Annotated in this window: 49 protein-coding genes and 2 pseudogenes (1 of these 51 only partly in view); 30 read left to right on the top strand and 21 right to left on the bottom strand. The window is 68.8% G+C overall.

The window, feature by feature from the left end:
• Positions 1–2: 2 nt before the first annotated feature.
• The 14 genes from AC07OZ_RS14185 to AC07OZ_RS14120 form a co-directional block, all read right to left on the bottom strand.
• On the bottom strand, positions 3–1,856 hold the full coding sequence (locus AC07OZ_RS14185) for a glycoside hydrolase family 2 protein (RefSeq protein ID WP_495467737.1): 1,854 nt from the start codon (positions 1,854–1,856) through the stop codon (positions 3–5).
• A gap of 87 nt (positions 1,857–1,943) precedes the next feature.
• Entirely contained in the window at positions 1,944–2,930 is a 987-nt protein-coding gene (gene yjfF / locus AC07OZ_RS14180; RefSeq protein ID WP_495467736.1) for a galactofuranose ABC transporter, permease protein YjfF, read from the bottom strand.
• A gap of 8 nt (positions 2,931–2,938) precedes the next feature.
• Entirely contained in the window at positions 2,939–3,955 is a 1,017-nt protein-coding gene (locus AC07OZ_RS14175; RefSeq protein WP_495467735.1) for an ABC transporter permease, read from the bottom strand.
• Positions 3,952–5,604, bottom strand: a complete 1,653-nt coding sequence (locus AC07OZ_RS14170; RefSeq protein ID WP_495467734.1) for a sugar ABC transporter ATP-binding protein — start codon at positions 5,602–5,604, stop codon at positions 3,952–3,954. The genes AC07OZ_RS14175 and AC07OZ_RS14170 overlap by 4 nt, the downstream gene beginning before the upstream one ends.
• A complete protein-coding gene (locus AC07OZ_RS14165; protein ID WP_495467733.1) occupies positions 5,604–6,596 on the bottom strand; it encodes an ABC transporter substrate-binding protein in 993 nt (330 codons plus the stop codon). The genes AC07OZ_RS14170 and AC07OZ_RS14165 overlap by 1 nt, the downstream gene beginning before the upstream one ends.
• Before the next feature lie 159 nt (positions 6,597–6,755).
• A complete protein-coding gene (locus tag AC07OZ_RS14160; protein WP_495467732.1) occupies positions 6,756–9,521 on the bottom strand; it encodes a TonB-dependent receptor in 2,766 nt (921 codons plus the stop codon).
• Positions 9,522–9,764: 243 nt separating this feature from the next.
• Complete coding sequence (locus AC07OZ_RS14155; protein WP_495467731.1) at positions 9,765–11,246, bottom strand: extracellular solute-binding protein; 1,482 nt, start codon at positions 11,244–11,246, stop codon at positions 9,765–9,767.
• Positions 11,243–12,082, bottom strand: a complete 840-nt coding sequence (locus tag AC07OZ_RS14150; protein WP_495467730.1) for a carbohydrate ABC transporter permease — start codon at positions 12,080–12,082, stop codon at positions 11,243–11,245. The genes AC07OZ_RS14155 and AC07OZ_RS14150 overlap by 4 nt, the downstream gene beginning before the upstream one ends.
• On the bottom strand, positions 12,079–13,047 hold the full coding sequence (locus tag AC07OZ_RS14145; RefSeq protein WP_495467729.1) for a carbohydrate ABC transporter permease: 969 nt from the start codon (positions 13,045–13,047) through the stop codon (positions 12,079–12,081). The genes AC07OZ_RS14150 and AC07OZ_RS14145 overlap by 4 nt, the downstream gene beginning before the upstream one ends.
• Positions 13,044–14,186 (bottom strand): ABC transporter ATP-binding protein, encoded by a 1,143-nt coding sequence (locus tag AC07OZ_RS14140; protein WP_495467728.1) that lies wholly within the window; start codon positions 14,184–14,186, stop codon positions 13,044–13,046. Before AC07OZ_RS14140 ends, AC07OZ_RS14145 begins: the two co-directional genes overlap by 4 nt.
• Before the next feature lie 140 nt (positions 14,187–14,326).
• Positions 14,327–15,412: a glycoside hydrolase 5 family protein gene (locus AC07OZ_RS14135; protein ID WP_495467727.1), complete on the bottom strand. Its 1,086-nt coding sequence runs from the start codon at positions 15,410–15,412 to the stop codon at positions 14,327–14,329.
• Between the two features lie 13 nt (positions 15,413–15,425).
• Positions 15,426–16,478 (bottom strand): aldose epimerase family protein, encoded by a 1,053-nt coding sequence (locus tag AC07OZ_RS14130; RefSeq protein WP_495467726.1) that lies wholly within the window; start codon positions 16,476–16,478, stop codon positions 15,426–15,428.
• Positions 16,475–17,722, bottom strand: coding sequence for a galactokinase (gene galK / locus AC07OZ_RS14125; RefSeq protein ID WP_495467725.1), 1,248 nt, complete (start codon positions 17,720–17,722; stop codon positions 16,475–16,477). The genes AC07OZ_RS14130 and galK overlap by 4 nt, the downstream gene beginning before the upstream one ends.
• Entirely contained in the window at positions 17,719–18,861 is a 1,143-nt protein-coding gene (locus AC07OZ_RS14120; RefSeq protein WP_495467724.1) for a UDP-glucose--hexose-1-phosphate uridylyltransferase, read from the bottom strand. The genes galK and AC07OZ_RS14120 overlap by 4 nt, the downstream gene beginning before the upstream one ends.
• 164 nt (positions 18,862–19,025) lie before the next feature.
• Here AC07OZ_RS14120 and AC07OZ_RS14115 point away from each other — a divergent pair, with 164 nt between their 5' ends.
• The 3 genes from AC07OZ_RS14115 to AC07OZ_RS14105 all read left to right on the top strand — a co-directional run bounded on the left by AC07OZ_RS14115 (position 19,026) and on the right by AC07OZ_RS14105 (position 22,706).
• A complete protein-coding gene (locus AC07OZ_RS14115; protein WP_495467723.1) occupies positions 19,026–20,033 on the top strand; it encodes an ArsR/SmtB family transcription factor in 1,008 nt (335 codons plus the stop codon).
• A 182-nt stretch (positions 20,034–20,215) separates the two neighbouring features.
• On the top strand, positions 20,216–21,373 hold the full coding sequence (locus AC07OZ_RS14110) for a glycoside hydrolase family 43 protein (protein WP_495467722.1): 1,158 nt from the start codon (positions 20,216–20,218) through the stop codon (positions 21,371–21,373).
• A gap of 13 nt (positions 21,374–21,386) precedes the next feature.
• The gene (locus tag AC07OZ_RS14105) at positions 21,387–22,706 is read left to right on the top strand and encodes a sialidase family protein (protein ID WP_495467721.1); all 1,320 of its coding nucleotides are present in this window, start codon (positions 21,387–21,389) and stop codon (positions 22,704–22,706) included.
• 14 nt (positions 22,707–22,720) lie between these two features.
• Here AC07OZ_RS14105 and AC07OZ_RS14100 read toward each other — a convergent pair whose 3' ends face one another.
• On the bottom strand, positions 22,721–24,991 hold the full coding sequence (locus AC07OZ_RS14100; protein WP_495467720.1) for an aminotransferase class V-fold PLP-dependent enzyme: 2,271 nt from the start codon (positions 24,989–24,991) through the stop codon (positions 22,721–22,723).
• A 103-nt stretch (positions 24,992–25,094) separates the two neighbouring features.
• Between AC07OZ_RS14100 and AC07OZ_RS14095 the strand changes: the two genes are divergently transcribed.
• Positions 25,095–25,556, top strand: a complete 462-nt coding sequence (locus AC07OZ_RS14095) for an Lrp/AsnC family transcriptional regulator (RefSeq protein ID WP_495467984.1) — start codon at positions 25,095–25,097, stop codon at positions 25,554–25,556.
• A gap of 12 nt (positions 25,557–25,568) precedes the next feature.
• Here the strand turns inward: AC07OZ_RS14095 and AC07OZ_RS14090 are convergent, their stop codons facing one another.
• Together AC07OZ_RS14090 and AC07OZ_RS14085 are read right to left on the bottom strand one after the other, a co-directional pair.
• Entirely contained in the window at positions 25,569–26,210 is a 642-nt protein-coding gene (locus AC07OZ_RS14090; protein WP_495467719.1) for an NrsF family protein, read from the bottom strand.
• Entirely contained in the window at positions 26,207–26,752 is a 546-nt protein-coding gene (locus tag AC07OZ_RS14085) for a sigma-70 family RNA polymerase sigma factor (RefSeq protein ID WP_495467718.1), read from the bottom strand. Before AC07OZ_RS14085 ends, AC07OZ_RS14090 begins: the two co-directional genes overlap by 4 nt.
• A 182-nt stretch (positions 26,753–26,934) precedes the next feature.
• Here AC07OZ_RS14085 and AC07OZ_RS14080 point away from each other — a divergent pair, with 182 nt between their 5' ends.
• The 8 genes from AC07OZ_RS14080 to AC07OZ_RS14045 all read left to right on the top strand — a co-directional run bounded on the left by AC07OZ_RS14080 (position 26,935) and on the right by AC07OZ_RS14045 (position 36,342).
• Positions 26,935–27,210 carry a BufA1 family periplasmic bufferin-type metallophore gene (locus AC07OZ_RS14080; protein WP_495467717.1) on the top strand — a complete coding sequence of 92 codons (276 nt, stop codon included), beginning with the start codon at positions 26,935–26,937 and terminating at the stop codon, positions 27,208–27,210.
• Positions 27,211–27,235: 25 nt separating this feature from the next.
• Entirely contained in the window at positions 27,236–28,084 is an 849-nt protein-coding gene (gene bufB, locus AC07OZ_RS14075; RefSeq protein ID WP_495467716.1) for an MNIO family bufferin maturase, read from the top strand.
• Positions 28,081–28,866: an HvfC/BufC N-terminal domain-containing protein gene (locus AC07OZ_RS14070; protein ID WP_495467715.1), complete on the top strand. Its 786-nt coding sequence runs from the start codon at positions 28,081–28,083 to the stop codon at positions 28,864–28,866. The genes bufB and AC07OZ_RS14070 overlap by 4 nt, the downstream gene beginning before the upstream one ends.
• Positions 28,863–29,348 carry a DoxX family protein gene (locus AC07OZ_RS14065; RefSeq protein WP_495467714.1) on the top strand — a complete coding sequence of 162 codons (486 nt, stop codon included), beginning with the start codon at positions 28,863–28,865 and terminating at the stop codon, positions 29,346–29,348. The genes AC07OZ_RS14070 and AC07OZ_RS14065 overlap by 4 nt, the downstream gene beginning before the upstream one ends.
• 166 nt (positions 29,349–29,514) lie before the next feature.
• Positions 29,515–29,805 (top strand): co-chaperone GroES, encoded by a 291-nt coding sequence (gene groES / locus AC07OZ_RS14060; protein ID WP_297524612.1) that lies wholly within the window; start codon positions 29,515–29,517, stop codon positions 29,803–29,805.
• 51 nt (positions 29,806–29,856) lie between these two features.
• Positions 29,857–31,494, top strand: coding sequence for a chaperonin GroEL (gene groL / locus AC07OZ_RS14055; RefSeq protein WP_495467713.1), 1,638 nt, complete (start codon positions 29,857–29,859; stop codon positions 31,492–31,494).
• Positions 31,495–31,756: 262 nt separating this feature from the next.
• Positions 31,757–33,874: a DUF1631 family protein gene (locus AC07OZ_RS14050; RefSeq protein WP_495467712.1), complete on the top strand. Its 2,118-nt coding sequence runs from the start codon at positions 31,757–31,759 to the stop codon at positions 33,872–33,874.
• A 98-nt stretch (positions 33,875–33,972) separates the two neighbouring features.
• Entirely contained in the window at positions 33,973–36,342 is a 2,370-nt protein-coding gene (locus AC07OZ_RS14045; protein ID WP_495467711.1) for a patatin-like phospholipase family protein, read from the top strand.
• Positions 36,343–36,378: 36 nt separating this feature from the next.
• Here AC07OZ_RS14045 and yihA read toward each other — a convergent pair whose 3' ends face one another.
• Positions 36,379–37,185, bottom strand: a complete 807-nt coding sequence (gene yihA / locus AC07OZ_RS14040) for a ribosome biogenesis GTP-binding protein YihA/YsxC (RefSeq protein WP_495467983.1) — start codon at positions 37,183–37,185, stop codon at positions 36,379–36,381.
• Positions 37,186–37,657: 472 nt separating this feature from the next.
• Here yihA and AC07OZ_RS14035 point away from each other — a divergent pair, with 472 nt between their 5' ends.
• The 7 genes from AC07OZ_RS14035 (at position 37,658) to AC07OZ_RS14005 (ending at position 45,256) form a co-directional block, all read left to right on the top strand.
• Positions 37,658–38,248: a c-type cytochrome gene (locus AC07OZ_RS14035; RefSeq protein ID WP_495467710.1), complete on the top strand. Its 591-nt coding sequence runs from the start codon at positions 37,658–37,660 to the stop codon at positions 38,246–38,248.
• A gap of 126 nt (positions 38,249–38,374) precedes the next feature.
• Positions 38,375–40,513, top strand: a complete 2,139-nt coding sequence (locus AC07OZ_RS14030; protein ID WP_495467709.1) for a cytochrome c biogenesis protein ResB — start codon at positions 38,375–38,377, stop codon at positions 40,511–40,513.
• A gap of 1 nt (position 40,514) precedes the next feature.
• On the top strand, positions 40,515–41,936 hold the full coding sequence (ccsB, locus tag AC07OZ_RS14025) for a c-type cytochrome biogenesis protein CcsB (protein ID WP_495467708.1): 1,422 nt from the start codon (positions 40,515–40,517) through the stop codon (positions 41,934–41,936).
• Between the two features lie 172 nt (positions 41,937–42,108).
• Positions 42,109–43,101, top strand: coding sequence for a protein-methionine-sulfoxide reductase catalytic subunit MsrP (msrP, locus tag AC07OZ_RS14020; RefSeq protein WP_495467707.1), 993 nt, complete (start codon positions 42,109–42,111; stop codon positions 43,099–43,101).
• An 18-nt stretch (positions 43,102–43,119) separates the two neighbouring features.
• Positions 43,120–43,800 carry a protein-methionine-sulfoxide reductase heme-binding subunit MsrQ gene (gene msrQ / locus AC07OZ_RS14015; RefSeq protein ID WP_495467706.1) on the top strand — a complete coding sequence of 227 codons (681 nt, stop codon included), beginning with the start codon at positions 43,120–43,122 and terminating at the stop codon, positions 43,798–43,800.
• A 48-nt stretch (positions 43,801–43,848) separates the two neighbouring features.
• Positions 43,849–44,370 (top strand): GNAT family N-acetyltransferase, encoded by a 522-nt coding sequence (locus AC07OZ_RS14010; protein WP_495467705.1) that lies wholly within the window; start codon positions 43,849–43,851, stop codon positions 44,368–44,370.
• 55 nt (positions 44,371–44,425) lie between these two features.
• Complete coding sequence (locus tag AC07OZ_RS14005) at positions 44,426–45,256, top strand: APH(3') family aminoglycoside O-phosphotransferase (RefSeq protein ID WP_495467704.1); 831 nt, start codon at positions 44,426–44,428, stop codon at positions 45,254–45,256.
• 27 nt (positions 45,257–45,283) lie between these two features.
• Here AC07OZ_RS14005 and AC07OZ_RS14000 read toward each other — a convergent pair whose 3' ends face one another.
• On the bottom strand, positions 45,284–46,060 hold the full coding sequence (locus AC07OZ_RS14000) for an SDR family NAD(P)-dependent oxidoreductase (RefSeq protein WP_495467703.1): 777 nt from the start codon (positions 46,058–46,060) through the stop codon (positions 45,284–45,286).
• A 132-nt stretch (positions 46,061–46,192) separates the two neighbouring features.
• On the opposite strand from AC07OZ_RS14000, the gene AC07OZ_RS13995 reads away from it, so the two are divergent.
• The 7 genes and pseudogenes from AC07OZ_RS13995 (at position 46,193) to AC07OZ_RS13965 (ending at position 52,842) form a co-directional block, all read left to right on the top strand.
• Positions 46,193–47,146, top strand: a complete 954-nt coding sequence (locus AC07OZ_RS13995) for a LysR family transcriptional regulator (RefSeq protein WP_495467702.1) — start codon at positions 46,193–46,195, stop codon at positions 47,144–47,146.
• Positions 47,147–47,213: 67 nt separating this feature from the next.
• Positions 47,214–48,185 (top strand): annotated as a pseudogene (locus AC07OZ_RS13990) (FAD-dependent oxidoreductase); the annotation flags it as partial.
• Positions 48,186–48,269: 84 nt separating this feature from the next.
• Complete coding sequence (locus tag AC07OZ_RS13985) at positions 48,270–48,638, top strand: dihydroneopterin aldolase (RefSeq protein ID WP_377161568.1); 369 nt, start codon at positions 48,270–48,272, stop codon at positions 48,636–48,638.
• A 173-nt stretch (positions 48,639–48,811) separates the two neighbouring features.
• Positions 48,812–49,756, top strand: a pseudogene (ttcA, locus tag AC07OZ_RS13980) (tRNA 2-thiocytidine(32) synthetase TtcA); the annotation flags it as partial.
• A gap of 259 nt (positions 49,757–50,015) precedes the next feature.
• A complete protein-coding gene (locus tag AC07OZ_RS13975; RefSeq protein ID WP_495467701.1) occupies positions 50,016–50,657 on the top strand; it encodes a DUF4136 domain-containing protein in 642 nt (213 codons plus the stop codon).
• A 130-nt stretch (positions 50,658–50,787) separates the two neighbouring features.
• Positions 50,788–52,170: a bifunctional UDP-N-acetylglucosamine diphosphorylase/glucosamine-1-phosphate N-acetyltransferase GlmU gene (gene glmU, locus AC07OZ_RS13970; protein ID WP_495467700.1), complete on the top strand. Its 1,383-nt coding sequence runs from the start codon at positions 50,788–50,790 to the stop codon at positions 52,168–52,170.
• Positions 52,171–52,365: 195 nt separating this feature from the next.
• Positions 52,366–52,842 (top strand): hypothetical protein, encoded by a 477-nt coding sequence (locus tag AC07OZ_RS13965; protein ID WP_495467699.1) that lies wholly within the window; start codon positions 52,366–52,368, stop codon positions 52,840–52,842.
• 3 nt (positions 52,843–52,845) lie between these two features.
• Here the strand turns inward: AC07OZ_RS13965 and AC07OZ_RS13960 are convergent, their stop codons facing one another.
• Complete coding sequence (locus AC07OZ_RS13960) at positions 52,846–53,676, bottom strand: transposase (protein ID WP_495467698.1); 831 nt, start codon at positions 53,674–53,676, stop codon at positions 52,846–52,848.
• A gap of 194 nt (positions 53,677–53,870) precedes the next feature.
• Positions 53,871–54,353, bottom strand: coding sequence for a thioredoxin family protein (locus AC07OZ_RS13955; RefSeq protein ID WP_495467697.1), 483 nt, complete (start codon positions 54,351–54,353; stop codon positions 53,871–53,873).
• Positions 54,354–54,520: 167 nt separating this feature from the next.
• Here AC07OZ_RS13955 and AC07OZ_RS13950 point away from each other — a divergent pair, with 167 nt between their 5' ends.
• From AC07OZ_RS13950 to AC07OZ_RS13935, 4 genes are all read left to right on the top strand, one after another.
• Positions 54,521–55,435, top strand: a complete 915-nt coding sequence (locus AC07OZ_RS13950) for a DUF808 domain-containing protein (RefSeq protein WP_495467696.1) — start codon at positions 54,521–54,523, stop codon at positions 55,433–55,435.
• A gap of 5 nt (positions 55,436–55,440) precedes the next feature.
• Positions 55,441–55,683 carry a hypothetical protein gene (locus tag AC07OZ_RS13945; RefSeq protein ID WP_088405006.1) on the top strand — a complete coding sequence of 81 codons (243 nt, stop codon included), beginning with the start codon at positions 55,441–55,443 and terminating at the stop codon, positions 55,681–55,683.
• A 58-nt stretch (positions 55,684–55,741) separates the two neighbouring features.
• On the top strand, positions 55,742–56,353 hold the full coding sequence (locus tag AC07OZ_RS13940) for a UPF0149 family protein (RefSeq protein ID WP_495467695.1): 612 nt from the start codon (positions 55,742–55,744) through the stop codon (positions 56,351–56,353).
• Between the two features lie 81 nt (positions 56,354–56,434).
• On the top strand, positions 56,435–57,014 hold the start of the coding sequence (locus AC07OZ_RS13935) for a M48 family metalloprotease (RefSeq protein ID WP_495467694.1). The gene runs 920 nt beyond the window's last position; only the first 580 of its 1,500 coding nucleotides appear in the window; its start codon is at positions 56,435–56,437; its stop codon lies off the right edge, out of view.

Here is a 57,014-nt window from a genome sequence, read left to right as displayed (position 1 = left end):
TGTCATCGACCGTCGATCAACGCCTTGCTGGCCTGGCTCACGCGGTCGAAGTCCAGCTTCTTCACGCGGCGGTCGTAGGTGAAGAAGCCGTTCAGCTCTTCCTCGACGTCCGTCGTCTCGGTGTAGATCGCGGCGCTCAGGCCCTTGTCGGCGCGGAAGCCACGCAGCTTGTCGACCTGCGCGACGTAGGCGTCGTTGATCGCGGCCGCGCTGTCGAAGAGGTGGTAGCAGCACTTCGACTCGGGGCGGTACATGTGGCCGGGCACCTTCAGGCTGTTGCCGCCGTACTCGCCGAGCACGGCGATGCGCCACGGCTGATACGTCGGCGCGGCGGGGCCGGGGTAGTCGTGCAGGTCGATCAGGTCGCCGCCACCCTCGTCATGCGGCGCGAAGTTGATGCCGGAGTGGGCGTTGATCAGCCGCGTCGGGTCCATCGCGCGGAACTGCGCGGCCATGCGGCGGTGCTCGAAGTCGCCCCAGCTCTCGTTGAAGATCACCCAGGTGACGATGGACGTCTCCGAGCGCAGCTGGTCGACGATCTCGCGCCACTCGACCTCGGTCTTGGCGCGCACGGCCTTGTCGGTCTCCGCGTCCCAGGCCTGCGGCATGTCCTGCCACACCAGCAGGCCGAGCTTGTCCGCGTGGTAGAACCAGCGCGCCGGCTCCACCTTGATGTGCTTGCGGACCATGTTGAAGCCGAGCTGCTTCGTCGCCTCGAGGTCGAAGCGCAGCGCGGCGTCGGTCGGCGCGGTGTAGAGACCGTCTGGCCAGAAGCCCTGGTCCAGTGGGCCGAACTGGAACACGAACTTGCCGTTCAGCAGCGGACGCGGCACGCCGTCGACCATGCCCACCTCGATGCTGCGCATGCCAAAGTAGCTGTCGACCTGGTCGACCACCTTGCCGTCGCGACGCAGCGTGACCTTCAGGTCGTAGAGGAAGGGATCGTCGGGCGACCACAGGCGCGGCTGCGGTACGGGCAGCGAGAGCGCGCGGTCGGCGGCGCCGCGCACGCGGCCGACGACCTGACCGTCCTTGAGCGCGACGGCTTCGACCTGCAGGCCCTTCGCTTCTCCGGCGCGCACGGTCAGCGCGAGGCGCTGCTCGCCGACCACCGGCGTCATGTCGAGCTTCGCGATGTGTGCCTGATCCACCGGCTCCAGCCACACCGTCTGCCAGATGCCGGAACTCGGCGTGTAGAAGATCCCGCCCGGCTTCAGCGACTGCTTGCCGAGCGTGCCGTCGTTGGTGCTCGGGTCGAAGGCGGCGACCACCAGCTCGTTGCGGCCGGGCTTGAGCATCGGTGTGATGTCGAAGCCGAAGGACGTGTAGCCGCCCTCGTGCTGGCCGACGCGCGTGCCGTTGACGTAGACCGTCGCCAGGCGATCGACCGCGCCGAAGTTGATGCGCACGCGCCGGCCCTTCCAGGCGGCGGGCACCTCGAAGCTGCGGCGGTACCAGAGGTTCACCTCGCCGAGGCGTTCGACGCCGGACAGCATCGATTCCACCGGATACGGGACGCGGACGCGCTCGGTCTTCTCGGGGAAGCGCGGCGCCGAGGCTGGCGCCAGGCGCGCGTCGGGCGCGCCCCTCCCGCCCCAGTAGTCCCACTGCCCGTTGAGGTTGAGCCACTCGGCGCGGACCAGTTGCGGGCGCGGGTACTCGGGGAACGGGATCGGGGCCTTCAGGGCCTCGTCGGTCCAAGGCGTGGTGAGGCGCACGTGCGGCGCGGGCGCGACGACGGCCTGCGCGTCCTGCGCGGGCTGGGCCTTCGCCGTCGTGGCCGTCGTTGCCGCGGTTGCAAGGGCGGCGACCGCCGCGAGCATCGCGGCGATCCGGGCGGGAGACTTCGATGACATCGATCAGTTCCTCGTTGTTCCGATGAAGACGTTCAAGCGCCGCGCCGGCGGGGATCCACGGAGGTCCACGCGTGGCCCGGCCGGGAATCAAGGTCGTCGCGACGAGCGGCTGTGCCACAGCACCATCACGCGCTGCAGACCGCAGAACAGCCCCAACAGCGCGCCGATGACGATGCGGGTCCACCACGAGCTCAGGGTGCCGTCGAACAGGATCAGCGTCTGGATCAGGCCGAGCATCAACACGCCGGTCAGCGCGCCCAGCACATGGCCGATGCCGCCGCTGAGCAGCGCGCCGCCGATGACGACCGCGGCGATCGCGTCGAGCTCCAGCCCCTGCGCGTGCAGGCCGTAGCCCGACAGCGTGTAGACGCCGAAGAGAACACCGCCGAGCGCGGCGCAGCCGCCGCTGAGCGCGTAGACGCCGATGCGCGTGGCGGCGACAGGCAGGCCCATGAGGCGCGCGGAAACCTCCTGTCCGCCGAGCGCGAAGACGGCGCGGCCGAACGGCGTGGATCGCGACACGGCCACCGCCAGCGCGAGCACGGCGAGCGCGCAGACGGCGCCGGGCGTGATCTCGCCGAGCGGTCCGAGCGACCAGCGCGCCTGGGACCACGCCGTGAGCGTCGCGTCGGTGATCGGGATCGAATCGACGCTCAGCAGGTAGCAGAGGCCGCGCGCAAGGAAGAGTCCTGCGAGCGTCACGATGAACGGCGGGATGGCGAAGACGTGGATCACCGCGCCCATCAGCGCGCCGAACGCTGCACCGCCAAGCAGCAGCAGCGGGATCAGCACCAGCGGCGACAGATGCGCGCGCTCGACGCCGAGCGCCAGCAGCATGGTCGTCAACGCCACCACCGAACCCACTGACAGGTCGATGCCGCCGGACAGGATCACGAAGCTCATGCCGACGGCGACGACCAGCAGGAAGGCGTTGTCGATCAGCAGGTTCAGCAGGACCTGGCTCGACAGCAATCCCGGATAGGCGGAGGCGCCGGCCAGCGTGCCGACGACCAGCAGCAGCAACGAAGCCCAGCTCGGCAGGTCGCGGGCATGCACGAGCGAGCGGGCGTTCATGACACCGCTCATGACGTCGCTCCCGCGCGACGATGCCAGCGCTCGCGCCAGGAGCGCCACACCGGCGCCTGGCTGATGGACACCGCGAAGACGACGGCCGCCTTCACGACCAGCGTCACCTCGGGGGCAATGCCCAGCGCGTAGATGCTCGTGGTCAACGTCTGGATGATCAGCGCGCCCAGCAGGCTGCCGCGCAGGCTGAAGCGACCGCCGAGCAACGAGGTGCCGCCGAGCGCCACCGCCAGGATCGCGTCGAGTTCCAGCATCAGGCCCGCGTTGTTGGCGTCGGCGCTCTTGATGTTGGCGCTGATCATCAGTCCGGCCACGCCGGCGCAGAGGCCGCACGCGATGTAGACCGCCAGCATCAGTCCCGCGGCGTGCACGCCCGCGAGCCGCGCGGCCGCCGGGTTGGCGCCGCTGGCCTGGAGGAACAGGCCGAGCGCGGTCTTGTGTTTCAGCAGCCCGAACAGTGCCGCGACGCCCAGCGCGATCCACGGCGCGAACGGCAGGCCGAGCAGGAAGCCGCTGCCGACGAAGAAGTACGGCTCGTGATAGATCGTGATGATCTGGCCGTCGGTGATCAGCTGCGCGATGCCACGTCCGGCGACCATCAGGATCAGCGTCGCGATGATCGGCTGGATGCCGCCGGCGACGACGAGCAGACCGTTGAAGAGGCCGCACACCGCCGCGGTGCCCAGCGCGCCGAGGATCGCCGCCGTCATCGGCATCGTCGCGCCCTCTTGCGTCACCAGTGAGGCTGCCACCGCACCCGCGATGGCGACGACCGCGCCGACCGAGATGTCGATCCCGCGCACCGCGATCACCAGCGTCATGCCCATCGCGACGACCATCAGCGGCGCCGCGCGGTTCAGGATGTCGATCAGCGGACCGTAGGCATGGCCGTCCTGCCAGCGCAGGCTCAGGAACTGCGGATTCAGGACCGCGTTCAGCGCCCAGAGGGCAAGCAGGACGTACGCGGCGTGGCGGGCGCCGGCGTGGTGATTGGATTTCGAGGACGCACTCATGCGCGGCTCTCCGCGCCGGCCATCACGTGCAGCAGGCGCTCCTCGTCGAGCCCGCGCGCGTCGAGCTCCGCCACCTGGCGGCGCTCGCGCAGCACGGTGATGCGATCGCTTGCTCGCAGGACCTCGGGCAGCTCCGACGAGATGAAGATCAAGGCCATGCCTTGCCGGCACAGCGACAGAACCTGGTCCATCAGGTCCTGCTTCGCGGCGATGTCGATGCCGCGGGTGGGTTCGTCGAGGATCAGGATCCGCGGCTCCGTCGCGAGCCAGCGGGCGAGGATCGCCTTCTGCTGGTTGCCGCCGGAGAGCAGGCCGATCGGTGTTTCCGCGTCGGCGGTCTTGATGCCGAGCCGGGCGATGAAGCGCTGTGCGAGCTCGCGTTGCGCCGTGGCGGTCAGCGTCTTGAACACGCCGCGTCGCGCCTGCAACGCCAGCACGATGTTCTCGCGCACGCTGAGCTCGGCGACGATGCCGTCGACCTTGCGCTCTTCCGGGCAGAAGGCCATGCCGGCGCGGACGGCGTCGCGCGGGCTGCGCAGTCGGACGGCGGCGCCGTCGACGTGGATCTCGCCGGTATCGGCGCGATCGGCGCCGAAGAGCAGCCGCGCGGTTTCGGTCCGGCCGGCGCCGAGCAGACCCGCCAGACCCAGCACTTCTCCTGCGGCGAGGTGAAGGTCGATGTCCTCGACCGCGCCCCGGCGTCCGAGCCCATGGGCAGCGAGGATCGATGGCCGCTGGCCCTCACCCCCTCCCTCTCCCGCGGCGCGGGAGAGGGAGCCACCCCCGTGCGCCAGCGCCGGCACCGCGCCTCTTCCTGAGTGCGCAGGCGTCTCGGAGGACAAGGCGTCCGGTGGCTCCGCGAAGGAATGCGGAGCATGCGACGCGATTGACTGAGCGGGGCCACCGGACGCCTTGTCCTCGTGCTCGGTCCCGAGCATGAGATGGACCAGTTCCATGCGCGACAGTTCCGCCGCCGGCCGCTCCCCGACGAACTCTCCATTGCGGAACACCGTGAAGCGATCCGCCACCGCGTAGGCCTGGTCGAGGAAGTGGGTGACGAGCAGCACGGCGACGCCTTCGTCGCGCAACTGCCGGACCATCGCGAGCAGCCGTGCCGTCTCCGCCTCGTCCAGCGACGACGTGGGTTCATCGAGGATCAGCACCCGCGCCCGCTGATGCAGCGCGCGGGCGATGGCGATCATCTGCTGGACGGCGACCGGGAAGTCACCGAGCGGCCGCCGCACATCGGCCTGGACGCCGAGCCGCGCGAACGCCGCGCCGGCTTCCTCGCGCACCTTCGGCCAGTCGATCGCCACGCCGCCCCAGCGGCGCGGGAAGCGTCCTGCGAGCACGTTCTCCGCCACCGAGAGATTCGGGCAGAGCTGGACTTCCTGATGGACGACCGCGATGCCGGCGCGCTGCGCCTCCAGCGGCGATCGCGCCGCGAAGGGCACCCCATCGAGCGCGATCGTCCCCGCGTCGCGATCCTGCACGCCGGCGAGGATCTTGATCAGCGTCGACTTCCCGGCGCCGTTCTGTCCCATCAGCACCTGCACTTCCCCGGCGCGCAGCGTCAGCGCAGCGCTCACCAATGCGGGCACCCCGCGGAAGGCCTTCGCCACGCCGCGTGCCTCCAGCACGATGGTCATCAGTACTTCCGCTTGGGCAGTTCCTGCGCCGCGACTTCGGCGGGGAACACGCCCTCCTCGGTCACGATGCGGCGCGGCACGGCCTTGCCGGCCTTCAGGTCCTTCACCGTCTGCATCAGCTGCGGCCCGAGCAGCGGGCTGCACTCGACCGTCACGTTGAGCTTGCCCGCGACCATCGCCTGGAACGCGCCCTTCACGCCGTCGATCGAGATGATCAGGATGTCCTTGGCCGGCTTCAGCCCGGCTTCCTCGATCGCCTGGATCGCGCCGATCGCCATGTCATCGTTATGCGCGTAGAGCACGTCGATGTTGCGGCCTTCGGCCTTCAGGAAGGCCTCCATGACTTCCTTGCCCTTCGCCCGGCTGAAGTCGCCGGTCTGCGAGCGCACGATCTTCAGGCGCGGGTCGGCCTTGATGCCTTCCTCGAAACCCTTCTTGCGATCGAGCGCGGGCGCCGCACCCACCGTGCCCTGCAGCTCGACGATGCGGATCTCCTTGCCCGCCGGGCGGCTCTTGACCTTGTCGGTCAGCCACTTCGCAGCGCGACGGCCTTCCTCGACGAAGTCCGAGCCCATGAAGGTCGCCCACAGCGTGGTGTCGCTCTCCTGCACCGTGCGGTCGGTCAGGATCACCGGGATGCCGGCCGCCTTCGCCTCCCGCAGCACCGTGCCCCAGCCGGTCTCCACGACCGGCGAGAGCGCGATCACATCGACCTTCTGCGCGATGAAGGCGCGCAGCGCCTTGATCTGGTTCTCCTGCTTCTGCTGCGCATCGGCGAACTTGAGATCGATGCCGGACTCCTTCGCTGCGGACTTGATGGAGGCGGAATTGGCGGTGCGCCATTCCGACTCCGCACCGATCTGTGAGAAGCCGAGGACGATCTTCTTGTCGGCGGCAAAGGCAGCAGGCATCGCGCCGATGGCGGCGACCGCGCCCAGGGCCACGGAACCGAGAACGAAACGTCGGCGTGCTGCCGGACGAGCTTGACGCATGAAAACTCCTTTGTATGCGACGGCCGCTGGCCCTCACCCCTGCCCTCTCCCGCAAGCGGGAGAGGGAGCCACCAGGTCAGCTCGGTGCACTCTCACTCCCTCTCCCGCTTGCGGGAGAGGGTGGGGGTGAGGGCCAGCGGCGGTGGAAGGACTGAAGGATCAGTACTTCGCGTTGAAGCTCAGCCCGTAGAACTTGTCATCCGACCGGATGTCATGCGGGAAGCTCTCGTTCTGGAAGTAGCTGTAGTACTTCGACCCGGTCAGGTTGTTGGCGTTGAAGCTCACGCTCAGCTTCTCGCTGAACGCGTAGCCGATCGAAAAGTCCAGCCGGCCGTAGTCCTTGACGCGGTTGTAGGTCGGCGGCACGTTCGGGTCGCAGGCCGCGACGGCCATGCCGTTCTCCGCCGACGGCGCCAGCAGGCAGCCGAAGGAGCCTTCGTTGAACTTGCTGCGCCAGGTGTAGGTCAGACGGCTGGTGAAGCCGTACTTCTCGTACAGCAGACCGGCGTTGTAGCTGTGCTTGGACACGCCGAGCAACGGCTTGCCGAACAGCGGATCGGTCTTGGTGTTGACCTCGCTGTCCGCCAGCGTGTAGTTGCCGAAGACGCCCAGCCCGCTGAACGCGCCCGGCAGGAAGTCCATGAAGTACTGGCCGCTCAGCTCCAGCCCCTTCAGCGTCGCCTTGCCCAGGTTGCGCGGGCGGCTGATGTCGTACTCGACGCCGTCGATGACCTCGGGCGCGGTCGAGCGGACGACACGGTTCTTCAGCACGCGGTGGTAGACCGCCGCCTGCAGGTAGCTGCCCTTGCCGAAGTACTTCTCGATGGACAGGTCGTACGCGGTGCTGGTCTGGTCCTTCAGCTCCGAATTGCCGCCGCTGCCGCTCGGGCGGATGTTGGCGTTGGTCGGGATCGAATAGGTCAGCGACGGGTTCAGATCACCCAGCGCCGGACGCGACATCGTCTTGCCGGCCGTGGCGCGGACCAGCAGGTTGGGCACGACCTCCAGCTTGGCACTGAAGTTGGGCAGGAAGCGCGAGGCCGTCGACGATGCCGTCTGCGGCGTCACCACGCCGTTGACCCGGCCGGCGCCGCTGATGTCGCGCTCCAGGCGGACGAAGCGGCCGCCGATCACGCCGTCCAGCGGCAGGCCGGCGAGCTTGGTCTCGTAGTGCGGCTGCACGTAGACGGCATAGGTCTTCTCGTCGCTGTCGTAGTTGTTGAGCGGGTCGTAGCCCGGGTCACCCGCGGTGCCGCCGTACAGCGCGCGCAGCACGTCGGTGTTGTCGCGCAGGTAGTCCGGATTCGGCGTCATCCACGGCGAGCAGTTGTTGATCTGCGGGATGCAGTTGGGCGCCTGGATCAGGAAGTTGCTGGGCAGCTGCGACGCGCTGCTCACCAGCGTCACGCGGTTGCCGCCCGGCGCGTTCGGGCCGCCCGGCGCATTGGCGCGCCAGTGCGATTCGCGCTTGGTCACGCGGGCGCCGAAGTCGACGTTGGTGATGAAGCCGCCCAGCTCGTAGTTGCCGTTCAAGGCCACCGCATCCTGCTTGGACTTGGCGCGGTTGATGTCCTGGAACAGCGAGTTGGCGAAGCGGAAATCCGCGGCCTGGCCGAGCGGGTTGCCCGGCATGTTGGTCGTGCCGTAGCCGCCGTTGTTGACGACGATGTCGACCGCGCTAATCGGCTTGCCGATGTCGACGATGATGTTGCGGTTGCTGTTGGTCGACTCCATCCGCGACAGGTCGAGGTTCATCGACAACGGCCCCGCGTTGTACTTCCAGCCGCCGGCCAGCACGCGCTGGTCGGTCGAGGCCGTCTTGGCCTGCGTGCTGGTCGAGCCCGGCACGTTGTTGAAGGTCGCGGACACACCGTTGCACAGGCGCTGGACCGGCAGCGACGACGGTCCGAGGAAGCCCGCGCCGTCGACGTGCGCGTCGAAGCAGTCGTCGCTGGCCTTCGCGTTGGTGATGTTCTGCGCCGCGAAGATGTCCGAGAAGATGAAGAAGGTCGCGAACTTCGCGCGGTAGCCCGCGTAGAGGCCGTCGACGTAGAACTCGTTCTCCTGGTTCGGGCGCCACTGGAAGGACGCGTTGACCTGCGGGCGCTGGTAGTTGCCCGTGTCGGTCAGGCCGCCCACGCAGGTCGGCAGCACGATGCCGGCCGCTCCCGGCGGGCCGTTGGTACCCGAGCGCGGGTCGCAGTTGAACGAGATCGGCCGGTTGAACTTGTGGTCGGCGTAGGAGATGTCGATCAGGCCGCCCATCTCGCCCGCGCCGGTGTTGGTGCGGTAGGCGCCGAGCACGCCCAGCTTCGTGCTGAGCTTGTCGGCATAGTCGCCCTGGCTCGCGCGGCCGTTGACGACCAGCGTCAGGCCCTTGGCGAACTCCATCGGCTTGCGCAGCCGCAGGTCGATCGCGCCGGCGACGCCGCCTTCGATGAGGTTGGCGCCGGCCGACTTGTAGACGTTGGCGCGCGAGATCGCTTCCGCGGGCAGGTCCTGGAACGCGAAGCCGCGACCCACGCCGGTGAACATCTCGCGGCCGTCGACGGTCGTGATGATGTCGCCGATGCCGCGGATCAGCGGGTTGACGATCTCGTTGTTGAAGTTGACGACGGTCTGGACGCCCGGCACGCGCTGCAGCGCTTCCGCCACTGTGTTGTCGGGGAACTTGCCGATGTCGTCGGCGACGATGGACTCGACGACCTGGTCGGCGTCGCGCTTGGTCTGCACCGCCGCCGCGCGGCTGGCGCGCTGGCCGACGATGACCACCTGTTCCAGCTTCGTGCCCGCGGCGCCCGATGCCGCGGTCTCGGGAGGCTTGGGCGCGTCCTGCGCCAGGACCTGCTGGCCGGCCAGGCACAGCGTCAGGCAGGCCGCGGCCGAGATCGGCGAAAGCCGGAGGGAGTTGGGGATTCGATTCATTGTTGTCTCCTAGGACCTCGTGACCGGTGCGCGGGGAGGAACGCGCGCCTGGTCCGGGCCGGGTTTTAATACAAACAACTTTTCTTGCAGCATTCGACGAGATTCGGCGCCTGCCGGCACGTGCTTGTGCTGGTCATCGCCCCGGCTCGCGGGATCTCCGCGGGAACCAGGCATTCCGACACGGTCTTTCAGGACCTTAGCGTTCGGTTTTTGTGATTATTCACAAATTAATTCGTTATAAACCTAGCGCAAACCATGAGAGACGTCGGCCTGTGCCGTGGACGCCACGCCGGTCTCGCTGGAAGCCGCGCCCAGGAAGCGCGATTCGCGCTCCAGCAGGCGGTTGATGCGCTGTTGGCCCTTCGCCAAGGTCGTGTCCAGCGGCTCGCCGGAGACGACGATGGAAGCCACCGTGTCGCCCAGCAGGCCCATCACGCGGGACTGCCGCGCGACGGTCGTCGGCAGTCCGGTGCCATGCGCGGCGACCGGTCCGAGCGATGCACGCATCGGCAGCGACCTGAACGCGGCGCTGTCGACGGCCGACTGCCGCGCAGGCAGCTGTCCTGTGCGGGCCCAGGCCAGGCTCTCGTCGTTGAGAAAGCGCAGGAAGCGCAATGCGGCGGCGCGTTCCTGCGGCGTCTGCCGCGGGTTGCGCAGCATCACCCAGACGTGGCTGTCGGCCCAGGTCGCGGGCTGCGTGAAGAGCGTCGGTTCGGGCACGGCCTCGTACTGGCTGCTCAGCGGATTGCCGGGCTTGGCCGCGCGCGTGGCGAGATCGCCCAGCAGCCAGGTGCCGTTGGGCATCACGCCGCCCGCACCGGCCATGAAGGCCTGCAGCGCGGCGCTGTAGTCCATGTGGCGCGTCGACAGGCCTTCGGCGTAGACGGTGCGCATGAACTGCACGGCCTCGCGGACCTGCGGGGTCGTGAGATCGACGGCTTGGTCGCCGCGCGGGAACAGCGTGCCGCCCTGCTGCGCGACCAGCCCCAGCACCGAGCGCGCGAAGAAGCTCGGATCGTTCAGCGTCAGCCAGACGAAGTAGGGCTTGCCGGTCGCGCGCTTGAAGGCGCGCGCCTGGTCGAGCGCCTCCGCCGTCGAGGTCGGCAGCCGTGCATGGCCCTTCGCATCGATGAGTCCCGCCTGCTTCATCAGCCCGAGGTTGATGTGCCACAGCGCCGCGTGCGAGTCGTACGGCAGCGCGACGACGTGACCGCCGAAGGTCACGCCGTGGCGCGCATGCGGGGTGAAGTCGGCGATGTCCACGCCCTCGCGGGCGAAGCCGTTCTCGAGCGGCTGCAGCAGGTCGCGCTTGGCGAAATCGCCCAGCACCGAGCTGTGCATGATCGCGATGCTCGGCAGGTCGCCGCCGACGATGCGCGCGCCCAGTTGCTGGTAGTAGGCCGAGTGCTCCACGACCTGCGTGTCGACGCGGATGCGGCCGGCCTCGCGGGCGTTGAAGCGGTTGGTGAGCGCGGTGATGATCCCGCACTCGCTGCTGGCCTTGGACGGGTCGGTGACCTGGCCGTACTCGGCGTCGCAACTGCCGAAGAAGCGGGCGAGCGTGATGTGGACTTCACCGCCCTGCCCCGCTTGCCCTTGCGCGGAGGCAGCGATGGCGGCGACGCTCAGATATGCGGCAACGCTCAGATACGCGGCGACGGCGAGCCGGCGCAACGGCGCGCGCGCACGGAGGGTCGCGCCTGGCTCGATGCGGTGCTGCTTCATGCCGCCTTCCCTCCCGCCACCGCGGCGACGATGTGCCGCTGGAAGAAGGCGTAGAGCACCAGCACCGGCAGCGCCGCGAAGACCGCCTGTGCCATCAGGAAGCCCAGGCCCTCGGACTGCGCGAAGTTGGTCTGCGTGGCCGCCAGTCCCAGCGTCAGTGTGTACATCTCGGGGCGGGTCGCGGAGATCAGCGGCCACAGGTAGTCGTTCCAGGCGGCGAGGAAGCTGAAGATGCCCAGCGTCGCCTGCGCCGGCAGCGTCTGCGGCAGGATTACGCGCCAGAAGATCTTCCAGCGCGAGGCGTTGTCCATCAGCGCGGCCTCTTCGAGCTCGCGCGGGATCGCCTTGAAGAACTGCGTCATCAGGAACACGCCGAAGGGCGCGGCCAGACGCGGCAGGATCAGCCCGGCGTAGCTGTTGTGCAGGCCGAGCTCCGCGAAGATGCGATGCAGCGGGATCACGACCGCCGGCTCCGGCACCGCAAGGCCGGCCAGCGCCAGCGCGAAAGCGATGCGGCGGCCCGGGAACTCGCAGCGCGCGAAGCCGTAGCCCGCCAGCGAGGAGATGAACAGCACCAGCGCCGTCTGCACCAGCGCGACGATGCAGCTGTTGAGCACCCAGCGGAACACGGCCGGGTTGGCGAGGATGTCCGCGTAGTTGCGCAGCGTGAAAGGCGTGGTGAGGATCGCGTCGGTGCGCTCCATCAGCACGGCGTTGGACTTCAGCGACAGCGCGAAGACCCACGCGAGCGGGAGCATCCACAGCACGGCGAGCGCGATGGCCGAGCCGAGGAGCACGCGGTCCCACGGACCGTTCTGCCAGACGCGGGCGCTCATGCTTGCGCTCCTTCACGGCGCTCGGCCCAGCGTTGGAACGACACGCCCAGCACCATCAGCACGAAGAGGATCTGCGCCGCCGCGGCGGAGTAGCCCAGCGCCCATTGGTCGAAGAGCGCCTCGTAGATGAACATCACCAGAGTGCGGGTGCTGTTGTTCGGGCCGCCGTTGGTCAGCAGCTGCGCCTGCCCGAAGACCTGCAGCTGGCCGATGACCTGGATGATGGCGACCATGATCAGCGTACGGCGCAGCGCCGGCAGCGTGATGAAGCGGAAGCTGCGCCAGCGGCTGGCGTTGTCCAGGGCGGCGGCTTCGTAGAGGTCGGGCGGGATCTGCTGCAGCGCGGCGAGGATCAGCATCATCGGCAGGCCGATGCCCCACCACAGCGTGACCAGCGCGATGAAGGGCAGCGCGAGGGATTCGTTGCTCAGCGGCGCGAGGTCCGGCAGGCCGAAGGCCGCGAGACCCTGGCTCAGCAGGCCGCGGTCGGGCAGCAGCACGAGGCGCCAGATCAGCGTGACGACGGTGACCGACAACACGTTGGACGCGAAGAAGGTGCCGCGCAGCCACGCGCCGGTGCGGCCGGGGCGGTTGAGCACCAGCGCGAGCGCCAGGCCCAGGCCGACGAAGGCCGGCGTGCAGATCGCCGCGAAGAAGATGGTGTTGCGCGCGCAAAGCAGGAAGGTCTCGTCGCGCACCAGGTCGAGGAAGTTGGCCAGCCCGACGAACTGGCCCTTGCCGGTCAGCAGGTCGACCGCGTTGAAGGACAGCCAGAAGCCCTCCAGCACCGGTGCCGCGAGCAGGCCGAGGTAGCAGAGCGCGAACGGCGCGATGAAGGCCCAGCCGACCCAGGCCGGGCCGTCCATCGCGGAGCGGCCGAGCGCGCCGCGCGGCGGCTCCGCGCCCGAGACCACCTCAGCCGCCTCGTTCGCGGCGGCGCTGGCGGTGAGCGTCGCGGCGCTCATCGGACTTCCGCCGCGGTGGCGCCCGCCACCAGCGCTTCGATCGGCACGCCATCCAGTGGCGGTTCGGCGTGATACGCAAGGCCCGCGCCGTCGAAGAGATGCACCTGCTCCAGATCGGGACGCAGGCGCACCGTCTCGCCCATCGCAAGCGTGCTGTTCACCGGGACTTCCGCAACGACGACGGTGCCGTCGCCCAGTCCGACGTGCGCGAGGCTGCGCTCGCCCAGGCGCTCCAGCAGCTCGACGCAGCCGGCGATCGGACCGTCGGCGGCGAGGCGCAGGCCCTCGGGCCGCACGCCGATCTCGAGTCGGCCCGCCATCGACGTCGACGCAATCTGCGTGGTCACCGTCGCACCACCGGGCAGGCGCACGGCGATGCGCCCCTGTTGATCGGCCATCCGCTCGACCGGCAGGAAGTTCATCGACGGGCTGCCGACGAAGCCCGCGACGAAGCGCGTGCGCGGACGCTGATAGATGTCCATCGGCGCGCCGGCCTGCTCGATGCGGCCGCCGTTGAGCACGACGATGCGGTCGGCCAGCGTCATCGCCTCGACCTGGTCGTGGGTCACGAAGACCATCGTCGCGCCGAGCCGCTTGTGCAGCCGCGCGAGCTCGATGCGCGTGCGGTTGCGCAGCTTGGCGTCGAGGTTGGACAGCGGCTCGTCGAACAGGAAGGCCTTGGGCTCCTTGACCACGGCGCGGCCGATCGCGACGCGCTGGCGTTGACCGCCGGACAGCTGCGCGGGACGTCGCTGCAGCAGCGTGTCAAGCTCCAGCATGCGTGCGGCGTCCTCGACGCGGCGGCGAACCTCGGCATCCGCGACGCCGATGTTGCGCAGGCCGAAGGCCATGTTGTCGAACACGCTCATGTGCGGGTAGAGCGCGTACTGCTGGAACACCATCGCCAGGCCGCGACGGCCGGGCGGCAGCGCGGTGACATCTTGGTCGGCCAGCAGGATGCGGCCGCCGGAGACGCTCTCCAGCCCCGCCAGCATGCGCAGCAACGTCGACTTGCCGCAGCCCGAGGGGCCGAGCAGCACGATGAACTCGCCCGCACCGATGGTGAGCGAGAAGTCCGGGATGATTTCAACGGACCCGTAGCGCTTGGCCACGCCCGCGAATTCAATGCTTGCAGTCATACGTCTCCTGCCCAATTCGGGCGCCCCGCGTCGTTGCAAATCCTCGCCATAGCGCTGCCATGGCTCCGGTTTGCGCCTAGCGCTGCATCCCGAATTGCAGCGCTGGCTCTATTTTTATGGGGCTGGTTCTTTTGGATTCTTCAGCGCTTGAGAGCCCCATAGTGCCGCAACAACTCGGCCTCGCGGACCCGGTACGGCGTGCCGTCGGTGTGCAGCACGTCGTGGAACCAGACCAGCGGCGGATCGATCGTGTAGGGCTTCTTCCACGAGTCCCACGGCATCTTCGTCTGGCTCTTGCCGTCGACGAAGCCCCAGTTCAGCATGCCCACGTCCTCGCGCCACGCGATCGGCAGCGTGACGTCGAAGGTCGAGCCCAGGCTGCGCGCCATGTACTCGGTGCAGATCAGCGGGCGGCCGTAGGCCTGCAGCTGCCGGATGCGGGCCTCGAATTTCTCGGGCCAGTTGTAGTCGTGGAAGCTGACGACGTCGGAGCCGGCGAGCTGCGCCTGCTGCACCGCGTTCAGTTCCTTGGATTCGGGGCTCCAGTCGTCGCCCAGCCACACGCCGCTGGTCAGCGGCTGCGACGGCTGCTGCGCCCGCGCCCAGTCGAAGACCTGCGGGATCAGTTCCGCCACCAGCGCGATCTTGTCCTTGGCCTCGCGCGGCAGGTAGTAGCCCATGCCGCCGCCCTGGTTGTCGGGCTCGTTCCAGACGTCCCAGTAGGTGACGCGCGGGTCCTGGCCGTAGGTCTTGACGATGTCCTCGACATAGGCGCGCAGCGCGGGCCAGGTGGCGCGGTCGGCCAGCTGCGTCGCGGACGGGCTCTGCACCCAGCCGGAGTTGTGGACCCCGGGAATGGGCTCGCGCTGCGGGCCCAGCTTCGGATGCGGATCCCAGCAGGAGTCGAACAGCACGAACATCGTCTTGATGCCGTGGCGGTCGGCGATGTCCAGGTACTGGTCGATGCGCCCCTTGAAGCCTTCGGCGTCCTGCGCCCACAGCAGGTCGTGCAGGAACACGCGCATCGTGTTCATGCCCAGGCCGGCGGCCCAGCCGAGTTCAAGGTCGATGCGTCCGGGATCGAAGCTGTCGGCCTGCCACATGGCGAGCTGGTTGATCGCGGAGGCGGGCAGGAAGTTCGCGCCCAGGGCCCAGGGCTGCGCCTTGAACCAGGCGTGGGCCTGCTCGGGCGTCCAGCGGGCGGGAGCGGAGGTGGATTTGCTCATGAGGGTCTCGGGGTCAGGTCTTGTCGGCCAGCGCGGCCAGGGTGGCCGAAGAGGACGATGAGGTCGAAGGGCGGAAGCGGTAGGTCAGGCGATGGCGGTAGACCTCGCCCGGACGCAGCACCGCCCCGGGTTGCGGCCATTCGGGATGATGAGGACTGTCGGGCAGCGCTTCGGGCTCGATGGCGAGGCCGCCGTGCTTGATGTGCGGACGGCCTTGGCGGTCGGGCGTCTCGGGCAGGAACTCGCCAGCGTAGAACTGCAGGCCTGGCGCATCGCTATGCAACGAAAGCGCCAGCCGGCCGTCACCCGAGTGCAGCACCGCGGCGGCGCCCTCACCGTCCGGTTCGTCGATCAGCCAGCAATGGTCATGACTGGCCGGCTGCACGTCGAGGCGGCGCAAGGCTTCCAAGGCATCGCCGATGCGGCGCGGCTGGCGGAAGTCGAAGGGCGTGCCCTCGACGTCGCGCTGCTCGCCGGTCGGGATCAGGTCGACACGCACCGGCAGGTAGCGGCTGCCTGCGATCTGCAGTTGCTGATCGAGGATGTCGCGGCCCGAGCCGTCGAGGTTGAAGTAGGCATGGCTGCTGATGTTCACCAGCGTCGGCGCATCGGTGCGGGCTTCGAAGCTCACGCTGACGGTCAGCGGCGCTTCGACCCGGTAGGTCACGCGGACGTCGAGGCGACCCGGATAGCCCTGGTCCCCGTCCTCCGAGCGCAGCGCCAGTTCGAGCGTGTGTTCGTCCTGATGCGCCACGTCCCACACCTTGCGGTGGAAACCGCCGGTGCCGCCATGCAGCTGGTTCGGGCCCTCGTTGGCGTCGAGCGCGAAGCGCTGACCGTCGAGTTCGAACGAGGCGCCCGCGATTCGGTTGGCGTAGCGGCCAACGACGGCGCCGAGATACCCGGGTTGGCGCAAGTAGTCCTCAGGCGTCTCGTAGCCGAGCAGGACCTCGCGGTCCTCGCCGTTCACAGGCACCACGCAGGACATCCACGACGCACCCGCATCGGTGATGGCGATGCGCAATCCGTCCGGTGACTGCAATTCGAAGGTCTTGAGCGCGCTCATGCGAGCACTCCCGCGCCATCGGACGCCGCGCAGACGTGGACCTCCGCCGCGTGGCCGTCCGGCGAACGGTAGCCGCGTTCGACGGCCACGCGGATCTCGTCGACCATGGCCCGCGGAGCGAGTGCGATGACGCAGCCGCCGAAGCCGCCGCCGGTCATGCGCGCGCCGCCGTGATCGCCGATGACGTCCTGCATCAGCGCGGCCAGCGCGTCGATCGCGGGGACGGTGATCTCGAAGTCGTCGCGCATGGACCAGTGGGACTCGCGCATCAGCTGGGCGATCGCGGCGAAGTCGCCGCGCGACAGCGCGTCGGCCAGGCCGGCGCAACGGTGGCTGTCGGAAATGATGTGGCGCGCGCGGCGGCGCACCACCGGATCCAGTTGCCCGCCGAGGCGCGACCACAACGCGTCGTCGACGTCGCGCAGCGCCTTCACACCGAGGCCCTTGGCCGCGGCCTCGCATTGCTGGCGGCGCAGGTTGTACTCGCTGTCGACCAGGCCGCGCTGGATCTTCGAATCGACGACCAGCACCGCGATGTCCTCGGGCATGGGGATCGGACGGACCTCCAGGCTGCGGCAGTCCATCAGCAGCGCATGGCCCTTCACGCCGAGCGAGGACGACAGCTGGTCCAGCACGCCGCAGCGGCAGCCGGCGTAGACGTTCTCGGCACGCTGGCCGGCGAGCGCCATCGTCGTCGACGGCAGCGTCCAGCCGTTGAGCGCGGAGAACGCATGGCCGATCGCCATCTCCAGCGAGGCCGAGGAACTCAGCCCCGCGCCCTGCGGCACGTTGCCCGCGATGGACAGCGTCGCGCCGCCCACGGCGTGGCCCTGCTCGCGCAGCACGGCGACCATGCCCTGCACATAGCGCAACCATTGGGGACTGGCCGTGACGTCCGCCGCTTCGCCGATGCGGAAGCGGCCTCGTGCGCCAAGAGCGCCATCGCCGCCCGCGTTGCCCTCACCGGCCCTGGCGATGCCAGCGGTGAGGCCCGAACTGCCTGTCTCGGCAGGCAGGTCGCAGGCGATGACCTCGATGACATCGTCGTCGCGGTGCGCCGCGGCCACGACCGTGTCGCGGTCGATCGCGCAGGGCATCGCGAAACCCTCGTTGTAGTCGGTGTGCTCGCCGATCAGGTTGACGCGCGCCGGCGCGCGGCTCAGGCGCTCCGGCCTCCGGCCGAAGGCACGCTCGAACCCTTGCACCGCGCGCTCACGCGGTGTCGCTTGAACATCGTGGCTCATGCGCCCTCCGCCTGCGCGGCGCGTCGCGCCTGCCGGTAATGCACCGTGTCGCTGACCTCGCGCAGCCGCTGCGCGGCGGTCTCGGGCGTGAGGTCGCGCTGCGCCTCGCCGAGCATCTCGAAGCCGACCATGAACTTGCGCACCGTCGCCGATCGCAGCAGCGGCGGATAGAAATGCGCATGCAGCTGCCAGTGACGGTTGGCGTCGTCGTCCGGTTGCCCGGCGCCATGCGGCGCGCCGTGCCAGCCCATCGAATACGGGAACGAGCACTGGAACAGGTTGTCGTAGCGCGTCGTGAGGCGACGGACGGCAACGGCGAGATCGTCCGCCTGTTCCGTCGTCATCGCATCGAGGCGCAGCGTGGGCGCCTTCGGCAGCAGCAGCGTCTCGAACGGCCACGCGGCCCAGTACGGCACGACGGCGACCCAGTGTTCAGTCTCGACGATCACGCGTTCGCCTGAGGCGAGCTCGTCGCGGACATACCGCACCAGGAGCGGTTCACCGTGTCGATCGAGGTACTCGCGCTGATGCGTGTCGGCGAGCACGGCCTCGTCGGGCAACTGGTCCAGGCCCCAGAGCTGTCCGTGCGGATGCGGGTTGGAGCAGCCCATCGCCGCCCCCTTGTTCTCGAAGACCTGCACCCAGCGGTGGCGGGCGCCCATGTCGGCGGACTGCGCCATCCAGGCCCGCACGACCGCGCGCAGTTCAGGCAACCCGAGTTCCGGCAAGGTGCGGGCATGGTCCGGGGAGAAGCACAGCACGCGGCATTCGCCGGCGACGGGCATCGCCTGCAGCAAATCCGCGCCCGCTTCATCCGCGACGGCGAGACCTTCTTCATCGCCATGCGCAGGCTGCAATGCCGCGAAGTCGTTCGTGAACACGAAGGTGCCCGTGTAGTCCGGGTTGCGCTGGCCGTTCGCCCGGACGTTGCCGGCGCACAGGTAGCAGGTCGGGTCGTGACTCGGCAGCGGCGTGTCGTCGATCGGCTCCTGCGCGCCCTGCCAGGGCCGCTGCGTGCGGTGCGGGGAGACCAGCACGTGGCGGCCGGTCAGCGGATTGCGGCGGCGGTGGACGCGCCCGGGGGAATCAGCGGAGTTGGCGGTCTCGGCGCCTCGCCCGTCATGGTGTGCGGGGTTCATGGCGGCCATTATCGCGAATTGATTTGTTATTAATGATTGGTCTTTACCCTAGGGTCGCCCTTTGCGCCTGCCCAAGGCGTCAGAGAAGCGGAGGCGATCCCATAAACTCCCGAATCCGTTGGGTCCAAACGCTGACCCGCAACGAGCACACGAGGGGACGCGCAATGGTGGAGGTCTCGGGCAGCCGGGTCTTGATGGTCGAAGGCGACGCGGCACTGGCCGTCGCCAAGGCCCTGGCTTCGGACACGCGGCAGGCGATGCTGGGCCTGCTCACGCACCAGGTGCTGAACGTCTCGGAACTGGCGGGGGCGATGAACCTGCCGCATTCGACGGTGAGCTTCAACATCAACCAGCTGCAGGCCGTGGGCCTGGTGTCGGTCGAGGTGGAGCCCGGCACGCGCGGCCAGCAGAAGCTCTGCTCCAAGCGCTACGACGAGGTGCGCCTGCGCCTGCCCGGCGCGGCGATCGAGTCGCGGCCCAACGTCATCTCGATCAGCATGCCCATCGGCAGCTACCGCCACGTGGAGGCCAAGCCCACCTGCGGCCTGGTCAGCGAGAGCAAGATCATCGGCATGCTGGACGACTCGCGCTCGTTCTTCGAGCCGGAGCACGTCTACGCGCAGCTGCTGTGGTTCGGCGGCTCGGGCTATGTGGACTACGCCTTTCCGAACAACCTGCCCTACGGCGCGGTGCCCAGCCACCTCGAGCTCTCGATGGAGATCTGCTCCGAGGCGCCGCAGTTCAACGAGGACTTCCCGTCCGACATCACGCTCTGGATCAACGACCGGGAGATCGGCACCTGGACCAGCCCCGGCGACTACGGCGGCAAGCCCTCGCTGCTGATGCCGAGCTGGTGGCAGGTGGACCGCACCACGCACGGGCTGCTCAAGCAGTGGAGCGTGGGCGAGAAGGGCTCGATGATCGACGGCGTCGCCCTGGGCGCGGTGAAGATCGGCGACCTGGACCTGCCGCAGACCAACCACATCAAGGTGAGGCTGGGCATCAAGGAGGACGCCCGCAACCGCGGCGGCCTCAACCTGTTCGGCCGCAAGTTCGGCAACTACCCGCAGGACATCGTCATGCGGATCGCGTTCGACTTCCCGCGCGGGCACGGCCCCGACGCGGTCGCCGCGGACGCTTCCGCCTCGCCGAGACCGCGCGAGATGCGCTGAGCCGTCCAGGCGCCGAGCGCCTGCCGGCGCTCACGATCGCCGGCGAAGCTCAGGAAGCTCACGGAGCTCGTTAGTAACAAACATACTTGTTATTAACGATCGATCCGGTCTACCATCCGCGCCGATCCCACCCGGGGCGCGGCATGAGGCCGCGCCGATGCGGCGGGACAGGAGACTTCCCCATGCATCCAGACTCGGACGCGGACCTGCCGCGCCGCCGTTGGCTCGGTCTGGCCGCCGGCCTGGGACTCGCGGGCGCCGCGATGTCGACCGGCTGTGCCAGCGCCTCCACCGCCCGCCCCGCCGCCTCATCCTCCGCGTCGTCCGCCGTGAAAGCGGCCGCTGCTTCCGGGACCGCCATGTCGACCACCTTCACCAACCCCGTGCTGCCGGGCCGCGAGGCCGGCGATCCGTTCGTCGTCTTCCATGAGGGCTCGTACTACCTGACCGCCACCTTCGATCCAAACGGCGGCGTGTGGGTCTACCGCTCGGACCGCTTGAGCGACTGGCGCGAGGCCGAGCGCCAGAAGGTCTGGTCCGCCGACCCCAGCGGCCCGCGCAGCGCCATGATCTGGGCGCCGGAGCTCCACCACCTCAATGGCCGCTGGTACCTGTACTTCACCGCGTCCGATCAGGTCGACGCGAACCACCGGCACTACGTGCTCGAAGCCGATCACCCGATGGGCCCGTACCGCGACCTCGGGCGCGTGCACCTGGCGCATGAGCGTTATTCGATCGATGGCTCGGTGCTGCAACTCGCCGATGGCCGGCTGTTCTGGATGTACGCCGATTCGGGCCTGTGGATCGCGCCGATGGCCAGCCCGGCCAAGGCCATCGGTCCCGGCGTGCGCATCGTCCAAGGCGAGCACGACTGGGAACGCGGCTGGCACAAGGTCGACGGCCAGTGGCAGGTCCAGCCGAACGACTACTGGATCGAGGCGCCACAGCCGCTGCGGCACGGCGGGCGCGATTTCGTCGTGTATTCCGCGGGGCACACGGCCGCCGTGTACTACCTTGGACTGCTCGAGTTGACCGGCAAGGATCCGATGGGTCCGAAGAGCTGGACCAAACATCCGAAACCGGTCTTCGGTCCCTCTGACGGACCGACCGGCGTGGCGGGCGTCGACGGTGTGTTCGCACCGGGCCACAACAGCTTCACGAAGTCGCCGGACGGCACCGAGGACTGGCTGGTCTATCACGCCAAGGACAGCGACGGCAACGACGCCCATGGCCGCACGATGCGTATCCAGCGGTTCACCTGGACGGCGGACGGCAGGCCGGACTTCGGCCGTCCCATCCCGTCGGGAGTGCCGCAGCGCAAGCCTTCCGGCGAATCCTGAACGCGAGGACGACATGACGCATCGTTCGCCCCTCTCCGCCTGGACCACGGCCACGCCGAGGTCCGCCCTCCTCCGCGCGCTGGCAACCGGCGCATCCGCCCTGCTGATCGGCGTGCTGCTCGCCGCCTGCGCCAGTTGCGGCGGTGGCTCGTCGAGCGCCGGCACTGCGACGCCCGCCGCCCCGCCACCCACCACGGTGCCCCCGGTCAGCCGCACGGGCACGCTGCTCAACGGCGACGCGCCGGCGTTCTATCCCAGACTGATCCGGCTTCAGCATCAGACCGATGCCTCGCTGAACGGCGCGCTGCTCGCCAGCACGATCACCTTCGATGGCGATCGCGGGCAGGGCAAGCTGTTCCTCAGCAAGGACGATGGCGCGAGCTTTCAGCCCCAGGGCGCGGTGACCGACGCGGCTTGGCCGAAGGGCCTGTGCTGCGGCTCGGTCTTCGAGTTGCCGACGGCGGTCGGCATGCTGCCAGCGGGGACGTTGCTGTGGTCGGCGTCGGTCGGGCAGGACACGCCCGGCCAGCCGATGACACATCCGATCCACCGCAGCAACGATGGGGGCAAGACCTGGCACTTCCTGGTGAACTGCGGTGTCGGCAACAAGCCGCGCGGCGGCGAAGGCACGGGCATCTGGGAGCCGGAATTCCTTGTCGGACGCGATGGCGCGCTCGCCTGCCTGTATTCGGATGAGACCGACGGTACCGCCGCGGGCGCGTCGCAGACGCTCAAGCTGATGAGCACGACGGACGGCGCCACATGGACCGCCCCGCGCGTGATCGCGTCGGCGGTGAAGCCGTCCGACCGCCCCGGCATGGCGGTGACGAGCCGGCTCGGCGACGGCAGTTTCCTGTTGAGCTACGAGCACTGCAGCACCGCCGGGCTGGACTGCCGGGTGGCGCTGAAGCGTTCGGCGGACGGGCTGGATTGGGGCGACCCCGCCGTGCGCGGCGTGGAACCGAAGACGGCCGATGGCCGCTTCTTCCGGCATGCGCCGACGCACGTCTGGCTGCCGGGTCGGCAGCGGATCGCGCTGATCGGGCAGATCCTGTTCAACGCCGCCGGGCAGGTCGACACGGCCGGCAACGGCTCGACGATCTTCCTGAGCTCGACCGCCGACGGCAGCGGCACGTGGTCGACGATGGACGCCCCGGTGAAACCGGTGAATCCGCCGTCGCAGACGAACTGGTGTCAGAACTATTCGTCGCCGATGCTTCCGAGCGCGGACGGCTCGCGGCTGATCATGTTGGCGAGCGACTTCGAGACAGCCGCGAACGGACAGCAGGTCTGTCGCACGCGGTTCGGCAGCGGAGCGCTGCCGGCACCCTGAGCACGGCGCAGCCCTCAGATCGCGATGGCGTCGAGCACTGTGGCTGCCCGTGCAGTCGGCCACAGCGCGAGACCGCCCGCAAGGCTCCACGCCTGACCGTGCCCGAGCCGCCGCAGCGCCCGCGCCGCCTGCGCGCTGCGGTTGCCGCTGCGGCAGAAGAAGATCACCGGCGTCCCGTCCGGCAGCGCGCGCCAGCGCGGCAGCGCGTTGATCAGCGCCGACAGCGGCACCGCCTCGGGTGCGAGTTCCTCGGTGGGACTCATGCGCGCCTCGTAGGCCTCGCGGACATCGACCAGCACCGGCTTCGGTCCGAAGCCGTCGCCCAGCATCGACTGCAGGCCGACGACGTCGAGTTCGACGCGCTCCGTCGCCCGCGCGCAATCCACGCGCGCGCCGCAAGCCATGGTCTGGTACTCGGTGGGCGCGAGGTCGTGCTCCAGCACGCCCTTGCCGATCGCGAAGGCTTCGGCGCTCAGGCGGCCCTTCAGCACGCCGTCGAGCAGCGGCTGCGCGCCGCATTCCACGGCAAGCGTCGTCGCGAAGCGGTCGTCGTAGTCGTGGCCGGGCAGCAGCAGGCCGTGCAGGCCGACGTTGCGCTCCAACGTCTTCAGCGACGGACCGAAGGCGGCCGGCGCGCTCTGCTCGAAATCGCTGCGGCCCAGCGCGCCCGGCATCACCGTATCGCCGACGAAGGCCGTGATCAACTCGCCGCCCGCGTGCAGCAGGTAGGCGGTGGAGTCTTCCGTGTGGCCGGGAATCGCGAGCCGCGACAGGCGATGCGCGCCGAGCGCGATCACCTCGCTGCCCTTCGGCCAGCCCAGCGCGTCGACGCGATCGGCGAGTGCCTCTTCGGCGAGCAGGCTGGTCATCGCGTCCCGCAGCGGCTGCGCCGACGATGCATGGTCGCCATGGCTGTGCGTGTCCAGCACCGCGGCCAAGGTCAGCCCGCGACATCGCATCCACTGCGACAGCGTGCCGGTGAGTTCCGGCAGCGGATCGACCACCACGCAGCGGCGGCTAGGCACGTCGGCGACGATGTAGCAGCAGGCGCCGTCGACGGCGAAGCGCGTGAGCAGCTCCGGCGCCTGCGGGGTCTCGTTCGGCGCCGGCGTCTGGCAGGTCGCGCGCAGCGACTCGCCGCAGGCACGGAGGCGTCTGCAGGCTTCGTCGATGGTCGATTCGGCATCGGCCGCGCCGAAGGACAGCCGCACCGCGGAACCGGCCCGCCACGCCGGTAGGCCCATCGCCTGCAGCACGTAGCTCGGCGCCGCCTTCGCCGCGCCGCAGGCGGAACCGCCGCTGACGCGCAGCCCGGCGGCATCGAACAGGTCCAGGAGGAGCTTCGCGCTCAATCCCGGGACCGAGACGTTCAGCGTCGTCGGCAGGCTGATGTCGAAAGGCGCGTTGAACACGACACCGGGGAAGGCCTCGCGCAACGCGTCGGCCAGGCGCTGGCGACGATCCAGCAGTTGTCCGAGCGACGCGAACACGCCGCCGCCCTCGAGCGCCTCCAGCACCGCGCCCAGCGCAGCGATGCCGGCCATGTTCTCGGTGCCCGAGCGCTGCGCGCCTTCCTGCCCGCCGCCGGCCATCAGCGGCGTGAAGGGAGCGCCTTCGCGGACATAGAGCATGCCGACGCCCTTGGGCGCATAGAGTTTGTGGCCGGAGAACGGCGCGTAGTCGATGGCGCGTTCGCCGAGTTGCAACGGCAGCTTGCCGAGCGCCTGCACGCCGTCGACCAGCCAGAGCGCACCGGTGCCGCGCAGCGCGTCGGCGATGCCGTCGAGGTCGCTGATGACGCCGGTCTCGTTGTTGGCGGCCATCGTGCAGACCAGGCCGGCCGAGGCCGCATTCACGCGCAGCCAGGCCAAGTCATGGCGGCCGTCTAGGCCCACGGGGATCGCGACGACCTCGAGGTCCAGGCCCAGCAGCGTGTTCCAGTGCCGGAGCGCTTCCGGGACGGCCTTGTGTTCGGTGGCGCCGTAGAGCAGGCGAGACGGGATGGTCTGGCCGGTCTCGCGCCGCTGTCGCAGGGCGGTCAGTGCGGACAGCACGGCGGTCTGGATGCCCTCGGTCGCGCCGCTGGTGAAGACCAGCCGGCCGCCCGGAGCGCCGAGCACGCGCCGCGCGGTGGCACGGACCGCGTCGAGCCGGGCCCGGGCCTTGAGGCCGCTGCCGTGGATGCTGCTCGGGTTCCCGAACGCGTCCGCCATCACGGAGAGCGCGGCGTCGCGCGCCTGCGGCAGGACGGGGGTGGTGGCGTTGGCGTCGAGATAGATTTCCATGGTCGACGATTGTCAGAATTCACGCTTGGAATCCACGTGCAAAATCCATCTTTTCTAGGCCGATTTCGGCAATTGAATTCCAAGATTGGCTGATATGACGAAACTGGATTCCATCGACCGGAAGATTCTGGACATCCTGCAGCGGGATGCGTCGGTGCAGGTGAGTGAACTGGCGGCGGAGGTCGGGTTGTCGACGACGCCCTGCTGGCGGCGCGTGCAACGGCTCAAGGAGTCGGGCGTGATCACCCGCAACGTGATGCTGGTGGACCCGAAGAAGGTGAACGTCGGGGTGACGGTGTTCGTGTCGGTGCGGACGAACGTGCACTCGCAAGCGTGGTTCGACCAGTTCCGCGCGGCGATCGAGGCGATCCCGGAGGTGGTGGAGTTCTACCGGATGAGCGGCGACGTCGACTACCTGCTGCGCGTGGTCGTGCCGGACATCGCGGCCTACGACCAGGTCTACCGCCGGCTGATCGCGGGGACGCAGCTGTCGGACGTGAGTTCGAGCTTCGCGATGGAAGAACTGAAATTCACGACGGCGTTGCCGTTGTCGTATATCGCGTGAGGGCTCGCCCGCTCACCATCTCAACCAATGCCGCCCCGCGAGCGCGCCCAGCGCCGCCGACATGCCCATCCCGAGCACGTACCAGATCGCCACGAAGGGCGCGGCCATCTCGGGGCAGTGCAGCGAGTAGACACACGCCCCCACCGCGCCCGCCAGCCAGCCAGCCGCCGCGCCGGTCAGCACGGGCCGCGTCGGCGCCAGGCCGCGCAGTGCCCACAGCAAACCGATGCCGATCGGCAGCGCCGTCGCCGTCACGTTGAAGACGCAGACCCGCCACGTCGTGCCCAGCACCAGCGGGATCCGCGCGCCGGGCTCGGCCATCCAGAGCACCACGGCCGCCCAGATCCACAGCAGCGACACCGGCAGCCAGACCCCCAGCCACCAGCCATTCATCCGCGCGCCGGGATGGCCGAGCCGGAACACCACGACCAGGCCGGTCGCGGCCACCGCCAGCGGCATCGCCACCTTCTGCCAGAACGCGGGCATGGCCATCACCTCGGCCAGGTCGGCACGGATGCCGAAGGCGCCCTGCACCCAGGCCAGCGCCAGCGCGACGCCGACCAGCAGCGCGACGGCGAAGCGCCGCTCGCCCGTGCGCGTCGGCACCGGGCCGGCGTCCTGCGCCAGCAGTCCGATCAGGTCGTCGGTCTTCATGTCATTTCCTTCCACAGTCGCGCCAGCGCCTTCAATCCCCGGTGCACGCCGACCTTCACCGCCGACTCGCTCAACCCGGTGAGCTGGGCGGTCTCCTGGACCGACAGCCCTTCGACCTTGGTGTGCAGGATCGGCAGGCGCTGGTTCGCCGGCAATTGATCCAGCAGCCGGCTCAGGTCGCGGCGCGAGTCGCCGGCCTCGTGGTCGGCGGTGGCGAAAACCGCCAGATCGTCGTCGAGCGGCTCGTTCAGCGCCTCATGCCGCTCGCGGCGGCGCCAGAGGTCCACCAGCTTGTATCGCGCGACCGCGTGCACCCAGGCCGTCAACGGTTCGCCGCGACGGTAGGTCTGGCGTTGCGCGTGCACGGCCATCAGCGTCTCCTGCACCAGATCCTCGACCTCGTCGGGCAGTTGCTGCAGCCGCCGCCGGAAATACCCGCGCAACAAGGCCCCCAGGCGCTGGAGGAAGCGGTGGTAAGCCGCCGCGTCCCCCTCCAGCCCGGCCACAAAAAGGTCGTGCAGCTCATGCTCTGTCGCGATCACGGGATCTATTCGCGTCATGGGGCCGGAAGGTTACAGGGGGGCGCAAAAAAGATCGGGAACTTTTTTTGGGTGGCGCTGTAACCCGCAGCGCAAATGGCACGAACTAGCTACCGGATGCGACGGACAAATCGGCGCGTTCATCACGCAAACCAACTTCCCCACGCACAAACAAGGAGTGCCCCATGAAGTCGACCACCCTGAGCCTCGCCCTCGTCACCCTGACCGCCCTGTCCGCCTCCGCGATGGCGCAGGACGCCAAGCCCGCCGCCGAGAAGGAGCGCTGCTACGGCGTCGCCATGGCCGGCAAGAACGACTGCGCCGCCGGCCCCGGCACCACCTGCGCCGGCACCGCCAAGATGGACTACCAGGCCAACGCCTGGAAGTATGTCCCGACGGGCACCTGCACGACGATCAAGACGCCGAAGGGCATGGGCTCGCTGGCCCCGGTCAAGTCCTGACCCTGCCACCGGCCGTTTCATCACCATGACGCACATGCTGGGCGCCGGCCTGGGCTTCAAGCCCGAGTTCGCGGAAGACGCGCTGACCACGCGCGATCCCGGACTCTGGTTCGAGGTCCATCCTGAGAACTATCTCGTCGCGGGCGGGCCGCGCCTGGCGCTGCTGGAAGCCTTGCGGTCGACACATCCGTTGTCGCTGCACGGGGTGTCGATGTCGCTGGGCGGCGTGGCGCCGCCAGATCCCGATCATCTGCGGCGATTCGCCGCATTGGCGGACCGGTTGCAGCCGGCGCTGGTGTCGGAGCATCTGGCATGGAGCCGCTTCGGCGGCGCGTACGCGCCGGATCTGCTGCCGGTGCCGCGCACGACCGAAGCCTTGCGTCATGTCGCCGCGAATCTCTCCCGCATGCAGGACGCGCTGCAGCGGCGCGTCGCCATCGAGAACCCCACGCATTACCTGACCCTCGCCCACGACTGGGGTGAGGTCGATTTCCTGCATGAACTGGTCCGCCGCTCCGGCTGCGGGCTGCTCGTCGACGTGAACAACGTGTTCGTGTCCGCAAGCAATCTCGGCATAGCCGCCGCGGCTTGGATCGATGCGATCGACGGCGATGCGGTGATGGAGATCCACGTCGCCGGTCATCGCGCCGACGCCGACGCCACGACCGGGCTGTTGATCGACAGCCACGATGAGGCGGTCGCCGCGCCGGTCTGGGCACTGATGGAACGATTGACCGCGCGCATCGGTCCCAGACCGACCCTGGTCGAACGCGACGGCAACCTGCCGCCCTTCGCCGAATTGATCGCCGAGCGACGTCACGCGCAGACGGTGCTCGACATCAAGCACCGTGCACGGCAGGAGGTGCCCGCATGACGCACGTCGAGGCGCCCCCCGAGTCGCTGGCCAGCTTCCAGGCGACCTTCTGGCGTGCCCTATGGGGCGAGCCAGACGTCGGCCTCCCTGGCCTCGGTGCGTCGGCACAACCCGGCTTCGCCGTCTATCGCAACACCGTGCTGAAGGGCTGCGCGGATGCGCTGCTCTCGCTGTATCCGGCCGTGCACCGGCTCACCGGCGACGCGTGGATGCGGGCCGTCGCGCTCGATGCCGTGCGTGCCGATCCGCCGTCGGGCGGTGATCTCCAGCACTATGGAGAGCGGTTCCCGGCGTTCCTCGATGAGGCCCTCGTCGGCAGCGATCTCCCCTGGCTCGGCGAAGTCGCACGATTGGATCGACTCTGGAGCGAGAGCCATGTCGCTGCCGACGCGTCGGTACTCGACATCGCGACGATCGCCGGACTCGATCCCGAACGGGTGGCGGTCTCACGACTGGTTCCGCATCCCGCCGCGCGGTGGCGCTGGTGCGCCGGCTGGCCGGCGTTCAGTCTCTGGGATGCCGCCCGCTCGCAGGCCGCCGACCCGAATCCGCCGCATTGGCAGGGCCAGGGCGCGCTGTTGACCCGTCCTTCGGGTGCGGTCATCGCGCTCGAGCTCGACGCCGCCGAGTGCGCGCTGCTCGATGCCTGCGCCGACGGCACATCGCTCGGCGCCGCGCTCGATGCAGTCCAGGCCCGTTTTCCCTCCTTCGACCCCGGCGCCTCGCTGGGACGTCTGCTCAATCAAGGCGCCTTCACCGGTGTCATGGAGATCCCGTCATGAACACGATCACTTCCACCTCCCGCACCGGGCACGACACCGCCTGGTCACTGGCCGCGATCCGTACGCGCCTGGAGCGCCTCATCTCGCACGACCTCATCGCGCTGGCCTGCCGGTTCAGCATCGCGGGCGTCTTCTGGCTGTCCGGCCGCACCAAGGTCGAGGGCTGGTTCACGCTGACCGACACCACTTTCCTGCTGTTCCGCCAGGACTACGCGCTGCCGCTGATCCCGCCGGAGTGGGCGGCCTACCTGGCCACGTCCGCCGAGCACATCCTGCCCATCCTGCTCGTGCTGGGCCTGTTCACGCGGGTCGCGGCGCTCGGCGTGCTGGGGATGACGGCGGTGATCCAGACCTTCGTCTATCCGTCGGGCTGGCCGACGCATCTGAGCTGGGCGGCACCGATGCTGTATCTCGTGGGGCGCGGCCCCGGCCGGTGGTCGCTGGACCATGTATTCGGCTGGGGTGTTCAAGCGCGCCCTTGAAACGTCAAGACCGGTCCATATAATCTCCCTGCTAGCACTCGCGATGGTCGAGTGCTAACAAGCCCCGCGGCTCTGGCCGGGGGGCTTACTTCTTGTGATGGGCTGGCCGGTGCGATGAGCGCACGGCGGGCCCTTGAAGCAAGTCTGCATTAGTCAAGGAGATCTGATGAAACTGCGTCCTCTGCACGATCGCGTGATCGTTAAGCGCCTGGAAAACGAAACCAAGACGGCCTCCGGCATCGTCATCCCCGACAACGCCGCCGAGAAGCCCGACCAGGGTGAAGTGCTGGCCGTCGGCCCGGGCAAGCGCAACGACAAGGGTGAATTCATCGCCCTGAACGTCGCCGTCGGCGACCGCGTCCTGTTCGGCAAGTACAGCGGCCAGACCGTCAAGGTCGACGGCGATGAACTCCTCGTCATGCGCGAAGAGGATCTGTTCGCCGTCATCGCCAAGTAATCGGCGACCGCGACAGACTTTCATCCAGATAAAGATTTCGGAGAGATACACATGGCAGCAAAAGACGTTGTCTTCGGCGGCGAGGCCCGTGCCCGCATGGTCGAAGGCGTGAACATCCTGGCCAACGCGGTCAAGGTCACGCTGGGCCCCAAGGGCCGTAACGTGGTGCTGGAGCGCTCGTTCGGCGCCCCCACCGTCACGAAGGACGGTGTCTCGGTCGCCAAGGAGATCGAGCTCAAGGACAAGCTGCAGAACATGGGCGCCCAGATGGTCAAGGAAGTCGCTTCCAAGACCTCGGACAACGCCGGTGACGGCACCACGACCGCCACGGTCCTGGCCCAGGCCATCGTCCGCGAAGGCATGAAGTACGTGGCCGCCGGCATGAACCCGATGGACCTGAAGCGCGGCATCGACAAGGCGGTCACCGCCCTGGTGACGCAGCTGAAGGCGGCCTCCAAGGCCACCACGACCTCCAAGGAGATCGCCCAGGTCGGCACCATCTCCGCCAACTCCGACGCAGACGTCGGCGAGATCATCGCCAAGGCGATGGACAAGGTCGGCAAGGAAGGCGTGATCACCGTCGAAGACGGCAAGAGCCTGGACAACGAGCTCGACATCGTCGAAGGCATGCAGTTCGACCGCGGCTACCTGTCGCCGTACTTCATCAACAACCCGGAAAAGCAGTCGGCGATCCTGGACAACCCGTTCGTCCTGCTCTACGACAAGAAGATCTCGAACATCCGCGATCTGCTGCCGACCCTGGAAGCCGTCGCGAAGTCGGGCCGTCCGCTGCTGATCATTGCCGAAGAAGTCGACGGCGAAGCGCTGGCGACCCTGGTCGTCAACACGATCCGCGGCATCCTGAAGGTCGTCGCCGTGAAGGCCCCGGGCTTCGGCGACCGCCGCAAGGCGATGCTGGAAGACCTGGCCATCCTGACCGGCGGCAAGGTCATCGCCGAGGAAGTCGGCATGTCGCTCGAGAAGGTCACGCTGGCTGACCTGGGTCAGGCCAAGCGCGTCGAAGTGGGCAAGGAAAACACCACCGTCATCGACGGCAACGGCTCCAACGACGACATCCAGGCGCGCGTCAAGCAGATCCGCGTCCAGATCGAGGAAGCCACCAGCGACTACGACCGCGAGAAGCTGCAAGAGCGCGTGGCCAAGCTGGCCGGCGGCGTCGCCGTCATCAAGGTCGGTGCCGCCACCGAAGTCGAGATGAAGGAAAAGAAGGCCCGTGTCGAAGACGCGCTGCACGCCACCCGTGCCGCCGTTGAAGAAGGCATCGTGGCTGGCGGCGGCGTCGCGCTGCTGCGCGCCCGTCAGGCCGCTGGCGTCATCAAGGGCGACAACGCCGACCAGGACGCCGGCATCAAGCTGATCCTGAAGGCCATCGAAGCCCCGCTGCGCGAGATCGTCTACAACGCCGGCGAAGAGTCGTCGGTCGTCGTCAACACCGTGCTGGCCGGTTCCGGCAACCACGGCTACAACGCGGCCAACGGCACCTACGGCGACATGATCGAGATGGGCATCCTGGATCCGACCAAGGTGACCCGCACCGCGCTGCAGAACGCCGCGTCCGTGGCCTCGCTGATGCTGACGACCGAGTGCATGGTCGCCGAAGCGCCGAAGGACGAGTCCGCCGGCCCGGCCATGCCCGGCGGCATGGGCGGCATGGGCATGGACATGTGATGTCCACCTGAGCAGGTCGCGCGGTGGTCTCACCGCGCCTCACGCTCGGGACCCACGCTCTCGAAAGGGGTCGCTTCGGCGACCCCTTTTTTCGTTCGCACGGCGCGGGCTTGTTGCGCCTGGATACGAAGTAGGCTCGGCTTTTGCTGATGCCCGGTGCGGCATTCACCCAGAATCGATCGTCCCCGCCGGCCACGAGGCGCGGCGGCCATCAGGCTTTCCCCAGGTCGCACGTCCCCGTGCCCCAGGGGATGTCACCTGAATGAGGGGCGACCATAATGCGGCTGACAACTTGTCACAAATGATGGTCCAAGCGTCTTCGCCTTCCCTGCAGTCCCTGCTCGACGACATGCTCGCGCATGTGCCCGCGTTGGCGCATGCGGTCTACAACGGCCTGCAGGACGAGCTCAAGAGCCGCCTCGAACACCATCGCCTGCTGGCCGGATGGTCCAAGCGGCGCGCGAGCTTCGCATCCGACTTCGAAGGCTCGCTCAACCTGCTGTTGAAGGTCGCCCGCGACGGCGGCGATCCGTTGCAGCGCGAGCGCCCGGCCCAGCGCGGCGGCGACCTGTCCTTCAGCCTCGTCGACGAGAGCCAGGCGCTGAAGGACGTCGCGATCGCGCATGTGATCACCGCGATCGAGGACCAGTCCCGGGCCGAGCTGCACCAGTTGAGCAACTTCTTCGCCGCGCTGCGCGGCATCGCCCGGCCGCTGAAGAACGACAACCCGTTGCGGGCCGCGCTGTTCGCGCAGGCGCTGGCGCGCGCCATCGAAGGCGTGGACCTCGACGCCGACGGCCGCTACGCGTTGATGCGCCTGGCCGCGCAACCGCTGGCCGTCCGCCTGCAGCCGATCTACACCCTGCTCTGCCAGAGCTTGAGACAGGCGCAACTGAGCGGCATGCTGACCAGCCACGGATCGGCGATCAAGGAATCGGAGCTGCGCCTGCGCCAGTTCAAGACCTTGACCGACACGCCGACGCAGAACGCGACGCTGGACCAGGTCGCGATGAAGCTGGACCTGATGAACACGCGGGCCGCCGAGCTCGGCGCGACCCGCGCCGCGGCATCTCCTTCGACTGCCGGCACCCTGGCGCCACCGCCGCCCAAGCTGGGGCCGGGCATCGGCGCACCGGGCACCGACCTGCTCTCGCGCCTGTACGACCAGATCCTGGCCGACGACAGCCTGCAGCCGCCGCTCAAGGTGCTGATGGGACGCCTGCAGGTCGCGATCGTGCGACTGTCCAAGGCCGATCCCACGCTGCTGCGCCGCCAGGACCATCCGACCTGGCAGCTGCTGAACCGGCTGGCCGCGCATGGTGCGGGCTTCCAACGCAGCGACGACGCGGAACTGAAGGCTTTCCTGCAGTTCCTGGAACGCGTGATCCAGCCGCTGCTGGACAGCGCCCATCCGTCCGCCCTGCAGTTCCAGCAGGCCTTGACCGAGGTCGACTCCCACATCCGCGCCCAGGCCGAAGCCCGCGGCCAGCGCAGCGCCGTGGCGCTCGAGCGCCTGGACCGCGAGCAGCGCCGCCAGGAATGGCAGCGGATGCTGCGCGACCAGCTGCAGCACCAGCTCGACGACGCCCAGGCTGGCAAGCTGATGCGGCGTTTCCTGCTCGGCCCCTGGGTCGAGGTCATCGCGCAGGCGATGGTCCAGCACGGCCGCGACGCGTCGGAACCGCAGACCTACATCGAACTCGTGGACGCGCTGCTGCACAGCGTGGCGCCGCAACCGGACGAGGCTGCCCGCCAGCGCCTGCGCGGCCAGTTGCCGGACCTCGTCCGCGCGCTGGACCGGGGCATGGACTCGATCGCGCTGCCGGCGATGCAGCGGCAGACCTTCCTTGACGAACTGATGCGCCAGCACGGCCGCGTGCTGCGTGGACAACCGGCCGTCGAGGAAGCCGCTCCGGCCGCGCCGTCGCCACGACGCCCGGCGCAGACGTCCGAGGAACTGCTGCAGCAGCTGCTCGACGAACGCGAGTCGCAACTCCCCTCGCGCTGGGCTTACGAACGTGTCGACCGCGGCCAGTTGCCGACGGTGCCGGTGGCGCTCTACAGCGAGGCGCATTCGCCCCACGCCCACGCGGCGTTGCAGGACTGGATCGCCGGCGTGCACATCGGCGGCTGGTACCACCTCTTCCACCAGAGCGAGTGGATCACCGCGCAGATCGCGTGGATCAGCGACAGCCGCCAGATGTTCCTGTTCATCGGCCAGGTGGCGGAGGAGCGCCACTCGGTCACCCGCGGCGCGCTGGAGCAGCTGGTCGCCAACGGCCTGATCACGCAGCTGGAAGACGAGCCGCTGCTGCAGCGCGCGATCGGCACGCTGATGCTGGACCTGGACCGCGCCCCGCCCAACGGCAACGATCACTGACCGGACACCGCCGGGGCCTGCTCGCGGGCCCGGTTCGGGTCACAATGCGCCCGCCTCGCGCCATCGCCGCGAGGGTGTCCCGCAGCCCGATGTCCGCCGTGTCCCGAGATCCCCGCGCCCTTCCCCGCCTTCATCGCTCCTGCCGCGTCCGCAGCCTGCTGCGTCTGAGCGGCCAGTGCCGGCTGGCGCTGGCGGTCGTCCTGGCCGCGCTCACCGCGCCGGCCGCACTCCTCGCCCAGACGGTCCCGCCCAATCCGCCGCCCGGTCCGGTGGCGACGCCCTCGGCCGATCAGGCCCAGCGGCCCAAGCTCGGTCTGGTGCTGTCGGGCGGCGGCGCGCGCGGTCTGGCGCACGTCGGAATCCTGAAGGTGCTTGAGCGCGAACGCATCCCCGTCGACATCGTCACCGGCACCTCGATGGGCGCGATCATCGGCGGCCTCTACGCCAGCGGCATGTCGGCCGACGACCTGGACCGCGAGCTGTCGAGGATCGCGTGGGACCGGCTGTTCGCGAGCCGCGTCGACCGCCAGGACCTCTCGCAACGCCGCAAGGAGGAGGACTTCGAGTTCTCCGCGACGATCGAGTTCGGCCTGCGCGACGGCGAGGTGCGAGTCCCCACCGGCACGCTCTCCAGCCGCGGGCTCGAGGCGTTGCTGCGCCGGCTGACGCTGCCGGTGCGCGACGTCCACCAGTTCGACAAACTACCGACGCCCTTCCGCGCCGTCGCCACCGACATGGAGAACGGGCACGAGCGCATCCTGGCCGAAGGCGATCTCGCGCTGGCGCTGCGCTCCAGCATGAGCGTGCCCGGCGTGTTCGCGCCGGTCGAATGGGAGGACCGCATCCTCGGCGACGGCGGGCTGGTCAACAACCTGCCGATCGACGTCGCGCGCGAGATGGGCGCGACGCGCCTGATCGCGGTGAACGTCGGCACGCCGGTGGGCGGGCGCGACACGCTGAACTCGCTGCTCGGGCTGACCGCGCAGATGATCAACATCCTCACCGAGCAGAACGTGCAGCGCTCGATCGCCAGCATGTCCGCCGGCGAGGACCTGCTGATCACGCCGCAGCTGGGCAAGCTGAGCTCGGGTGATTTCGACAAGGTGCGCGACCTGATCCGCGCCGGCGAGGAAGCCGCCGAGGCGATGCTGCCGCAGCTGCGCGCCTACGCCGTCGATGAGCGCACCTACACGGACTGGCAGATCGCGCGCATCGGCACCAAGGCGCCGGGCGTGTTCATCGCCGCGGTGAAGCTGGAAGGCTCCGACAACACCAACCCGGAGCGCTTCCGCAGCCAGCTCGAATCCAAGCCGGGCCAGCCCTTCAACAACGAGACGGCGGAGCGCGACATGCGCTTCCTGTCCTCCAGCGGCGACTACAACCGCGTCGACTACCACGTCGAGCAGCGCCCCGAGGGCGAGACGCTGGTCTTCAACATGGAAGACAAGCCCTGGGGGCCGAACTACTTCCGCGTGGGAATGGATCTGTCGACCGACTCCAGCGGCGACAGCTTCTTCAACCTGCGGCTGAGCCACAACCGTCACTGGCTGACCGACAAGGGCACCGAGTGGCGCAACCAGATCACGATCGGCGAGACGCCGCGGCTCTACACCGAGCTCTACCACCCGCTGGGCCTGAAGCTGGGCGTGGCCGACGACTGGTTCGTCAGCGCCTGGGGCGAGGCCAACCAGCGCAAGCAGATCGTCTATGACGACAACGACCCGGACAACGCCAGCATCGGCCAGGCGCGGCTGGTGCGGCGCGACGCCTCGGTGGGCCTGGACCTGGGTCAGCCGTGGGGGCGCTGGGGCGAGGTGCGCCTGGGCGTCATCAGCCAGATCCGCCATGCGAAGCCGGACCTGATCACGCTGCTCACGCCGGAGATGGGCAAGCTGCGCTGGACCAGCTACGAACGCGGCTTCCGGCTCCGGACCGTCGTCGACCAGCTGGACTATGCGAACTTCCCGCAGCACGGCTACCGCTTCACCGTCGAGGCGCAAGGCGGCCGGCAGGACAACCGCAACCTCAACAGCGGCCGCTTCCTGCGGCTGAACACGGACGGGAACGTGGTGCGCAGCTTCGGCGGGCACACGGTCAGCCTGTACGCGCGCGCCGTGGCGTCGCAGCAGCCGGACGACACGGGGCTGGGCGGCTACACGCTGGGCGGCTTCCACCAGCTGTCGGGCTACAACCCGAACCAGCTCAGCGGCAACTCGCTGCTGTTCACGCGGGCGACCTACTACCGGCGCCTGAACGACCAGCCCTTCCTGTCGCGCGGGTTCTTCATCGGCGGCACGCTGGAGGCAGGCAACACCTGGCTCTCGCACCGCGACATCAGCGTCAAGGACATGCGCTACGCCAGCAGCATCTTCCTGGGCTCGGACACGGGGCTGGGGCCGCTGTACGTGGGCATCGGCTACGCGCCGCGCGGCGGCACCGCGTTCTACGTGTTCATCGGCCGGCCCTGAGCGGCATCGCCGGCCCCGGGCCGGCGGCGCGAGGGGTCAGGCCTTGCCGGCCTCGCCGGTGTCGGCATCGTCCGATGCCGCGTCGTCTTCCGAACCCTCTTCCGAACCCTCTTCGGGGGCCTCGTCGTCTTCCTCGTCCTCGCTGTACGCCTCGCGCGGCTCGGCGTGCGCCCAGTCGTAGATCACCTCGGCGACGTCCTCCAGGCCTTGCTTGCTCAGCGCGGAGAACAGCGTGACGCCGATGTCGGAATCCTCTGTCGCCAGCACGCCCAGGTCCTTCTGGACCTGCGCCAGGATGGCGGCGCCTTCCTTGCGGTTGAGCTTGTCGGCCTTGGTCAGCACGACCAGCAGGCTGACCTCGCCGGCGGTGACGCGGTCGGACACGTATTCGAGCAGCTGCTTGTCGAGGTCGGTCAATCCCAGGCGGGAGTCGACCATCAGCACGACGCCCGACAGCTCCGCGCGCTGGCCGAGGTAGTCGGCCATCACGCGCTGCCAGCGCAGCTTGGCGTCGCGGGCCACCGCGGCGTAGCCGTAGCCGGGCAGGTCGGCGAACAGCGCGTCGGGCGCGTCGCGCGGGCCCACCGCGAACAGGTTGATGTGCTGCGTGCGGCCCGGCGTCTTCGACGCGAAGGCCAGGCGCTTCTGCTGCGCCAGCGTGTTGACCGCCGTCGACTTGCCGGCGTTGGAACGGCCGACGAAGGCGATCTCCGGCAGGCCGCGCGGTGCCAGGTCTTGCGCGCGCGCCTCGCCCTCGCCGGCTTCCCCGCCGATCGCTTCGGATGCCGAGCCGTCTTCTGAGTCGGCTTCCGGCGCGCCGGCGTCGGTGTCTTCGTCAAGCAACTCCTCGTCGAACCCGGCGGCCTCCGCCTCGGCCAGCGCCGCCTCCTCACGCGCCCGCGCCTCACCCGGCAGCACGCCGTCGACCGGCAGGTGCTTGAGCTGGCTCGCGGTGGTCAGGAAACGCGCGGTGTGTGTCCAGGCCAGCGCGCGCTTGCCCGGGGTCATGGGCTCGGTGCTGGCGCTTTTCTTCGGCGGCGGGGGCAGGCCTTGCGCCTTCGCCTTTTCAGCGGTCTTCGCGCGGGCCTTGGCGGCCGCGCGCATACCCGTTTTACCGGGGCCCTGCTTCTTCTTTGACGCTCCAGCGCGTCCCGCGCCACGGCCTGCGGGTTTCCCTGGGGCCGCCGGGGCGGGTTTCTTGTTGGAATCGGTCATCGGGCTGCGCGGGCTCTAAAGAGGTGCATTGTAAGATCCCGCGGTTGCGCTCACCCTACCCTCAACATTCATGAAGACTGCCGCTTTCTTGTTGTCGAGCATGGTTTTGATGTCCGGCGCCGCCATCGCCAATGAACCCGCTGCGGCGGCCAAGCCCGATCTGACCAAGGGTCAGGCCATCAGTTCGCAAGTCTGTGCCGCCTGCCACACGGCCGACGGCACCCGTGGCAGTCCTGCCAATCCCATCATCGCCGGCCAGCACGCCGACTACCTCGCCAAGCAATTGCACGAGTTCAAGTCGGGCAAGCGCAAGAACGCGGTGATGTCGGGCATGGCCGCGCCGCTGACGGACGACGACATCCGCAACGTGTCCGCGTTCTACGCGAGCAAGGGCGCCAAGCCCGGCTTCGCGAAGAACAAGGAGCTGATCACCCTGGGCGAAAAGATCTACCGGGGCGGGATCGCGGACAAGCAGGTGCCCGCCTGCGCCGGCTGCCACAGCCCGAACGGCGCCGGCATCCCGGCGCAGTACCCGCGCCTGGGCGGCCAGCACAGCGACTACACCGAGGCCCAGCTGACGGCGTTCCGCGCCGGCGGCCGGCCGAACAGCCCGCAGATGCTGGCCATCGCCGCCAAGATGAGCGACCGCGAGATCAAGGCGGTCTCGGACTACATCGCCGGCCTGCGCTGAGCGATCGCCCGCGGGGCGCACCTTTCGGGGAAGGTTCCGACGAACGAGGCCGGTGATCCGATCACCGGCCTTCGCTTTTGCCGGCCCTCGCCCGATTCGTCACCCGGGGCAACGAGAATGCCGGCCATGACCGAGAAGTCCCCCGAGAGTTCCCCCAGGCTGACAGCCCAGGCGGTTGCGCGCGTCGCGCTCGACGACGCCATGGAGCTGGTGGCGTCGATGCGCTTCGCCATCGCGCTGCTGACGGTGCTGTGCATCGCCTCCGTGATCGGCACCGTCGTGCAGCAGCGCCAGCCGATGCCCAACTACGTCAACCAGTTCGGACCGTTCTGGTCGGAGCTGTTCGGCAAGTTCGACCTCTACACCGTCTACAGCGCCTGGTGGTTCCTGCTGATGCTGGGTTTCCTGGTCGTGTCGACCAGCCTGTGCATCGCGCGCCATACGCCCAAGATCCTGCGCGACCTGAAGACCTACAAGGAGACGATGCGCGAGCAGTCGATCCAGGCCTTCAAGCACAAGGCGCTGGGTTACCTGCACATGAATCCGGAGGCCGCGCTCGGCCAGATCAACGCGTGGCTCAGCGCCGAGGGCTGGAAGGCCCGCGCGCAGGTGCGCAACGGCGGCGTCATGATCGGCGCGCGCAAGGGCTCGGCGCACAAGATCGGCTATCTGGCGGCCCATTCGGCCATCGTGCTGATCTGCCTGGGCGGGCTGTTCGACGGCGACCTGGTCGTGCGCGTGATGATGTGGGCGCAGGGCAAGCAGATCTACCAGGGCGACGACCTCACCAAGGTCACCGACATCAACCGCCTGACGCCGGCCAATCCGAGCTTCCGCGGCAACCTGTACGTGCCCGAGGGCAGCCGCTCGTCGACCGCGCTGATCTCGATGCCCAGCGGCGTCGTGGTGCAGGACCTGCCCTTCGACGTGGAGCTGAAGAAATTCATCGTCGAGTACTACGCGACCGGCATGCCCAAGCTGTTCGCGAGCGACGTGATCCTGCACGACCGCCGCGACGGGTCGTCGACGAAGGCGACCGTGAAGGTCAACGAGCCGGTGACCTACCGCGGCGTGACGCTCTACCAGAGCAGCTTCGAGGACGGCGGTTCCTCGCTGAAGCTGAAGCTGCGCGCGCTGCAGGCGGCGCATGACACGCCGCTGGAAGGCAAGGTCAACGGCACGACGACGCTGACGGCGGACGGTGAGAAGTACGGGCTCGAGTTCACCGGGCTGCGCGTCATCAACGTCGAGAACTTCGCCGACGACGGCAAGGACAAGAACGGCACCGACGTGCGCAAGGTCGACCTGGTCGGCCGGCTGGAGCAGCATCTGGGCTCGGGCGCCAACCTCGAGGGCAAGAAGACGCTGCGCAACGTCGGCCCGTCGTTCAGCTACAAGCTGCGCGACGCCAGCGGCCAGGCGCGCGAGTACAGCAACTACATGCTGCCGCTGGAACTGGACGGGCACCGCGTGATCCTGCTCGGCGTGCGCGACACGCTGTCGGACAGCTTCCGCTACCTGCGCATCCCGGTGGACGGCAAGGACGGCATCGAGGGCTGGCTGGCGCTGCGGCGCGGGCTGGCGGATCCCGCACAGCGGCTGCAGGCGGCCCGGAGTTACGCATTGGGCGCGAGCCCGCCGGACAAGCCGGCGATGCAGGCGCAATTGGAAGCGACCGCGCTGCGGACGCTGACGCTGTTCGCCGGTGCCGAGGGCCTGAAGGCCGACGCGCCCGCGCAAGGCGCGGCCGTGGGTGGCCTGCCGGCGCTGTCGCAGTTCATCGAGCGCGAAGTGCCCGAGGCCGAGCGCGCCCGCGTGTCCGAGGTGCTGCTGCGCATCCTCAACGGCAGCCTCTTCGAGCTGCACAAGCAGGCCGAGGAACAGCTCGGTCATCCGGCGCCCCAGCCGGGCGAGGCGACGCAGGCCTTCATGACGCAGTCGGTGATGTCGCTGTCGGACGCGATGTTCTATCCGGCACCGGTCATCATCCAGCTGGACGACTTCCAGCAGGTGCAGGCCAGCGTGTTCCAGGTGACGCGCGCGCCGGGGCAGACGCTGGTCTACCTCGGAGCGGTATTGCTGATCGTCGGCGTGTTTGCGATGCTCTACATCAAGGAACGCCGGCTGTGGCTGTGGCTGGAAGCCGCGCCGGGCCGGTCCGAACAGACCCGCGTCCGCATGGCGCTGTCCAGCAACCGCGATACCCCCGACCTGCCCGTCGAATTCGAATCGCTCAAGCAGCGCCTGCTGCATGAGGAGGCCTGACATGAACACCACCACCGCGGACTCGTCCCACCTGCCGTCGCAGCTGCCCTCGCAACTGCCGGGTTCCGGCGAGGCCACGCCCACACGCTCGCTGGTGATCGGCAAGCGCGGCTACTTCCAGGAACGCAACCTGTTCGACTGGATCTTCGCGGCGCTGGTGCTGATCGGCGCCGGCTTCGCATTCAGCCGTTACCACGCGTCGATGGATGTCTATGAGAAGGGCATCCTGGCTGGCGCCACGCCCGCGCTGATCGCGCTGGGCTGGTTCTGGCGGCCGCTGCGCCTGCTGTGCCTGATCGTGGGCGCGGCGAGCCTCTTCGCCATCCAGCTCTACCTGCGCCAGACCGACGGCTTTGGCGCCGACCTGGCGGCGGGCGAGAAGGTCTTCTTCCTGAAGTACATGCTGTCCAGCCAGAGCGCGATCCTGTGGATGAGCGTGCTGGTGTGGATGAGCACGCTGTTCTACTGGCTGGGCTTCCTGCAGAAGTCCGGCCACAGCGCGGCCGAGGCGATCGGCACGCGGCTGGCCTGGGGCGCCGTGGGCATGGCGCTGATCGGCACGATGGTGCGCTGGTTCGAGAGCCACCAGATCGCGCCCGACATCGGCCACATCCCGGTCAGCAACCTGTACGAGGTCTTCGTCCTCTTCACCTGGCTGACGACGCTGATGTACCTGTACTACGAGCAGCGTTTCGCGACGCGGGCGCTGGGCGCCTACGTGATGCTGGTGGTGAGCGCGGCGGTCGGTTTCCTGCTCTGGTACACGATGGCGCGTGAAGCGCACGAGATCCAGCCGCTGGTGCCTGCGCTGCAGAGCTGGTGGATGAAGATCCACGTGCCGGCGAACTTCATCGGTTACGGCAGCTTCGCGATGGCCGCGATGGTGGCCCTGGCGACGCTGCTGAAGACGGCGACGCCGCGCGCGCTGGTGATCGGCTTGATCGGCGTGCCGGTGGGCCTGGTGCTGGTGCTGGTGGGCTTCCGCTTCGGCGCGAACGTCTCGCCGGAGATCGCGACGGGCCTGAACGGCTGGGCCGGCAAGATGGCTGGCGTGGCGGTGTTCCTGGCGGCCAGCGTCGCGCTGCGCGGCCCGCTGACGGCGCGTCTGCCGGCGCTGACGGTGCTGGACGACCTGACCTACAAGTCGATCGCGCTGGGCTTCGCCTTCTTCACGATCGCAACCATCCTGGGCGCGTTCTGGGCGGCGGAAGCCTGGGGCGGCTACTGGAGCTGGGACCCGAAGGAAACCTGGGCGCTGATCGTCTGGCTGAACTACGCGGCCTGGCTGCACATGCGGCTGATCAAGGGCCTGCGCGGCGTGGTCGGCGCGTGGTGGGCGCTGATCGGGCTGCTGGTCACGACCTTCGCGTTCCTCGGGGTGAACATGTTCCTGTCGGGGCTGCACTCATACGGGACGCTGTAAGGACTTCGTCCCATGACAGGGCGGTGCCGGGTGCGAATCCGGCACCGCCCTGTTTCATTTGAAATGGCGCGCTCCTGAGCGGATGCCCCGAACCAGGGGGCCTTAAGCACGCCCTCATGAAAACCTTCAAGCAAACGCGTAAGGTTCGAACCTTCCTTCCCCGAGGTCCGCCATGCATTTCCACAAGCCCCGCGACGGCCAGCGCATCCCGTCCTCCGAGATCACCTCCCGCGAGGTCTACGACAGCCGCCGCGACTGGTTGAAGTCGGCCGGCGCGCTCGGGCTGACCGGCCTGGGCCTGAGCAGCCTGTCCGGCACGGTGAACGCGCAGACGGCCGGCCCGGGCAAGCTGGCGAAGCTGCCCGGCGTGAAGAGCACCGTGCCGGGCGCGACGGTGATGGAAAAGCTGACGGCCTACAAGGACGTCACCTCGTACAACAACTTCTACGAGTTCGGCACCGACAAGTCCGACCCCGCAGAGAACGCGCACACGCTCAAGCCGCGGCCCTGGTCGGTCGTCATCGAGGGCGAATGCGCCAAGCCGGGCCGCTTCGGCCTGGACGACCTGCTGAAGATCGCGCCGATGGAAGAGCGCGTCTATCGCCTGCGCTGCGTCGAGGGCTGGTCGATGGTGATTCCCTGGGTGGGCTACTCGCTGGCGGAACTGCTGAAGAAGGCCGAGCCGACCGGCAAGGCGAAGTACGTCGAATTCACGACGCTGGCCGACAAGGCGCAGATGCCGGGCGTGCGCTCGGGCGTCCTGGACTGGCCCTATGTCGAAGGCCTGCGCCTGGACGAGGCCATGAACCCGCTGACGCTGATGGCCTTCGGCCTGTACGGCGAGGTGCTGCCGAACCAGAACGGCGCGCCGCTGCGTCTGGTGGTGCCCTGGAAGTACGGCTTCAAGTCGGCCAAGTCGATCGTGAAGATCCGCTTCGTCGAGAAGCAGCCGGTGAGCAGCTGGACCAAGGCGGCGCAGCAGGAGTACGGATTCTTCTCCAACGTGAATCCGCAGGTCGATCACCCGCGCTGGAGCCAGGCCACCGAGCGTCGCATCGGCGAGGACGGCCTCTTCGCCAAGCGCCGCCCGACGCTGATGTTCAACGGCTACGAGGCGCAGGTCGGCCAGCTGTACGCCGGCATGGACCTGAAGAAGAACTTCTGACGCCGCCAGGGACCCGCCATGAGTGCTTCGCCCGCCGCGCCGTCCCGGTCGCAGCCAGCCCCGTCCGCGCCTCGGCGCACGCCTGCAAGGCGCCATCCGCTGCTGCATCCGGCGGCGAAGGTCGTGCTGTTCCTGCTGTGCCTGCTGCCGCTGGGCTGGTATGTCTTCGGCGCGGTCGCGCAGCCGGATCTGCTCGGCGCCAATCCGGCGGAGACGCTGATCCGCGGCCTCGGCGACTGGACCTTGCGCTTCCTCTGGATCACGCTGGCGGTGACGCCGGTGCGGACCTGGACGAACCAGCCCGCGCTGGCGCGCTTCCGGCGGATGCTGGGGCTGTTCACGTTCTTCTACGCGAGCCTGCACCTGCTGGCCTACGGCTGGCTCGACAAGAGCCTGGACCTGACCGACATCCTGCGCGACATCGCCAAGCGGCCGTTCATCCTGATGGGCTTCGTCGCGTGGCTGCTGCTGGTGCCGCTGGCGGCCACCTCGTTCAACCGCGCGATCAAGGCGCTGGGCGCGGCGCGCTGGCAGATGCTGCACAAGCTGGTCTACGCGATCTCGATCATCGGCCTGATGCACTTCATCTGGATGCGCGCGGGGAAGAACAACTTCGCCGAGCCGATCGTCTACGGGACGATCCTGGCGGTGCTGCTGGGATGGCGGGTGTGGAAGCGCGTGAGATCCGTGAAGCGCTGAACTGATCGAACGGCAGCCCGTGCATCGGCGCCGCTATGCTCCGCGCCCATGCTGAGCCTCCACCCTGTCTCCGAACGCGACCTCGCTGACCTGCGCCGCTTTGAATTCGACAACCGCGCGTTCTTCGAAGCCCACATCAATGCGCGGCCCACGTCTTACTACGCCGATGGCGGCATCGAGTCCGCCATCGCGACCGCGCGCCGCGAGGCCGACGCGGACACGGGGCATCAGTTCCTCATCCGCGGCGTCGCGGGCGCCTTGGTCGGACGCATCAACCTGAGCCAGATCAAGCGCAAGCACTACCACTCGTGCGAGCTGGGCTACCGCATTGCGGAGACCGAAAACGGCAAGGGCTATGCGAAGGAGGCGGTGCGCCTCGTTCTCGAGAAGGCGTTCGGCGAGCTGGGATTGATCCGCATCGAGGCCAAGGCCCGCGCGGGGAACACCGGCTCGATCAAGGTCCTGCAGCGCAATGGCTTCACCGAGTTCGGCCGCTCGACACGGAGCTTCCAGCTCGACGGTGAGTGGGAGGACATGGCGTATTTCGAGTGCCGCGCGCCGGGGCGCTGAGCGTCACTCGTCTGCAGTCGATACTGACTCCGGTTCCATCGCCTCATCGCGCCTCATGACCGACCACGACGAGTCCGACACTCCCAGAGAAGTCCCCGCGGACGCGCCCGAGTTGACGCCTGCCCTCGCGGCAAGACTCACAGGCTACGCTTGGCACCGCAACCTCGTCGGCGAGGCCGGCGCGCACGTCCATCGACTGCATCGGGCCGATGCGCCAGCGCTGTACCTCAAGCACGGCGATGGCGATGCGGCGATCGCCATCACCGACGAGTTCGCCCGCCTGCAGTGGTTCACCGGACGCTGGTCTGTGCCTCGCGTCGAGCATTTCGAATGGTCGGACGGCTCGGCCTGGCTGCTCACGCACGCACTCCCCGGTCGCACGGCCTACGAATGGCTGGAAGACGATCCGGCTCGTGCCGCAGCGATCGTGACGTCCCTCGGGCGATTCCTTCGCGACCTGCACAACCTGCCGGTCGACAGCTGCCCGTTCAATGCGAATCACAGACTGCAACTCGACCTCGCCCGAAAGCGTCTCGACGCCGGCCTCATCGATGCCGACGACTTCGACGACGCGCGCCAAGGCTGGACGCCGCAGCAGGTATGGGACGCGCTCATCGCGATGCTGCCGCTGGCCGAGGACCCCGTGGTGAGCCACGGCGACTTCTCGCTCGACAACATCCTCATGAACGAGGACGGCGACATCGTCGGCGTGATCGACCTCGGCCGTGCAGGCATCGCGGATCGCTACCGCGACCTCGCGATCCTGGCGAACTGCCTCGATGAGTTCGGGCCCACGCTGCGCGGCACGCTGTTCAGCGCGTACGGCATCACCGACCCCGATCCTCGCAAGCTCGACTTCCACTTGCTGCTCGACGAGTGCTTCTGAGGCCGCGCTCCCGCGGCCTCATGCGCTTCACAGGTGCACGCCCCCAGAAACCTCGATCCGCTGGCCGGTGACGAAGCGGTTGCCCTCGCTTACCAGCGCGGCGATCGCGCCGGCGATGTCCTCGGCGACACCGAATCGGCCCAGCGGCGTCAGTGACGCGATGTGCTTCTGCAGCTGCTCGTTCGAGCGCAGCAGACCGCCGCTGAAGTCGGTCGCCACCGCCCCCGGCGCGATGACGTTCACCGTGATGCCGCGCGGTCCCAGTTCGGTCGCCAGGTAGCGCGACAGCACTTCCACCGCGCCCTTCACCGCGCTGTAGATCGCGCGCTCCGGCACATAGAAGCGCGCGGTACCGCTGGAGATGTTGACGATCGCGCCCGGGCTGGCGATCAGCGGCACCAGTTGCTGCGTCAGGAAGAACACACCCTTGAAGTGCACGTCGACCAGTTGATCGAAGGCCTCGGGCGTGACCTGCAACGTCGGCTGCGCCACCTGCACGCCACCGTTGTTGATCAGGACGTCGAAGCGCTCGCGGTGCCAGGTCTTGCCCAGCACGTCACGGACACCGTCGACGAATGCGCCGAAATCGTCGACGCGCGACACGTCCAGCGGCAGCGCCACCGCGATGCGCCCGAGCGCGCCGATCTCGCGGACGACCTCCTCGGCCTCTTCACGGTGTGAGCGGTAGGTCACGATCACGTCTAAGCCGTCGCGGGCGAGCCGGACGGCGGTGGCGCGGCCGATGCCGCGGTTGGCGCCCGTGATCAGGGCGATGCGGGACGTCGTTGTCGGGGTGCTGGTCATGTCGGACTCCTTGAAGGCGGTGAGGAAGAAGCCCGAATACTGAGCGCTGAGATCCGACAGATAAATCACCCAATATCGACATCACTGTGCGAGTCAATTGCACAATTGGAGCCACTCAAATTCGGAGGTCCCATGGATCGCATCGACGCCATGCACCTGTTCACGCGCATCGTGGACCTCGGCAGCTTCACCGCCGCCGCCGAGGAGCTGGATCTGCCGCGCTCCAACGTCACCTACGCCGTCCAGGCCCTGGAGAAGCGCCTCGGCGCGCGGCTGTTGACGCGCTCCACGCGTCACGTCAGCCCGACACCGGAAGGCCATCTGTACTACGAGCGCTGCCGCCGCGTGTTGGAGGAAGTCGAGCAGGCGGAGGCCGTGCTCGGCGAGGCCGCGCAGCAGCCGCGTGGCCGGCTGCGCATCGACCTGCAGGCCGGCTTGGCCGCGGCCTTCGTCTTCCCGCACCTGGGCGACTTCTGCCGGCGTTATCCGGGCATCGAGCTCATCGTCGGCACCGGGGACCGGCTGGTCGACCTGGTCCGCGAGGGCGTCGACTGCGTGCTGCGCGGCGGCACGCCGCAGGAGTCCGGTCTGGTGGCGCGCCGCATCGCGGATCTGCCGTCCGTCACCTGCGCGAGCCGCGAATACCTCGCCGCGCACGGCGTGCCGACGAGCATCGACACGCTGCGCCAGCATCAGGCCGTGAACTTCCAGTCCAGCGCCACCGGCCGCGTCGCGCCGTTCGAGTTCCTCGTCGACGGTCGGACGCAGACACTCACCCTGCGCGGCCCGGTCTGCGTCACATCGGCGCCGGCCTATCGCGCCTGCTGCCTTCAGGGATTGGGGCTCATCCAATGTCCTCGCTTCGGCGTCGCGTCGCTGCTGGCGTCGGGCGAACTGGTCGAGGTGTTGCCGGAGACACCGCCGCCGCCGATGCCGGTCTCGGTGATGTTCCCGAAGCAGCGCCAGATGATGCCCCGCGTGCGGGTGTTCATCGACTGGGTCGTCGAACGCGTCCAGGAAGGATTGGCGGCGGAATCCGGCTCGCCAAGGCCCCGGACGGGCCGTTCCGGCGCCCATCCGGGATAATCGCGGGTTTGCTGCGGCGCCCATCGGCCGCCGCGGCACCCGCCGTCCCCGCCTCGCCCTCTCCGCAATGTCCCAGCCCACGCCAGACCGACTGCCCGCCAGCCTGCCCGCGCTCGTCGACGCCGCCATCATCGGCGGCGGTCCGGCCGGCTGCAGCGCCGCGAGCTGGCTCACGCAGCTGGGCCTGAGCGTCGTGCTGATCGAGCGCGCCCCGCGTCTGTGCGACAGCCTGCGGCCGCTCGATTACAAGCAGGACTGGCTCCTCGGCGCGCCCGGCGAATCGCTCGCCGAATTGGGCGAGCACTATGCCCGGCACGCCGCGGCGCAACCCGGCGTGCACACGGTGCTGGGCCAGACGGTCAACACGCTCGACTGGCAGGCGGAACAGGGCTGGACGCTCTACCTCGACGGCGGTCCCGCCTTCGCGGCGCAGGCCGGTGACACCGCCGAACCTGCCGCCACCGGCAACCTCCGCCCGCTGCGGGCCCGGTCGCTGCTGCTCGCCACCGGCCTCACGCCTCGACATCCCTTCCCGCTCTATCCCGAGCGGGACCGCCACGATCGCGTGCTCGACGCCATCGAGCTGACCGCCGTGCGCGACCGCCTGCCGCCTGGCAAGGTCCTGCTGCTCGGCGGCGGCGACAACGCCATCGAGAATGCCCTGTATCTCGCCGGTCGCGGTCACACGGTCACGCTGTGGTCGCGCTCCGAATGGCGCGCGCAGAGCCATCTGATCCAGCAGCTCGACGGCGCGAACGGCCTGCGCCGCCGGCCGGCCCAGGCGCTGCCGACCGCGGTGAGCGCCTCGGCCGACGGCGTGACCGTGACCTCCAAGGCCTACGGCGAGGAGCGCTTCGACCACGTCGCCGTGCTGCTCGGCTACGAGCCGGCGCCGTCCGCCTGGCTGCTCGTGGCCGATGCGTTGCAGCGCGCCGGCGTCACCGCGCCGTCGCAGCCTTTCCGCGACGAGCCGCGCTTCGGCGTGCTGGGCCTGTTCGTCGCGGGCGACGCCAGCGGCCGCCAGCATCCCTGCGTGCAGACGGCGCTCGGCGACGGCGTCGTCGCAGCCAAACAGATCGAAGCCTTCCTGCGCCCGCTGCGCGAATCGCAGCCGCCCCCCGCGCTGCGCCGCAACAACCGCCAGGTCATCCACATCAACGGGCTGCGCTTCGGCGCCAACCTCGGCGTGCTCGACTTCGAGCGCGAGGGCCCGCAGCCCATCCTGGTCGACGCCGAGATCAACCTCGGCGCGCAGACCATCGTCTCGCGCGATGCCGACATCGGCCACGTGCTGGACTACCGCCGCGTGCGCACCATCATCATCGACGAGTGCACCGCGGAACACACCGACCTGCTCGAAGCCCTGCTGGGCAAGCTCTGCGTCCGGCTGATGAAGCTGCCCGGCGTGGTGGGCGTGCGCATCAAGGTGACCAAGCTCGAAATCTTCCCCGACTGCCAAGTCGCAATCAGCGCCGAATGCGGCACCTGGTAGTCCCTCCCCCTACGCGCTGACGCGCGCCCCCTCGAGGGGGCGGGCCTGGCGGCCCGGCAGAGCCGGTTCCGCGGGCCCTGCTTGATTGAAGACATTGAGGACAGAACATGACCGACTCGACCACCACCACCACCATTGAAGGCATCGATCTGGCCGCGGCGGATGCCGCGGCCAAGAAGCACGCGCACGAGATGAACAAGCTCTCGAAGCGCCTGCACCGCCAGGTCGGCCAGGCGATCGGCGACTTCAACATGATCGAGGACGGCGACAAGGTCATGGTCTGCGTGTCCGGCGGCAAGGACAGCTACTCGCTGCTGGACATCCTGATCAACCTGCGCGACCGCGCGCCGATCAAGTTCAGCATCGTCGCCGTCAACCTCGACCAGAAGCAGCCCGGCTTCCCCGAGGACATCCTGCCCGCCTACCTGAAGTCGCGCGGCGTGGACTTCCACATCGAGGAGCAGGACACCTACTCCATCGTCAAGCGCCTGGTGCCTGAGGGCAAGACGACCTGCTCGCTGTGCTCTCGCCTGCGCCGCGGCATCCTGTACCGCGTGGCGGGCGAGCTCGGCGCGACCAAGATCGCGCTGGGCCACCACCGCGACGACATCGTCACCACGCTGATGCTGAACATGTTCTTCGGCAGCCGCATGAAGGGCATGCCTGCGAAGCTGGTCAGCGACGACGGCAAGAACGTCGTCATCCGCCCGCTGGCCTACGTGAAGGAGTCGGACCTCGAGCGCTGGGCCGAGCACCGCGAGTTCCCCATCATTCCGTGCAACCTCTGCGGCAGCCAGCCCAACCTGCAGCGCGCCACCGTCAAGGCCATGCTGCAGGACTGGGACAAGCGCTTCCCGGGTCGCGTGGACAACATGTTCACCGCGATGGGCAACATCGTGACCTCGCACATGATGGACCGCGAGCTGTTCCCCTTCCAGACGATCAAGGCCACTGGCGCGCCGGTCGCCGACGGCGACATCGCCTTCGACGAGGACGAGCAGTGCGGCACCCCGGCGCCGGCCACCGGCGTCGTCAACATCATCCGTCCCGGGGCCAAGGGGCAAGTCCCGGCCCCCGTCGACGACGCCGGCGAGGCGTACTCTGCCGCCGAGGACTGAGGTCTCTGGGCGCCTCGCGGCGCCCTTTCCTCCCCACGGAAGCCCGGCCCCCGCGCCGGGCTTCGCGCTTTCCAACGAAGAGAAACCCGCCGCTTACCGCCCCGTCACGCCGTTCAAACGCGCGGGTCAACCGGCTCGGGTCACAATCGTTGCACTGTCACGCTCGCATCCGACGTCAAGTGAGGCGTCCGGGGAGCGTCACCGGGCGCGGCGCCTGCCCCGGTCGACGGCCACGAGCGGTATCCGACTGGAGGTCACCATGTTCACCTTGAATCGTCGAGTCGCCCTGTTGAGCCTGGGCGCCGCGGCCGCGCTGTCGCTCACCGGCTGCGCCGCCCTGAATACCGTCAGCGCGGATGCGCAGACCTTCGGCAGCTGGCCGGCGGGCCGTCAGCCCGGCACCTTCGCCTTCGAACGGCTGCCCTCCCAGCAGCGCAACGAGGCGAGTCAGGCCTCGCTCGAGGACGCCGCCCGCGGCGCGCTGCTGAAGGCCGGCTTCACCGAGTCCGCCGATCCCAAGGCCGCCGACATCACCGTGTCGCTCGGCGCGCGCGTCTCCCGCTCCGGCCCGGCGCCCTGGGACGACCCGCTGTGGTGGCGCTGGAACGGCAGCTACTGGGGCTGGCGCTACGGCCCGGCCTGGCGGCCGTACTACAGCCGCTGGGGCTACTCGTACCCGATGGATCCGATGATGGAGCGCCGCTACGACCGCGAGGTCGCGATGCTGCTGCGCGACCGCAAGACCAACGAGCCGCTGTATGAGGCGCGCGCCTCCAATGACGGTTTCACCGAGGGCGGTTCGGAACTCTTCGGCGCGCTCTTCGAGGCGTCGATGACGGACTTCCCGCAGACACGCCCCGAGCCGCATCGCGTGAGCGTGCAGCTGGCGCCGTCGAAGTAGGACGGCCGACGCCGGCGGGCGCCGGCCGGCGCCCACAAGTGGCGACAACCGGTCACCGCGACGCCATGAGGATCGTCGCGGGCGACCCCGATAATCGCGGTCTCTCCAACAGGGAACCGCGATTCTTCTTATGTCGCTGAACATCGTCGTCATGGCCGCGGGCAAGGGCACCCGCATGAAGTCCAGCCTGCCCAAGGTGCTGCACAAGCTGGCGGGCCGCGCGTTGCTCCAGCACGTGCTCGGCAACACCGCCGCGCTGGACGCGCAGGCCCGCATCGTCATCACCGGCCATGGCGCGGAACAGGTCGAGGCGGCCGTCGGCGGCGAGGGGCTGCGCTTCGTGCGCCAGGAGCCCCAGCTCGGCACCGGCCATGCGATCCAGCAGACCATCCCGGCGCTGGTCGCCGGCGGCACCACGTTGATCCTCAGCGGCGACACCCCGCTGATCAGCACCGCGACGACCCGCGCGCTGGTCGAGGCCTGCGGCGGCGACAAGCTGGTACTGCTGACCATCGAGTACGCCGACCCAACCGGCTACGGCCGCATCGTCCGGGGTGGCGATGCTGGCGATCAGGTCAAGGCGATCGTCGAGCACAAGGACGCCAGCGAGGAGCAGCGCCGCCTCCGTGAGTGCTACACCGGCATCATGGCCGCGCCGACCGAGGCGCTGAAGCGCTGGGTCGGCCAGCTGGACAACAACAACGCCCAGGGCGAGTACTACCTGACCGACATCGTCGCGATGGCGGTGGCCGAAGGTGTCTCCGTCGTCGGCGTCAAGACCCACGACGAGACCGAAGTGCTGGGCGTCAACAGCCCGTCGCAGCTGGCGCAGCTGGAGCGTCGCTTCCAGCTCGTCCAGGCCGAGGCCTTGATGACGGCGGGCGTGCGCCTGGCCGATCCCTCGCGCTTCGACCTGCGCGGCACGCTGAACTGCGGCAAGGACGTCGAGATCGACGTCAACTGCGTCTTCGAAGGCCAGGTGACGCTCGGCGACGGCGTGCGCATCGGCGCCAACTGCGTGATCCGCAACGCGACGATCGCCGCCAACGCCCGCATCCACGAATTCACCCACATCGACGGCGAAGCCGCCGGCGCCAGCGTCGGCGAAGGCGCGCTGATCGGCCCGTTCGCGCGGCTGCGTCCGGGCGCGCAACTCGGCGCCGAGGTCCACATCGGCAACTTCGTCGAGGTGAAGAACTCGACGCTGGCCAAGGGTGCCAAGGCCAACCACCTGGCCTACCTGGGCGACGCGACCGTCGGCGAGCGCGTCAACTACGGCGCCGGCAGCATCACGGCCAACTACGACGGCGCCAACAAGCACCGCACGACCATCGGCGCGGACGTGCACGTGGGCTCGAACTGCGTGCTGGTCGCGCCCGTCACCCTGGGGGACGGCGCCACCATCGGCGGCGGATCGACCATCACCAAGGACGTCGCCCCCGGCCAGCTGGCTGTGGCGCGGGGCCGACAAACGGTGATTTCCGGCTGGAGCCGACCCAGGAAGGGGAAGTGATTCACCCAAATCAGCGCTGAAACGCCGTAAGCTCGGTCTGTTCGTGTCACGAAGTGTGACAAGTTCCCGTAGATCGGCGCGCGAGGCGCTTGCACGGTGAGCGCTCCCCCCGAGCTGTGGGAGGCGCATTTGCCGGTAGCTGCCTAGCATCCGTGTCGTTGATTGGCTGAACCGCTGTTCCCCAGCTGAACTCTCATGGCGAACTCCAAGACCGCTTCTCCGCTGCTGCCTCAGGACGACGATCTCCTCGCCGTCCCGCCGGCGTCTGCCGCGCTGGACGCCTTGGCGGACCGCTCGGACGATCCGGCCGCCCAGGCGGCCCGGGCCGAGTCGCTGGAGCAGTTGGCGATGTCGCACGCGATGTCCGACCAGGCGGCGGAAGCCTGCTTCTACCTGTGCCGCAGCCTGGGGCTGGCCCGCCAGCAGCGGGCGCCGGATGCGGAGCCAGATCTGGAACTGCTGTTCCAGTTGCTGGGCGCGCTGGCCGATCTGCCGGGCGAAGTGTCCGCCCTGCCGATGCCCGAAGGCGAGGCCGACGGTCTGGGCGTGGCCGAACTCTGTCATCAGCTGAGCGCCGCTCGCGAAATGACAACGGCCGCCTGGAATGAGGCGGCCGAGTCGGATGAGTCGGTGGCGGCTTGCCCGGCAGCTCCGGCCCGGGCCCTGCACTGATCTTCAGCGCTGTCGTTCGTGACCGGCGATGAGCCGGCTGACCCTCGAGACCGACAATCCCAGTTCACGCGCGAGTTCAGTCATCGACTGACCGCCTTCGGTGTGCGCGCGATAGAGCGCCTCTTCCCGGCTGCCGCTGGCCTTGAGCCAATCGCCCCAGCGGCGCGGACGCGGCGTGCGCGGTGGATGCTCGCTCAGCCGCACGGTGCGCTGGACGAAGGCCGCATCGCCCAGGAAGATCTGGTGCCGCAGTTGCCCCCAGATATCGAGGTCGGGCTCCGCCTCCACGATCGCCTGATAGCGCTGCGCCGCCTTCCTGCGATCCGCCGCGTTCTGCGGCACACGGCCCAGGACATTCGTCCATAGCCCGTCGATCTCGAGCCATTCCGGCGCGGTCACCAGCCCGGCATGCGCCTGGAGACTGCTCCAGCGCCAGGCCGTCGGCGACGACGCCAGCCCGGCGCGACGCCCGATCAGCTCCACGTAGCGGCAGGCGTCCAGCAGCAGATGCTCGCGATCCACCAGGACCGCCTTGAACCGCCCTTGGAAGACATGCCCGAACTGCCCATGCCGCCGGTTGTGCGCCTGGGTGTACACACCGTTCAGATGGCGCATCAGGCGGGAGAGATTCGCCTGCCGGGTGAACAGCAGCAATTCGTAGTGCTCCCGGCCCAGCCCGTAGGCGAGCACTTGGGCGTCGAAACGATCCGCCGCCTGCTCGATGAGGCCGAGCAGGGTCTGCCGATCCTCATCGTCGGAGAAGACGGGCGCGTCGGCACGTGTGGCCACGTGGTAGACGGCGCCGGGGAATTCGATGCGGAGGGGCCTGGCCATGCCTAACAACTAGGCGATGAGCGCACAAAAGACAAGCGCCCGGGCCGGTATTCGCGCTCGGGCGCAAGACTTGACCCCTGATCGCGGGGCCTGCGGGCCCCTCGCGATAGCCGGAGCGCTATCGGGGGTCAGGACTCAACAGCAAAACCTGGAACCTGGAATCCCTGCCTACGCAGGGTTCCCGCGGCGCCGGATCAGCTCTTGCCGAGCGACTCCAGCACCTTCATCACGGCGTCCTCGCCCATGTTGCGGGCGTCGGCGAGTTCGCCGCCCTTGGTCGTGCCCAGGACCTGGCCGTCGGCGCCGATCACGGCGACGGTGGGGATGCCCTTCTTCAGCGTCACGCCCATCTGGTTGGCGACATCGACGTTCTTGTCGAAGCGTCCGACGTTGACCTTGACCGTCACGAAGCGCTTGTCGACGGCGGCGCCGAGGTGGCCGTCGCCGAAGCCCTTGTTCAGCGCCAGGCAGTCCTTGCACCAGTTGGCGCCGTAGACCACCAGCACCTGCTTGCCATCCTTGGCGGCGCGGGCGACGGCATTGTTGATGTCGGCGCGGGCGTCGGCCTGCTCGTCGTAGGGACCGGGTCCCGAGGCGGCATCGGCGGCGTGGACCGAGGTCACGGACACCGCGGCGAGCGCGGCGGCGAACAGCAAGGAAGCGGTGCGGCGTTTCATGACGCCGGAGTGTGCCACCGGCGACAAAACCGTGACGACGATGAGGAGGCCAAGAGGCGTCGGCAAGGCCGAGAAACCGCCGTCCGCGGCTCGAAAGCCCGGCGGCTTGCGGTACAAAGGCGGGCTTCGCACAAACCATCACTTTCCGGGAACGGGACCCCTCCGCCATGGCCTCCAGCCTGCTCGCACTGCTCGACGACATCACCACGGTCCTGGACGACGTGGCCCTGCTCTCCAAGATGGCCGCCAAGAAGACGTCCGGCGTCCTCGGCGACGATCTGGCGCTCAACGCGCAGCAGGTCACCGGCGTCAGCGCCGACCGTGAACTGCCGGTGGTCTGGGGCGTCTTCAAGGGCTCGATGGTCAACAAGGCCATCCTGGTCCCGGCCGCACTGGCGATCAGCGCCTGGGCGCCGTGGCTGGTCACGCCGCTGCTGATGATCGGCGGCGCCTACCTCTGCTTCGAGGGGGTCGAGAAGCTCGCCCACAAGTGGCTGCACACCGCCGAGGACGACGCCCACGAGGCGGCGCTGTCCGAGGCGGTCAAGAACCCGGCCATCGATCTCGCCGCGCTGGAGCGCGACAAGGTCAAGGGGGCGATCCGCACCGACTTCATCCTGTCCGCCGAGATCATCGCGATCACGCTCGGCACCGTCGCCGACGCCTCGTTCACGACGCGGCTGCTCGTGCTGTCGGGCATCGCCATCGTCATGACGATCGGCGTCTACGGCCTGGTCGCCGGCATCGTGAAGCTGGACGACGCCGGCCTCTGGCTGAGCCGCAAGGCCGCCGCCTGGCAGCAGGCGCTGGGCCGCGGCCTGCTGTGGCTGGCGCCGTGGCTGATGAAGGCGCTGTCGGTGGCGGGCACGGCGGCGATGTTCCTGGTCGGCGGCGGCATCCTGACGCACGGCGCGCCCTTCCTGCACCACGCGATCCAGCATGTGGTCGAGGCCCTGGGCGTGAGCGGCTTCGCGCGCACGATCGTCGAGGTCCTGGGCGACGCCGTCGCCGGCATCCTGGCGGGCATCGTGGTCGTGGCGGTCGTGACCGGTATCCAGCGCCTGCGGCATCGCCGAGAATGACGGCCATGAAGACGCATCACATCGAAGTCCAGAAGCTCAAGGGCGCCTCGAATTCCTCCACCAGCGGCCTGGTGACCTTCAAGCTGGACGCCCTGGTCAAGGAACGCGAGCCGGTCGACGGCATCGAGCCCAGCACCCTGCTCGTCATGACCGAAGCCAACGCCCGCGTCCTGATGGCCCTGCTCAAGACGCAGCTGACCGACATGGACGGCCGCAAGCCCAAGAGCCGTCACGGCCGCCACGGCTGAGCTCACCGCACCTCGCCGCCGCCCTCACCGAACATCGCCCGACTCTCCAGGATCCGACATGGACTTTCCGCAGTACCAGCCTGACAAGGCCCTCTACACCCCGCTGACCGACGACGAGCTGTCGGACCTGGACGACTTCCTGTCCGAGCTGGACAACGACGCCGCGATGAACATCGAGGCGCTGGACGGCTACCTCAGCGCTCAGCTGCTGAGCCCGCTGCCCTTGAGCGCCAAGCCCGGCGCCGAGTGGATGAGCCCGGTCTGGGGCGGCGGCGACCCCTTCCCCAGCGGCAAGCAGCGCAAGAAGATCGCCCTGCTGCTGCTGCGCCACGTGCACAGCCTGTCGGTGCAGTGGACGTCCAAGCAGGACGAATGGGAGCCGATCTTCAGCGTCGCCGAGGAAGGCGAACAGCAGTTGGTGGACGCCGAGGACTGGTGCACCGGCTTCATGATCGGTGTCGACCAGGACGGCGAGGCCTGGACGCCGCTCTTCGACCACGTCAAGACGGCCGCCGCGCTGGCCCCGATCGCGCTGCTGGGCGGCGACGAAAGCCAGCTCAGCGCCGAGGACCAGGAAAAGCTCACCGACCTGCACTGGCGCGACGCGCTCAGCCGCGAAGTGCCGGAAGGCGTGCTGACGCTGTGGACGCTGCGTTCGCAGGCCGAGTGAACGCCTGAACGGCCACCCTGACCGACCACCGGCCCGGTCGGACGACCGGGCGTCCCACCCTCTCATCCATCGCTGGTTCCGATGAAGCGCAACTTCCCGTTCGCGGTGCTGGCCACCGCCGCCTTGCTGACGATCGCCGGCTGCGGCACCAACGTCGTCAATCCCGTCACCGGCCGCACCGAGCGCAGCGCGATGAGTCCGCAGCAGGAAGTCGCGACCGGCCGCCAGGCGCATCAGGACGTGCTCAAGGAGTATTCGGTCGTCGACGACGCGAAGCTCCAGTCCTACGTCACCGCGCTGGGCAACAAGCTGGCGGCGCAGTCGCACCGGGCGGAACTCGAGTGGCACTTCACCGTGCTCGACAGTCCGGAGGTCAACGCCTTCGCGCTGCCGGGCGGGTATGTCTACGTCACGCGGGGCATCCTCGCGTACATGGAGAACGAGGCCGACCTCGCCGGCGTGATGGGCCATGAGATCGGCCACGTCACTGCGCGTCATGGCGCACAGCGCGCGACGCGCCAGCAGAACGCTGGCATCGGCGTGCTGGCGGCGACGGTGCTGGGCGCGGTGCTCGAATCGCGCGGCGTCAGCGGCGCGACGGACATCGCGGGCCAGGTCTCTCAGAACGCCGCGGCGGGCTACATCGCCTCCTACAGCCGCG

This window comes from Roseateles sp. GW821-FHT09G03, assembly GCF_059416045.1.
The sequence above is the reverse complement of the archived record's forward strand: the minus strand, read 5'-3'. Positions and strand labels throughout refer to the sequence as shown.

Coding starts and splice junctions, on each gene's coding strand:
- AC07OZ_RS14185 (WP_495467737.1), bottom strand. CDS start 1,856: ATGTCATCGAAGTCTCCCGCCCGGATCGCCGCGATGCTCGCGGCGGTC.
- yjfF (WP_495467736.1), bottom strand. CDS start 2,930: ATGAACGCCCGCTCGCTCGTGCATGCCCGCGACCTGCCGAGCTGGGCT.
- AC07OZ_RS14175 (WP_495467735.1), bottom strand. CDS start 3,955: ATGAGTGCGTCCTCGAAATCCAATCACCACGCCGGCGCCCGCCACGCC.
- AC07OZ_RS14170 (WP_495467734.1), bottom strand. CDS start 5,604: ATGACCATCGTGCTGGAGGCACGCGGCGTGGCGAAGGCCTTCCGCGGG.
- AC07OZ_RS14165 (WP_495467733.1), bottom strand. CDS start 6,596: ATGCGTCAAGCTCGTCCGGCAGCACGCCGACGTTTCGTTCTCGGTTCC.
- AC07OZ_RS14160 (WP_495467732.1), bottom strand. CDS start 9,521: ATGAATCGAATCCCCAACTCCCTCCGGCTTTCGCCGATCTCGGCCGCG.
- AC07OZ_RS14155 (WP_495467731.1), bottom strand. CDS start 11,246: ATGAAGCAGCACCGCATCGAGCCAGGCGCGACCCTCCGTGCGCGCGCG.
- AC07OZ_RS14150 (WP_495467730.1), bottom strand. CDS start 12,082: ATGAGCGCCCGCGTCTGGCAGAACGGTCCGTGGGACCGCGTGCTCCTC.
- AC07OZ_RS14145 (WP_495467729.1), bottom strand. CDS start 13,047: ATGAGCGCCGCGACGCTCACCGCCAGCGCCGCCGCGAACGAGGCGGCT.
- AC07OZ_RS14140 (WP_495467728.1), bottom strand. CDS start 14,186: ATGACTGCAAGCATTGAATTCGCGGGCGTGGCCAAGCGCTACGGGTCC.
- AC07OZ_RS14135 (WP_495467727.1), bottom strand. CDS start 15,412: ATGAGCAAATCCACCTCCGCTCCCGCCCGCTGGACGCCCGAGCAGGCC.
- AC07OZ_RS14130 (WP_495467726.1), bottom strand. CDS start 16,478: ATGAGCGCGCTCAAGACCTTCGAATTGCAGTCACCGGACGGATTGCGC.
- galK (WP_495467725.1), bottom strand. CDS start 17,722: ATGAGCCACGATGTTCAAGCGACACCGCGTGAGCGCGCGGTGCAAGGG.
- AC07OZ_RS14120 (WP_495467724.1), bottom strand. CDS start 18,861: ATGAACCCCGCACACCATGACGGGCGAGGCGCCGAGACCGCCAACTCC.
- AC07OZ_RS14115 (WP_495467723.1), top strand. CDS start 19,026: ATGGTGGAGGTCTCGGGCAGCCGGGTCTTGATGGTCGAAGGCGACGCG.
- AC07OZ_RS14110 (WP_495467722.1), top strand. CDS start 20,216: ATGCATCCAGACTCGGACGCGGACCTGCCGCGCCGCCGTTGGCTCGGT.
- AC07OZ_RS14105 (WP_495467721.1), top strand. CDS start 21,387: ATGACGCATCGTTCGCCCCTCTCCGCCTGGACCACGGCCACGCCGAGG.
- AC07OZ_RS14100 (WP_495467720.1), bottom strand. CDS start 24,991: ATGGAAATCTATCTCGACGCCAACGCCACCACCCCCGTCCTGCCGCAG.
- AC07OZ_RS14090 (WP_495467719.1), bottom strand. CDS start 26,210: ATGAAGACCGACGACCTGATCGGACTGCTGGCGCAGGACGCCGGCCCG.
- AC07OZ_RS14080 (WP_495467717.1), top strand. CDS start 26,935: ATGAAGTCGACCACCCTGAGCCTCGCCCTCGTCACCCTGACCGCCCTG.
- bufB (WP_495467716.1), top strand. CDS start 27,236: ATGACGCACATGCTGGGCGCCGGCCTGGGCTTCAAGCCCGAGTTCGCG.
- AC07OZ_RS14070 (WP_495467715.1), top strand. CDS start 28,081: ATGACGCACGTCGAGGCGCCCCCCGAGTCGCTGGCCAGCTTCCAGGCG.
- AC07OZ_RS14065 (WP_495467714.1), top strand. CDS start 28,863: ATGAACACGATCACTTCCACCTCCCGCACCGGGCACGACACCGCCTGG.
- groES (WP_297524612.1), top strand. CDS start 29,515: ATGAAACTGCGTCCTCTGCACGATCGCGTGATCGTTAAGCGCCTGGAA.
- groL (WP_495467713.1), top strand. CDS start 29,857: ATGGCAGCAAAAGACGTTGTCTTCGGCGGCGAGGCCCGTGCCCGCATG.
- AC07OZ_RS14050 (WP_495467712.1), top strand. CDS start 31,757: ATGAGGGGCGACCATAATGCGGCTGACAACTTGTCACAAATGATGGTC.
- AC07OZ_RS14035 (WP_495467710.1), top strand. CDS start 37,658: ATGGTTTTGATGTCCGGCGCCGCCATCGCCAATGAACCCGCTGCGGCG.
- AC07OZ_RS14030 (WP_495467709.1), top strand. CDS start 38,375: ATGACCGAGAAGTCCCCCGAGAGTTCCCCCAGGCTGACAGCCCAGGCG.
- ccsB (WP_495467708.1), top strand. CDS start 40,515: ATGAACACCACCACCGCGGACTCGTCCCACCTGCCGTCGCAGCTGCCC.
- msrP (WP_495467707.1), top strand. CDS start 42,109: ATGCATTTCCACAAGCCCCGCGACGGCCAGCGCATCCCGTCCTCCGAG.
- msrQ (WP_495467706.1), top strand. CDS start 43,120: ATGAGTGCTTCGCCCGCCGCGCCGTCCCGGTCGCAGCCAGCCCCGTCC.
- AC07OZ_RS14010 (WP_495467705.1), top strand. CDS start 43,849: ATGCTGAGCCTCCACCCTGTCTCCGAACGCGACCTCGCTGACCTGCGC.
- AC07OZ_RS14005 (WP_495467704.1), top strand. CDS start 44,426: ATGACCGACCACGACGAGTCCGACACTCCCAGAGAAGTCCCCGCGGAC.
- AC07OZ_RS14000 (WP_495467703.1), bottom strand. CDS start 46,060: ATGACCAGCACCCCGACAACGACGTCCCGCATCGCCCTGATCACGGGC.
- AC07OZ_RS13995 (WP_495467702.1), top strand. CDS start 46,193: ATGGATCGCATCGACGCCATGCACCTGTTCACGCGCATCGTGGACCTC.
- AC07OZ_RS13975 (WP_495467701.1), top strand. CDS start 50,016: ATGTTCACCTTGAATCGTCGAGTCGCCCTGTTGAGCCTGGGCGCCGCG.
- glmU (WP_495467700.1), top strand. CDS start 50,788: ATGTCGCTGAACATCGTCGTCATGGCCGCGGGCAAGGGCACCCGCATG.
- AC07OZ_RS13965 (WP_495467699.1), top strand. CDS start 52,366: ATGGCGAACTCCAAGACCGCTTCTCCGCTGCTGCCTCAGGACGACGAT.
- AC07OZ_RS13960 (WP_495467698.1), bottom strand. CDS start 53,676: ATGGCCAGGCCCCTCCGCATCGAATTCCCCGGCGCCGTCTACCACGTG.
- AC07OZ_RS13955 (WP_495467697.1), bottom strand. CDS start 54,353: ATGAAACGCCGCACCGCTTCCTTGCTGTTCGCCGCCGCGCTCGCCGCG.
- AC07OZ_RS13950 (WP_495467696.1), top strand. CDS start 54,521: ATGGCCTCCAGCCTGCTCGCACTGCTCGACGACATCACCACGGTCCTG.
- AC07OZ_RS13945 (WP_088405006.1), top strand. CDS start 55,441: ATGAAGACGCATCACATCGAAGTCCAGAAGCTCAAGGGCGCCTCGAAT.
- AC07OZ_RS13940 (WP_495467695.1), top strand. CDS start 55,742: ATGGACTTTCCGCAGTACCAGCCTGACAAGGCCCTCTACACCCCGCTG.